The 52313-nt window shown below is 55.3% G+C and carries 71 protein-coding genes, 1 tRNA gene and 1 pseudogene (2 of these 73 cut by a window edge); 36 read left to right on the top strand and 37 right to left on the bottom strand.

The window, feature by feature from the left end; all coding sequences use genetic code 11:
• From ACLHDD_RS02220 to ACLHDD_RS02195, 6 genes are all read right to left on the bottom strand, one after another.
• A protein-coding gene (locus ACLHDD_RS02220; protein WP_427102752.1) for a DUF2213 domain-containing protein crosses the window boundary here: on the bottom strand, positions 1 to 147 show its start. It extends 1170 nt beyond the left edge of the window; 147 of the gene's 1317 nt are visible here — the first part of the coding sequence; its start codon is at positions 145 to 147; the stop codon falls past the left edge of the window.
• Between the two features lie 52 nt (positions 148 to 199).
• Positions 200 to 685, bottom strand: a complete 486-nt coding sequence (locus tag ACLHDD_RS02215) for a hypothetical protein (RefSeq protein ID WP_427102751.1) — start codon at positions 683 to 685, stop codon at positions 200 to 202.
• Positions 686 to 754: 69 nt separating this feature from the next.
• Entirely contained in the window at positions 755 to 1438 is a 684-nt protein-coding gene (locus ACLHDD_RS02210) for a phage minor head protein (RefSeq protein ID WP_427105157.1), read from the bottom strand.
• Positions 1439 to 1490: 52 nt separating this feature from the next.
• The gene (locus ACLHDD_RS02205) at positions 1491 to 3017 is read right to left on the bottom strand and encodes a DUF1073 domain-containing protein (protein WP_427102750.1); all 1527 of its coding nucleotides are present in this window, start codon (positions 3015 to 3017) and stop codon (positions 1491 to 1493) included.
• The gene (gene terL, locus ACLHDD_RS02200) at positions 3017 to 4693 is read right to left on the bottom strand and encodes a phage terminase large subunit (RefSeq protein WP_427102749.1); all 1677 of its coding nucleotides are present in this window, start codon (positions 4691 to 4693) and stop codon (positions 3017 to 3019) included. The genes ACLHDD_RS02205 and terL overlap by 1 nt, the downstream gene beginning before the upstream one ends.
• Before the next feature lies 1 nt (position 4694).
• Entirely contained in the window at positions 4695 to 5243 is a 549-nt protein-coding gene (locus tag ACLHDD_RS02195) for a terminase small subunit (protein WP_427102748.1), read from the bottom strand.
• 20 nt (positions 5244 to 5263) lie between these two features.
• Between ACLHDD_RS02195 and ACLHDD_RS02190 the strand changes: the two genes are divergently transcribed.
• Entirely contained in the window at positions 5264 to 5509 is a 246-nt protein-coding gene (locus tag ACLHDD_RS02190) for a hypothetical protein (protein WP_427102747.1), read from the top strand.
• Positions 5506 to 6411: an LPO_1073/Vpar_1526 family protein gene (locus tag ACLHDD_RS02185; RefSeq protein WP_427102746.1), complete on the top strand. Its 906-nt coding sequence runs from the start codon at positions 5506 to 5508 to the stop codon at positions 6409 to 6411. Before ACLHDD_RS02190 ends, ACLHDD_RS02185 begins: the two co-directional genes overlap by 4 nt.
• A gap of 36 nt (positions 6412 to 6447) precedes the next feature.
• Here the strand turns inward: ACLHDD_RS02185 and ACLHDD_RS02180 are convergent, their stop codons facing one another.
• From ACLHDD_RS02180 to ACLHDD_RS02165, 4 genes are all read right to left on the bottom strand, one after another.
• A complete protein-coding gene (locus ACLHDD_RS02180; RefSeq protein ID WP_427102745.1) occupies positions 6448 to 6897 on the bottom strand; it encodes a lysis protein in 450 nt (149 codons plus the stop codon).
• Positions 6887 to 7450 carry an HNH endonuclease gene (locus tag ACLHDD_RS02175; RefSeq protein ID WP_427102744.1) on the bottom strand — a complete coding sequence of 188 codons (564 nt, stop codon included), beginning with the start codon at positions 7448 to 7450 and terminating at the stop codon, positions 6887 to 6889. Before ACLHDD_RS02175 ends, ACLHDD_RS02180 begins: the two co-directional genes overlap by 11 nt.
• A gap of 145 nt (positions 7451 to 7595) precedes the next feature.
• A complete protein-coding gene (locus ACLHDD_RS02170; protein WP_427102743.1) occupies positions 7596 to 8093 on the bottom strand; it encodes a lysozyme in 498 nt (165 codons plus the stop codon).
• Positions 8094 to 8096: 3 nt separating this feature from the next.
• Entirely contained in the window at positions 8097 to 8339 is a 243-nt protein-coding gene (locus tag ACLHDD_RS02165; protein ID WP_033758113.1) for a phage holin, read from the bottom strand.
• A gap of 261 nt (positions 8340 to 8600) precedes the next feature.
• On the opposite strand from ACLHDD_RS02165, the gene ACLHDD_RS02160 reads away from it, so the two are divergent.
• The gene (locus ACLHDD_RS02160; protein ID WP_146379058.1) at positions 8601 to 8660 is read left to right on the top strand and encodes a type I toxin-antitoxin system Ibs family toxin; all 60 of its coding nucleotides are present in this window, start codon (positions 8601 to 8603) and stop codon (positions 8658 to 8660) included.
• Between the two features lie 484 nt (positions 8661 to 9144).
• On the opposite strand, the gene ACLHDD_RS02155 is transcribed toward ACLHDD_RS02160, so the two are convergent.
• The 16 genes from ACLHDD_RS02155 to ACLHDD_RS02080 all read right to left on the bottom strand — a co-directional run bounded on the left by ACLHDD_RS02155 (position 9145) and on the right by ACLHDD_RS02080 (position 16271).
• Positions 9145 to 9768 (bottom strand): hypothetical protein, encoded by a 624-nt coding sequence (locus ACLHDD_RS02155; RefSeq protein ID WP_427102742.1) that lies wholly within the window; start codon positions 9766 to 9768, stop codon positions 9145 to 9147.
• A complete protein-coding gene (locus ACLHDD_RS02150; RefSeq protein WP_154927763.1) occupies positions 9758 to 9883 on the bottom strand; it encodes a YlcG family protein in 126 nt (41 codons plus the stop codon). The genes ACLHDD_RS02155 and ACLHDD_RS02150 overlap by 11 nt, the downstream gene beginning before the upstream one ends.
• A complete protein-coding gene (locus ACLHDD_RS02145) occupies positions 9880 to 10104 on the bottom strand; it encodes a protein ninY (protein WP_427102741.1) in 225 nt (74 codons plus the stop codon). Before ACLHDD_RS02145 ends, ACLHDD_RS02150 begins: the two co-directional genes overlap by 4 nt.
• Positions 10101 to 10679, bottom strand: a complete 579-nt coding sequence (locus ACLHDD_RS02140; RefSeq protein WP_427102740.1) for a recombination protein NinG — start codon at positions 10677 to 10679, stop codon at positions 10101 to 10103. The genes ACLHDD_RS02145 and ACLHDD_RS02140 overlap by 4 nt, the downstream gene beginning before the upstream one ends.
• Positions 10672 to 10848 (bottom strand): protein NinF, encoded by a 177-nt coding sequence (locus ACLHDD_RS02135; protein WP_427102739.1) that lies wholly within the window; start codon positions 10846 to 10848, stop codon positions 10672 to 10674. The genes ACLHDD_RS02140 and ACLHDD_RS02135 overlap by 8 nt, the downstream gene beginning before the upstream one ends.
• Positions 10849 to 11137: 289 nt before the next feature.
• On the bottom strand, positions 11138 to 11443 hold the full coding sequence (locus ACLHDD_RS02130) for a hypothetical protein (protein WP_427102738.1): 306 nt from the start codon (positions 11441 to 11443) through the stop codon (positions 11138 to 11140).
• Positions 11440 to 11997 (bottom strand): phage N-6-adenine-methyltransferase, encoded by a 558-nt coding sequence (locus ACLHDD_RS02125; protein WP_427102737.1) that lies wholly within the window; start codon positions 11995 to 11997, stop codon positions 11440 to 11442. Before ACLHDD_RS02125 ends, ACLHDD_RS02130 begins: the two co-directional genes overlap by 4 nt.
• Entirely contained in the window at positions 11994 to 12455 is a 462-nt protein-coding gene (locus ACLHDD_RS02120) for a recombination protein NinB (protein WP_427102736.1), read from the bottom strand. Before ACLHDD_RS02120 ends, ACLHDD_RS02125 begins: the two co-directional genes overlap by 4 nt.
• Positions 12456 to 12457: 2 nt before the next feature.
• Complete coding sequence (locus tag ACLHDD_RS02115) at positions 12458 to 12640, bottom strand: hypothetical protein (protein ID WP_325954694.1); 183 nt, start codon at positions 12638 to 12640, stop codon at positions 12458 to 12460.
• A gap of 2 nt (positions 12641 to 12642) precedes the next feature.
• The gene (locus ACLHDD_RS02110; RefSeq protein ID WP_325954695.1) at positions 12643 to 12849 is read right to left on the bottom strand and encodes a hypothetical protein; all 207 of its coding nucleotides are present in this window, start codon (positions 12847 to 12849) and stop codon (positions 12643 to 12645) included.
• A 1-nt stretch (position 12850) separates the two neighbouring features.
• Positions 12851 to 13216 carry a hypothetical protein gene (locus tag ACLHDD_RS02105; protein ID WP_427102735.1) on the bottom strand — a complete coding sequence of 122 codons (366 nt, stop codon included), beginning with the start codon at positions 13214 to 13216 and terminating at the stop codon, positions 12851 to 12853.
• The gene (locus ACLHDD_RS02100; RefSeq protein WP_427102734.1) at positions 13216 to 14646 is read right to left on the bottom strand and encodes a DnaB-like helicase C-terminal domain-containing protein; all 1431 of its coding nucleotides are present in this window, start codon (positions 14644 to 14646) and stop codon (positions 13216 to 13218) included. The genes ACLHDD_RS02105 and ACLHDD_RS02100 overlap by 1 nt, the downstream gene beginning before the upstream one ends.
• Entirely contained in the window at positions 14643 to 15497 is an 855-nt protein-coding gene (locus ACLHDD_RS02095; RefSeq protein ID WP_427102733.1) for a DNA replication protein, read from the bottom strand. The genes ACLHDD_RS02100 and ACLHDD_RS02095 overlap by 4 nt, the downstream gene beginning before the upstream one ends.
• Entirely contained in the window at positions 15494 to 15637 is a 144-nt protein-coding gene (locus tag ACLHDD_RS02090; RefSeq protein ID WP_427102732.1) for a hypothetical protein, read from the bottom strand. Before ACLHDD_RS02090 ends, ACLHDD_RS02095 begins: the two co-directional genes overlap by 4 nt.
• A gap of 34 nt (positions 15638 to 15671) precedes the next feature.
• Complete coding sequence (locus tag ACLHDD_RS02085; RefSeq protein ID WP_267369218.1) at positions 15672 to 15941, bottom strand: CII family transcriptional regulator; 270 nt, start codon at positions 15939 to 15941, stop codon at positions 15672 to 15674.
• Positions 15942 to 16055: 114 nt separating this feature from the next.
• Positions 16056 to 16271, bottom strand: a complete 216-nt coding sequence (locus tag ACLHDD_RS02080) for a helix-turn-helix domain-containing protein (protein ID WP_201499392.1) — start codon at positions 16269 to 16271, stop codon at positions 16056 to 16058.
• A gap of 100 nt (positions 16272 to 16371) precedes the next feature.
• Here ACLHDD_RS02080 and ACLHDD_RS02075 point away from each other — a divergent pair, with 100 nt between their 5' ends.
• The 17 genes and pseudogenes from ACLHDD_RS02075 (at position 16372) to ACLHDD_RS01995 (ending at position 25614) form a co-directional block, all read left to right on the top strand.
• Entirely contained in the window at positions 16372 to 17013 is a 642-nt protein-coding gene (locus tag ACLHDD_RS02075; RefSeq protein ID WP_427102731.1) for a LexA family protein, read from the top strand.
• 141 nt (positions 17014 to 17154) lie between these two features.
• Positions 17155 to 17943, top strand: coding sequence for a hypothetical protein (locus tag ACLHDD_RS02070; protein WP_427102730.1), 789 nt, complete (start codon positions 17155 to 17157; stop codon positions 17941 to 17943).
• 339 nt (positions 17944 to 18282) lie between these two features.
• Positions 18283 to 18573 carry a regulator gene (locus tag ACLHDD_RS02065; protein WP_427102729.1) on the top strand — a complete coding sequence of 97 codons (291 nt, stop codon included), beginning with the start codon at positions 18283 to 18285 and terminating at the stop codon, positions 18571 to 18573.
• Positions 18574 to 18652: 79 nt separating this feature from the next.
• Positions 18653 to 18796 carry a hypothetical protein gene (locus tag ACLHDD_RS02060; protein ID WP_427102728.1) on the top strand — a complete coding sequence of 48 codons (144 nt, stop codon included), beginning with the start codon at positions 18653 to 18655 and terminating at the stop codon, positions 18794 to 18796.
• Between the two features lie 123 nt (positions 18797 to 18919).
• Positions 18920 to 19258, top strand: a complete 339-nt coding sequence (locus ACLHDD_RS02055; RefSeq protein ID WP_427105238.1) for a hypothetical protein — start codon at positions 18920 to 18922, stop codon at positions 19256 to 19258.
• The gene (locus tag ACLHDD_RS02050) at positions 19206 to 19484 is read left to right on the top strand and encodes a DUF551 domain-containing protein (protein WP_427105156.1); all 279 of its coding nucleotides are present in this window, start codon (positions 19206 to 19208) and stop codon (positions 19482 to 19484) included. The genes ACLHDD_RS02055 and ACLHDD_RS02050 overlap by 53 nt, the downstream gene beginning before the upstream one ends.
• A gap of 309 nt (positions 19485 to 19793) precedes the next feature.
• Positions 19794 to 19934: a hypothetical protein gene (locus tag ACLHDD_RS02045; RefSeq protein WP_427102727.1), complete on the top strand. Its 141-nt coding sequence runs from the start codon at positions 19794 to 19796 to the stop codon at positions 19932 to 19934.
• Positions 19931 to 20242, top strand: coding sequence for a hypothetical protein (locus tag ACLHDD_RS02040; RefSeq protein WP_427102726.1), 312 nt, complete (start codon positions 19931 to 19933; stop codon positions 20240 to 20242). Before ACLHDD_RS02045 ends, ACLHDD_RS02040 begins: the two co-directional genes overlap by 4 nt.
• Positions 20242 to 21060 (top strand): PD-(D/E)XK nuclease-like domain-containing protein, encoded by an 819-nt coding sequence (locus ACLHDD_RS02035; protein WP_427102725.1) that lies wholly within the window; start codon positions 20242 to 20244, stop codon positions 21058 to 21060. The genes ACLHDD_RS02040 and ACLHDD_RS02035 overlap by 1 nt, the downstream gene beginning before the upstream one ends.
• Entirely contained in the window at positions 21057 to 21956 is a 900-nt protein-coding gene (locus ACLHDD_RS02030; RefSeq protein ID WP_427102724.1) for a RecT family recombinase, read from the top strand. The genes ACLHDD_RS02035 and ACLHDD_RS02030 overlap by 4 nt, the downstream gene beginning before the upstream one ends.
• Before the next feature lie 2 nt (positions 21957 to 21958).
• Complete coding sequence (locus ACLHDD_RS02025; RefSeq protein WP_427102723.1) at positions 21959 to 22357, top strand: hypothetical protein; 399 nt, start codon at positions 21959 to 21961, stop codon at positions 22355 to 22357.
• A gap of 49 nt (positions 22358 to 22406) precedes the next feature.
• Positions 22407 to 22901, top strand: a complete 495-nt coding sequence (locus ACLHDD_RS02020; RefSeq protein WP_427102722.1) for a hypothetical protein — start codon at positions 22407 to 22409, stop codon at positions 22899 to 22901.
• A gap of 299 nt (positions 22902 to 23200) precedes the next feature.
• Positions 23201 to 23440 carry a DNA polymerase III subunit theta gene (locus ACLHDD_RS02015; RefSeq protein ID WP_427102721.1) on the top strand — a complete coding sequence of 80 codons (240 nt, stop codon included), beginning with the start codon at positions 23201 to 23203 and terminating at the stop codon, positions 23438 to 23440.
• A gap of 252 nt (positions 23441 to 23692) precedes the next feature.
• Positions 23693 to 23905, top strand: a complete 213-nt coding sequence (locus ACLHDD_RS02010; RefSeq protein ID WP_427102720.1) for a hypothetical protein — start codon at positions 23693 to 23695, stop codon at positions 23903 to 23905.
• On the top strand, positions 23902 to 24132 hold the full coding sequence (locus ACLHDD_RS02005) for a hypothetical protein (RefSeq protein WP_427102719.1): 231 nt from the start codon (positions 23902 to 23904) through the stop codon (positions 24130 to 24132). The genes ACLHDD_RS02010 and ACLHDD_RS02005 overlap by 4 nt, the downstream gene beginning before the upstream one ends.
• 91 nt (positions 24133 to 24223) lie before the next feature.
• Positions 24224 to 24316 (top strand): annotated as a pseudogene (locus ACLHDD_RS02000) (helix-turn-helix domain-containing protein); the annotation flags it as partial.
• A gap of 134 nt (positions 24317 to 24450) precedes the next feature.
• A complete protein-coding gene (locus ACLHDD_RS01995) occupies positions 24451 to 25614 on the top strand; it encodes a tyrosine-type recombinase/integrase (protein WP_427102718.1) in 1164 nt (387 codons plus the stop codon).
• 15 nt (positions 25615 to 25629) lie between these two features.
• Here ACLHDD_RS01995 and ACLHDD_RS01990 read toward each other — a convergent pair.
• Positions 25630 to 25706, bottom strand: a tRNA-Arg gene (locus ACLHDD_RS01990).
• Between the two features lie 94 nt (positions 25707 to 25800).
• Positions 25801 to 26304, bottom strand: a complete 504-nt coding sequence (locus ACLHDD_RS01985) for a DUF1198 family protein (protein ID WP_427102717.1) — start codon at positions 26302 to 26304, stop codon at positions 25801 to 25803.
• A gap of 172 nt (positions 26305 to 26476) precedes the next feature.
• Here ACLHDD_RS01985 and folD point away from each other — a divergent pair, with 172 nt between their 5' ends.
• Positions 26477 to 27343: a bifunctional methylenetetrahydrofolate dehydrogenase/methenyltetrahydrofolate cyclohydrolase FolD gene (folD, locus tag ACLHDD_RS01980; RefSeq protein WP_427102716.1), complete on the top strand. Its 867-nt coding sequence runs from the start codon at positions 26477 to 26479 to the stop codon at positions 27341 to 27343.
• A complete protein-coding gene (gene ybcJ, locus ACLHDD_RS01975) occupies positions 27344 to 27556 on the top strand; it encodes a ribosome-associated protein YbcJ (protein ID WP_427102715.1) in 213 nt (70 codons plus the stop codon).
• Positions 27557 to 27702: 146 nt separating this feature from the next.
• On the opposite strand, the gene cysS is transcribed toward ybcJ, so the two are convergent.
• A complete protein-coding gene (gene cysS, locus ACLHDD_RS01970) occupies positions 27703 to 29088 on the bottom strand; it encodes a cysteine--tRNA ligase (RefSeq protein WP_313654505.1) in 1386 nt (461 codons plus the stop codon).
• Positions 29089 to 29300: 212 nt separating this feature from the next.
• Between cysS and ppiB the strand changes: the two genes are divergently transcribed.
• The 4 genes from ppiB to purK all read left to right on the top strand — a co-directional run bounded on the left by ppiB (position 29301) and on the right by purK (position 32210).
• A complete protein-coding gene (ppiB, locus tag ACLHDD_RS01965) occupies positions 29301 to 29795 on the top strand; it encodes a peptidylprolyl isomerase B (protein ID WP_111138987.1) in 495 nt (164 codons plus the stop codon).
• Positions 29795 to 30511: a UDP-2,3-diacylglucosamine diphosphatase gene (lpxH, locus tag ACLHDD_RS01960; protein WP_427102714.1), complete on the top strand. Its 717-nt coding sequence runs from the start codon at positions 29795 to 29797 to the stop codon at positions 30509 to 30511. Before ppiB ends, lpxH begins: the two co-directional genes overlap by 1 nt.
• Positions 30512 to 30642: 131 nt before the next feature.
• Positions 30643 to 31149: a 5-(carboxyamino)imidazole ribonucleotide mutase gene (gene purE / locus ACLHDD_RS01955; protein WP_111138985.1), complete on the top strand. Its 507-nt coding sequence runs from the start codon at positions 30643 to 30645 to the stop codon at positions 31147 to 31149.
• A complete protein-coding gene (gene purK, locus ACLHDD_RS01950; protein ID WP_427102713.1) occupies positions 31146 to 32210 on the top strand; it encodes a 5-(carboxyamino)imidazole ribonucleotide synthase in 1065 nt (354 codons plus the stop codon). The genes purE and purK overlap by 4 nt, the downstream gene beginning before the upstream one ends.
• Before the next feature lie 165 nt (positions 32211 to 32375).
• On the opposite strand, the gene ybbP is transcribed toward purK, so the two are convergent.
• Complete coding sequence (ybbP, locus tag ACLHDD_RS01945; RefSeq protein ID WP_427102712.1) at positions 32376 to 34793, bottom strand: putative ABC transporter permease subunit YbbP; 2418 nt, start codon at positions 34791 to 34793, stop codon at positions 32376 to 32378.
• Positions 34790 to 35476, bottom strand: coding sequence for a putative ABC transporter ATP-binding protein YbbA (gene ybbA, locus ACLHDD_RS01940; protein ID WP_427102711.1), 687 nt, complete (start codon positions 35474 to 35476; stop codon positions 34790 to 34792). Before ybbA ends, ybbP begins: the two co-directional genes overlap by 4 nt.
• On the opposite strand from ybbA, the gene tesA reads away from it, so the two are divergent.
• From tesA to ACLHDD_RS01915, 5 genes are all read left to right on the top strand, one after another.
• Positions 35444 to 36070, top strand: a complete 627-nt coding sequence (gene tesA / locus ACLHDD_RS01935) for a multifunctional acyl-CoA thioesterase I/protease I/lysophospholipase L1 (RefSeq protein ID WP_427102710.1) — start codon at positions 35444 to 35446, stop codon at positions 36068 to 36070. The two genes, ybbA and tesA, sit on opposite strands and share 33 nt — an antisense overlap.
• Before the next feature lie 30 nt (positions 36071 to 36100).
• Positions 36101 to 36874 carry an SDR family oxidoreductase gene (locus ACLHDD_RS01930; protein WP_427102709.1) on the top strand — a complete coding sequence of 258 codons (774 nt, stop codon included), beginning with the start codon at positions 36101 to 36103 and terminating at the stop codon, positions 36872 to 36874.
• A gap of 79 nt (positions 36875 to 36953) precedes the next feature.
• A complete protein-coding gene (locus tag ACLHDD_RS01925) occupies positions 36954 to 37811 on the top strand; it encodes a co-chaperone YbbN (RefSeq protein WP_427102708.1) in 858 nt (285 codons plus the stop codon).
• A gap of 58 nt (positions 37812 to 37869) precedes the next feature.
• Positions 37870 to 38784 (top strand): SPFH domain-containing protein, encoded by a 915-nt coding sequence (locus tag ACLHDD_RS01920; protein WP_111138979.1) that lies wholly within the window; start codon positions 37870 to 37872, stop codon positions 38782 to 38784.
• The gene (locus ACLHDD_RS01915) at positions 38784 to 39227 is read left to right on the top strand and encodes an NfeD family protein (protein ID WP_427102707.1); all 444 of its coding nucleotides are present in this window, start codon (positions 38784 to 38786) and stop codon (positions 39225 to 39227) included. Before ACLHDD_RS01920 ends, ACLHDD_RS01915 begins: the two co-directional genes overlap by 1 nt.
• Here the strand turns inward: ACLHDD_RS01915 and cueR are convergent.
• Positions 39215 to 39619, bottom strand: coding sequence for a Cu(I)-responsive transcriptional regulator (gene cueR / locus ACLHDD_RS01910; protein ID WP_427102706.1), 405 nt, complete (start codon positions 39617 to 39619; stop codon positions 39215 to 39217). The two genes, ACLHDD_RS01915 and cueR, sit on opposite strands and share 13 nt — an antisense overlap.
• A 96-nt stretch (positions 39620 to 39715) precedes the next feature.
• Between cueR and copA the strand changes: the two genes are divergently transcribed.
• The 3 genes from copA to ybaK all read left to right on the top strand — a co-directional run bounded on the left by copA (position 39716) and on the right by ybaK (position 43754).
• Positions 39716 to 42226, top strand: coding sequence for a copper-exporting P-type ATPase CopA (copA, locus tag ACLHDD_RS01905; RefSeq protein ID WP_427102705.1), 2511 nt, complete (start codon positions 39716 to 39718; stop codon positions 42224 to 42226).
• A gap of 70 nt (positions 42227 to 42296) precedes the next feature.
• The gene (locus ACLHDD_RS01900) at positions 42297 to 43100 is read left to right on the top strand and encodes a TraB/GumN family protein (RefSeq protein WP_427102704.1); all 804 of its coding nucleotides are present in this window, start codon (positions 42297 to 42299) and stop codon (positions 43098 to 43100) included.
• 174 nt (positions 43101 to 43274) lie between these two features.
• Entirely contained in the window at positions 43275 to 43754 is a 480-nt protein-coding gene (gene ybaK, locus ACLHDD_RS01895) for a Cys-tRNA(Pro)/Cys-tRNA(Cys) deacylase YbaK (protein WP_427102703.1), read from the top strand.
• Here ybaK and ACLHDD_RS01890 read toward each other — a convergent pair.
• A complete protein-coding gene (locus ACLHDD_RS01890; protein WP_427102702.1) occupies positions 43751 to 44620 on the bottom strand; it encodes a LysR family transcriptional regulator in 870 nt (289 codons plus the stop codon). The genes ybaK and ACLHDD_RS01890 overlap by 4 nt on opposite strands.
• An 89-nt stretch (positions 44621 to 44709) precedes the next feature.
• On the opposite strand from ACLHDD_RS01890, the gene ACLHDD_RS01885 reads away from it, so the two are divergent.
• Entirely contained in the window at positions 44710 to 45141 is a 432-nt protein-coding gene (locus ACLHDD_RS01885; RefSeq protein WP_427102701.1) for a multidrug/biocide efflux PACE transporter, read from the top strand.
• Between the two features lie 34 nt (positions 45142 to 45175).
• Here the strand turns inward: ACLHDD_RS01885 and ushA are convergent, their stop codons facing one another.
• Positions 45176 to 46900 (bottom strand): bifunctional UDP-sugar hydrolase/5'-nucleotidase UshA, encoded by a 1725-nt coding sequence (gene ushA / locus ACLHDD_RS01880; RefSeq protein ID WP_427105155.1) that lies wholly within the window; start codon positions 46898 to 46900, stop codon positions 45176 to 45178.
• Positions 46901 to 47471: 571 nt separating this feature from the next.
• On the opposite strand from ushA, the gene ybaL reads away from it, so the two are divergent.
• Positions 47472 to 49166, top strand: coding sequence for a YbaL family putative K(+) efflux transporter (gene ybaL, locus ACLHDD_RS01875; protein ID WP_427102700.1), 1695 nt, complete (start codon positions 47472 to 47474; stop codon positions 49164 to 49166).
• Between the two features lie 88 nt (positions 49167 to 49254).
• Here ybaL and ACLHDD_RS01870 read toward each other — a convergent pair whose 3' ends face one another.
• The 3 genes from ACLHDD_RS01870 to adk all read right to left on the bottom strand — a co-directional run.
• Positions 49255 to 50556 (bottom strand): inosine/guanosine kinase, encoded by a 1302-nt coding sequence (locus ACLHDD_RS01870; RefSeq protein ID WP_427102699.1) that lies wholly within the window; start codon positions 50554 to 50556, stop codon positions 49255 to 49257.
• Positions 50557 to 50614: 58 nt separating this feature from the next.
• Positions 50615 to 51574, bottom strand: coding sequence for a ferrochelatase (gene hemH, locus ACLHDD_RS01865; protein ID WP_313654476.1), 960 nt, complete (start codon positions 51572 to 51574; stop codon positions 50615 to 50617).
• A gap of 113 nt (positions 51575 to 51687) precedes the next feature.
• Positions 51688 to 52313 carry the 3' portion of an adenylate kinase gene (adk, locus tag ACLHDD_RS01860; protein WP_313654475.1) on the bottom strand. Its footprint extends 19 nt past the window's final position, so the window shows 626 of its 645 coding nt (coding positions 20–645); its start codon lies off the right edge, out of view — the gene reads right to left on this strand; the stop codon is at positions 51688 to 51690.

The raw sequence follows: 52313 nt of genomic DNA, 5'->3' as shown, positions 1-52313 counted from the left end.
ACCCAGCGCCTCAGCATTTGGAATCTCTCGCCCGTAATAGGGACAGACATTCGCCTTGCTGATGTTGCTCTTTGTGATCTGAAGCCTGCCGTTACCATCGAATGAGCGCACGGATGCGCGGTCAAACGCTAACCGTTCGATAGTCATGTGTTTTCTCGGATTGCGGGCAATAAAAAAGGCCGCCTAAGCGACCTGTTTGTTAAAGAGACTCTATGCTTATTTTTCGGACAAGCTCAGAAAACAACTCATCATAGAAAGGCTCAAGGGAAAGTTTATCGTTTTCTTTTGTGCACAAGACTGGCTGATACATATCTTGCGTGGAAATGTTAATCGCATCTTCATCATAGAAAGGTTTTGATACGGTAATTTTTGTCCATGACGTCATTGCGACTTCCATCGACTCTGAGTCTGGCAACATCAGGAAAAGAATGAAACTTAATTTCTTTCCATCTTTTTCATGTGCCCATGGCGCGCACATTTCAAACTTGCCATCTTTAACTCTACCAACCTGTACTATGCCAGCTTTATGACCCTTCCCATCGTCGATCTCATTACTTTCAAGGCCAAGATAGTTATAGAATCCATTTCGAAATACTATCACAGCCTCCTGAAGGGAATCCCAGTACTCCCTTTCCATTCTTGACCTTGTGCTAACTTCTTCACGAAGTTGTTCAAACTTAGTCATCACATTCACCCCAGAGAGCCATCGAGTTAATGGCATATAAATATTACTGAAGTGTTTGTATGCTGCCAACTAAATGCCGGGTATAACCGGCGACCACGTGCAGCGGCAGTTAATCTCTTCGCCTGGAAGAGTCCACTTGCCATCCAGGTAAAGACCTTTCGACAGATCGAACTTTTCACCATCAGCCTTAACGTGTGACTGCCTCGGCTCTTTACCAGCGTGAGAGTGCCGCCAGATGCCCTCAGTAATACCGAGAGACTGCTGTCTGGCTGTCTGCATAACTGCGGTGGCTTTGTTGTTCTGGTCGCGCGCGATGAGTGCTGCGCGGCGGCGCGTGATGCCGTAACGCTTCTGTAGCTCATCAGTCAGCATCGAAAGGTCACGCCCCCGACCAACCGACTGCATGACCAGTATCTGCACCTGTGTGAGATACTGCTCCGGAATGCTGGTAATCAGGTTCACGTTTTCCGTGATGGTTGCCTGCAATGCGTTATTCATCGCGGGCGTCATTTTAAAAGGCACTGTGAATCCTGCAGTCTCCAGCGCGTTATAGAGCGACACGTCAGAATTCTTCTGCGCCTGACCTGCGAACCGGTCGGCGAGCTTAGCGGCCACATCGTCGAATCGCTTCTGCCACCGCTTAGCCAGCTTTTTCATCGCGTCACGCATAAATACCGCCGGGGACGCGTCCATTGCCATAGTGCCGGAGGCCCGGTAATTCGCCTTGAGCCAGTACACCACCGAGTCATTCATTTCGGTGATGAGATTATCCAGCTTGCGGCGGTACCAGGCTTCGACACCGACGTTAGGTCTTGTCGGGCGGATCGTCTTCGGACTCTGACTCTTCGTCTTCGTCGAAGTCGCTTTCTTCGATCTCGAGGTCATCGCTTAAGTCCAGTGAGTGATATGGGCTGTCGGGGTCATCAGCAATCTTCTCGCGCACCTCGTTGGCTGAGAGCGCCTGAACCTGAGTGACGTACACAGCATCTGTCTGCGCATCCACCAGGCGGATATCAGCACGCTCTTTCGCGCTCATCTCGTACAGCGGTTCAAACTCGAAGTAAATCTCCGGGTCGATGTCGCCAAACTCAGATAGCTGAATAACGTCCAGAACGCGCTTCAGGGGCTCTTTGAACATCGCCTGCTGTAACGAGTGGATGTAGTCGTAGAAAACGCGAATCTCGCCGTCTGATGAAGCATTAAGGCCGTTCGGCGTGATACCCAGTAATTTAACCAGTGGAATGCCGGAGACTGCCGCCATATGCTCCTGCGACTGCGCCTGCAATGTGTCGAGGCCAGAAAGGGGCGCATTGACGAACTCAACCGTTTCCGGCGTGGTCGGGTCATTGTCTTTCGCGAATGCGCCGCGGTTATCCCGGCAGCGGTTGAACAGCTCCAGTCGAGCCAGTACAGACTCCGCACCACCACCCTGAAGCACTGTGCTCATGTTCGTGCCGATTACCGGGATGCTGAACGAGTGAATCATGTCACTGACGCTGTCACGCGTGCGCAGCCAGTTGTTTACGTAAGGCTCTGCCATCTGAACCAGTGATAACCCACGGAAGTTGTACGAGGCCTTCAGCAGGTCGGGCACCTGGCGTGACACGAAATCAATCATGCGGCTGGCGTGGACCGTTTTACCCATCACAAACCATTCAGTCGGTTTGTAGAAGTCAGGGCTGAGCGGGTTCTGCGCGTTATAAACTCCGGGATAGGTCCAGACAGGCTCAATCACCTGAAAACCTTTCAGGCTGCCTTTGGGGATTTTTTTGTCGCTGATAAACAGCTTCTGCTTCAGCTCATTCTCATCCGTCCAGGCTGATACGTTTTTTGGTGACAGGACGTCGATATAAATCTGTCCGCCGCCAAAGTAGCCATCGTGCTCTGCTGCTTCCCGGAACTTCTCGCGCACATGGAACCGCTCAAGTGCATCGGTGATTGCCTTAACGCGATCTGACTTGTCGTCATCACCAACTGTACGGAGCTTTATCCACTTTCGCGTCATCTCCTCAGCGATAGTGCCGACCATCTTGCGGTATTCAGGCTTCTGCGCCATCGCCGCCAGATAGGGATAGCCGGGGAATGAATCCAGCGTGCCGTATCCCATGCTGTACGCTTCGTTCAGCGCGGTGTAATCGGTGGAGTCCATAGCAAGGATGGCTCTCTCCATCGATGCCGGGATAACACCTTTAGGTGGCTCGTAACGCTGGAATTCACGGGTAGCTTTCGGATGGACTGATGCAACGGCTTCGGGGGTAATCTTCATCTGAGCCTTTTCAGGCTCCTTCACCGGCTCAGGCGCGGCGATTTCTTTTTTCTTAAACCACCACATCAAATTCTCCTGAGTTGATTCGGGTCGATAGCCATCGATGCGCGACCTGAAATCAGGTTGTCGTCAATGGCATCCATCCATGTATCGAGAATGTCGTCATTGTCGTGACTGTCATCAGCAGAGAACGCCGCGCATTCGGTCATGGCTGTCAGTACCCATGAGGTCGTACCGGCTACCGTGCCGTCTTCGTAATAGACGTGCATGATCGCCGCACCATCGTGGTTGTGCGTAGCTGGCACATAGACCTTGCCGGTTTTAATCTGAGGGATAACGTTCAGGCACCGGACCAGTTTGTTCTGGCCTGCGCCGCGGGGGATCTCTTTAACCGGGATACTCAACTGGCCGGGTGTGGCGCTGCGCTTCTTCAGCGTCGTGATCAGACCCTGTCCAGCCTGCTTCTCTTCGATGGCGGCATAACGCATCGGCATTGTCCGTAATGAGCCGGCAGCACTCCATTTCACCCAAAGCTCTTCTGCTTTCTTAAGCAGGTCTTCCGGGTCCCAGCGCCCACGCACAACGTCGATAATGTAGAGATTGCCATCAACACCCATTCCAACCAGCGTGAATACAGTGTAATCAAGCCAATCCTCAACCTTGCCGCTGTTCGTGTCGACATACACAGCACGGTACTGAAGTTTTGGCAGCGTGGTGTACGTGTTGAACCAGTCGGTGTCGATAATGCCGCCGGTGAGCGCCATGGGGTTTTGCTGATACTGAGACAGGAAGGTATAGCGGTCTTTCTCCCAGAGCTGCAGGAGATCGTTCACATCTTCCATCTGAGGCCAGTATGACCAGTAACGGGTGCCGGCCACTTCGACGTAATCAGTATATTTAACCGTTTCCCAGCACATGGAACGCCACGGTTCGGCAAGCGACTGAATGTACTTTTCATCAACCATCGCTGGTATGGCTACGTGATGGAAGCTGACGCCCATCCCGCCTGATAGCATAAACCCTGACGCGTCATCAGTATGAAGTCGCTGCTGAATGCTCACAAACGGCGTCGGGTGCTCTTTGGACTTATCACCACGGCGTGAGCGGATGGTGTTGACCAGAAGCGTGTTAGCACTGTTGCGGCGCGACTCACTGAGCATGTCGACCGGCTTGTTGTAGTCATCGAGCATGACCATCCCAGAGAAGTCCGGGCCATAGTAGCCACCACGACCACCGGTAATCTGCCCATTACTGGAGCGGGATACCGTCTGGCCGGTTGATCGGCCTTTAGTGTCGATGATTTCCCACTCTTCAGCCTGATTAACGCCAAAGCCGCACGGCCACAGTTCCTGATACTCTTTGCTGGCGATGATGTCGCGGGTTCTGCGCGAGTTACGCTTGACCAGTGTGTCAGCAAAGGAGATGTTCAGGTTACGGAAGCGCTTAAGCCTGCCTTCCTGAACCAGTGCGTTAACGTAGGCCGGAAAGTGGATGGAGAAGAATTCTGTCTTGGTGCCGCCGGGCGGGATGTTGATTATCAGATTGCGTGGCTGGAGGCGCCCGGCGATCAGGTCATCGATCTTCGATGCCATCAGGCGGTGATGCCAGTTAACGAGCAGCCTGTCACCCTGCACCATCTCGAACCACAACCGGGTGAAGTTGAGAAACGATTTAGTCGATTTGGTCTTGATGGCAACACGTTCAGGAAATGACATATCTTCCCATTCGATGACTTTGCTCATATCAGTCCAGCCCGTCTAGTTTCTCCTCCAGCTGCGATTGTGCTGCTGCGTAATCGGCAGGCGTGTAGTTCACCACCTGAACCGTTCCTGATTGCTCTGTCTTCACGTTGTCTTTAAATGCCTGGACGGTGACATGTTTGCCAAGCAGTTCGAGGTTCTTCACCTTGTCAGGCCACTTAATCTTTTTCAGCAGCCCGGCAGCATCGCCAGCCATCTCAGTAACGTCCATACCTGATAGCGTTGTGCGCCAGACTTTAGGCCAGTCTTTGATAGGCTTCAGCTCACCATTAGCCAGCAGGATATCGAGCACGTCCATCTCATCAATCTCGACGAGCCGACGCAGAACATAATCAGCGTTAACTTCCACTCTTTCGTTACGCTCTGCTTTGAGTTCGATGATGCGTTGCGCGATACTAAGTTTCGCTAAGTTCTGCGCGCCCTGTTCGTTTGCGGTCTTTTCGCTATACCCCGCCCGAATGGCCGCTTGCGTGGCGTTCAAATCGATGAGGTACTCGCGACAGAACATTTCTTGTTTGTCGGTGAGTGCCATTGTTGCCTCTGGAGATTTTGGTGAGAAAATTAATCGTTTTTGTGTCTTTAATTTCGACGTTAGGCTTTGGCTATCAAGCACTTACCAGCCAAACATTAGCTACCTCGCTTGCAGCGTTAGCGAGTTTGGTTGTTTTTCTAACCGCCTTAGCCAATTTGAAAAGCAACAAAGCTAAGGAGAAAGATGTTAGTCAAACAATCGGCGATAACTCGAGTGGCATACAAGTGGGTGGGAACATGACCATTAATGAAAAGGACAAAAAATGAGCTTATTCGAGAAGTCCGGCCAAAGCGTGGGTGATAATTCCTCAGCTATACAAGTTACAGGTGATGCCCACTTTGGCAATACCACAACTGAGGTCATGGCAATTTGCCAGTTTATGGTTAAAAGTGAGATGGCTTCTCTTCGTGCAGATGCTTACGCTTTAGTCGAGTCACGGGCTCAAGAATTTGGCCAACAAATTGCAGAAAAACTATCTAATGATGTTGATGAAAAACTAAGAGAAAAACTCGCAGATCCTGATATTCAGTATACCCTCAACCAAGCAGTTATTCAGGTGGCAAGAAAAGGGTTTGATGCTAAATCAGAACTACTCAAAGAGCTTATAGTATCCAAATTTAAAAGCACTGAAGAAGAACAAAATCTGATTTTAGACCATGCCTTGGATATCACGCAGAGGCTAACAACAAGCGAGATAAAACTCCTATCACTAATTTATTATTTTCGTTTCTGCCATAAGACTATGGGCGGAGTTGACATTACAGACATTGTTAAGCGTGGAACTGATGGCCCGCCAGTTCCGGGACTACCAATTCAGACTTGTTTCGATATCATCGCTCAATCTTATAAAATTTATGAGCTTGATTACATAAAAATACTGTCAACACTGGATTCATTAAAACCGGTGAACAAGCAAATGCTTGCAATTAAAGGTTGCATAAATTCAGAGCAACATTATGAGAAGAATTACATAGAACTTATAAAAGAAAGAACAGGTATAGTTATAGCCAATGAAGAATTTTTTAAGGCGGAATTTGCAACATTATCTTCGATAATGGAAGCTTTCTCGATTAAAACAATCGAAGAATTGAATGACTATGTTTTGAGCCCCATCGGAGTAGTGATTGCCGAAAACTATCTCGAAGCCCACAATTTCTTCAACCGTTAATAGCGTTCGCTTAAGAATGACGTGCTGATACCTTTTCTATTTCAGGCACTGTTCAACAATATACTGCTGCAGCCCAGCTATTTGCTTTCCGGCAACTTCGATTCGCTCTCTGAGGATGAAATAATCCCGCTGAGCGGACTCAGTAAGTCGGGCGCTGGCTGCATCATCCATGCTGGCGGCGCCGGAGGTGGAGGCGGATTGCTTCGCGCAGGTGGCGTTGAGCTGCAGCCTGCGCTTGCCAGTAGAAACATCATCATGCAGCTGATCGATAGTGGCTTTAGCATCGGCTAATTCCTTCGTGTATTTCTCATCGAGTGCGGCCACGTCACGCTGGCGGGTCTGCATGTCATCAATGGTCTGTTGACGTTCGGTGGCCAGGCTATCGGCGACAGCGTATTTGTCGTGGTAAAAATAAGCCACCCGACAAACTGCTACCAATGCCACAAGCAACAGGCCAATAATCAGAGTTCGCCAGCTAAAGGTCATTGGAACTCTTTCCTATGTCGAGAGATACCCCGGCGGTTGCGCCAACCATGCAGCCTCTGGAAGGTGCGAACTCGCCATAGAACTCATTCTCTGCACATATGCGTGCGGAGATTGCCTCTTCAAGGCTGTCGAAGTTACCTATGCTTTTACGGACTCCGTTAGCTGTTATACGAACCCGCCACTTTCCTTTGCTTCGTTCTGTTTTGTGCCACGAAACACCACGAAAACCCGCCTTGTTACAAGACTCCCAAGATTTATTGAGAGTATTCAGTGCGTCTGTTGTCGGTCTTAAATTAGCGATCCTGTTATCTGTACGGTCGCCATTGATATGATCAATATCTCCATCCGGCCATTCGCCATACACATAAAGCCAAGCCAGCCGATGTTGCTTATATTCTTTTTTATTAATCAGAATCCCGCAATAACCATTCATGTCGACATAGCCTGCGCGATCGCCGGGGTTCATCCGCCCCCGCTTTACCTTATAAGTAAAACGTCCAGACTCAGCATCGTAACTGAGGATCTCTTTTAAGAATGCAATGCTTAATTTCATGGCAGTTCCTTTTGGGGATGAACCTCGTTGCCCAGAAGTGATGACCCACAGAAAGCCTGCCAGCCCTAGCCAGCACTTCTCCGAGGTTCATTTCCAAACAGGTTCTGTGTGATAAAAGCGCCGGGCATGGCGCATTTAGGTGGGATTATTTTTCGAAATCACCGAGACAGAGTGACTGTTCCATTTCCCTTCGATTAAGAAGCCCTTTCCATTTAACGCCTCCGGCATAGACCCAACGCCTCAGCTCGTTACAGGCACCTTCTTGGTCGCCAGCATTAAGCTTTTTTAGTAGCGTTGACTTCGAGAACGACCCAATTCCTACGTTATATGTAAATGAGTAAAGCGCTGCGCGCTGATACTCACCAAGAGGGACTTTAACCAGAGGATCAACCTGCGCCTTAACCTGGCGAACACGCTGCCACAACAACGAATCACACTCTCGGTCTGTGTAATGCTTACCCTGAACCACTCCAGCACCGGTAATGCCATCACAGACAGTCCAGACGCCAGCCACATCTTTGTAAGGCTCGTACACCCTGCCCTCTACCCCATCCTTACCGCCGAGGAATACCGTAGCGATAGCCATAGCTCCGCCACCCGCGACAGCAATAAGCTTACTGCGCAGGCTGTTTGACATAGCCATGGGTTATTCCTCGTTGATGTCTGGAGCGGTGGGCCAGCGCTGAAGGGCTTTGATTTGCGCCAGGGTAGCCTTGCGCTTGTAGTACCAGTTGATGCCGAGCGTGAACAGCGCGACCAGAATACCGGCCAGGACGCCTACAGCACTCCATTCATCGGGACTAAGCCGGGTCAGCAGACCATTGGCGATTGTCCCGGCAGATGCGCCATAAGCTGCGCCTGAAGCCAGTTTGCTCATATCAATACTCATAACACCTCCGTGATTACGGTCGGTGCTGCAGGTAGTCAGAAGAAAAGATCGCCCGCTGCCACACAGGAAAAGGTGAGAGTCGATGATGATTGGCAGGGGCGAAAAACGAAAAAGGCCCACCGAAGTGAGCCTTAAAATTTGTTCTGATAATCAGAGAATATAGGTTGACCTACGATATAGGTTAACCTATAATTTATTCCATCAGCAAGACGCTGAAACGGGAAGGCCCCTACCGAAGCAGAGGCCAACGAGGAAAGGGTTATGATGAAATTAATCATCATCCTGATTGTTCTCTTAGTAATTAGCTGCCCAGCCTACTAAGACAGTCAGGAAGAGAGGGGGAAACCCCTCTCACCCCTACCCGATAATTTAGGATTTTGTTATGGCTCAGTCAATATCTGAAATACAGAAACGCAGTGACGAAAAGCGCGGCGTGAAAGTGAAGGGAATTAAGCTTCACACTGACACTATCGCGCTTCTGGAGTCTCTGGCTGCACAGACAGGCGAGTCACAGTCAGCCGTTGTCACGAAGGCTTTGGCGATGTTCGCCGAAAGTATCAAATCTTAATCGTTACTTCGCAGCAGTTAGGAGCACTTATCCCAAGGAAGGGATAACTGAGGATTTATACCCTGCAGCGGATAATAAAAAGCCCCGCCGACTGGTGAGGTCGCGAGGCTTATTGGCATCCACATTTATGCAACTGACCGGTAAAGCCGCGATCTGTTCGCTTCACTTCCCGATCATGCCGCTAATGTGCCAGGTTACATGCCCTTTGTCTTTGTCATTTCGTGCTATTTAGTATAATTATGCGGCTACCTTAGGAATCTCCTTCTCCATTTCTCGCTTTATTGCGTAAAACATTTCTCCTTCAAGGATATCTATCGCCCATTCCATTCTGTTCCGGGCCTCCTTGGGTGAGATGGCGCAGTAATAAATCAGCGATGAGCCGATGTTTTGCACGCTCTTGCGTTTGCAGTAGCGTAATCTGGCTACGTTTCGAAGCGGGTTATCCTTACCGAACGTCTTTACCATGACAGATTCAACAAAGGCGGCATCATCTGATTCTTTGGCGAGAGCGATGATGTTTGCCGTTGATGACTGAGGGATAAGCAGGTCACGCGCCTTGCGGAATAGCTCTTCACCGCGCAGGCCTTCACAATGCAGCTGTGACACGATTTTCTCTATCTGCCTGCCCTTCTGCTCACTCCATTCACAGCGCATCATCAGACGGCCAATCACGTTCACCTCTGCACGGTCGTAATCTTCTCCACCCAGGTGATCGCCCCACACACCCAGCAGATGCCTTACCCACGCCTGCTGTGATTTGTTTATGGTCTTCCAGCCATTACCGAATAACCGGCGCATATCGGCCGCGCTACGTACACCTGAAAGCCTGACGATTTGCTGATAGTCACGCTCAATGCGCATGCTTAACCCCCATCATTTTCGCCGTATTGCGGATTATCCGGTAGTTGATCTCATACATGCCGCGCATCTTGAGGATGCGAAGCCTGAGCCACTTCTCTCTGAGGTATTGGGTCATGCTGCACGCTCCATAGACTGCCCGTAGGTCAGGTAAAGCCCCCAGAAGCTGACCAGCATCTTTGCCTTCACAACCATCTTCTCTTCGTTGCACCACCGGCTGAACCATCCAACCGCCAGAACGAGCTCCTGCTCAATTTGATGCGGGCCCTCCAAGTGAATCGGAAATATGAAATCGTCGAAAACAGCTGCGGTTGAAATGGGGAAATGTATTTCGTTCATGCTGCCTCTCTTTGCCTATTCAGTTCGCGCAGAGCCGCCCTGTAACGCGCACGTATGCCGTCCAGTTCATCTCTGGTGTATCGGTGAGGTTCGTTGTTTGATTCGAGCGCCAGAACGCGCTGAAGGCCGATTTTGGTGATGAGGTTGATGCGGTATGGACTGATGTTGCCTGACTGGTGCGTATTGCACGCACTACACTGGCTGTGAACATTGTCCTCGTTGAAACGTAACTGCGAAGCCGCTGCAGTCGTCCGAAAATGTCCTGCGTGATAGCTGACCGCTGTCGTGCTGCCACAGCTGATACAGATATTCCCGTCCCGCGCCCGGATGTAATCGTTGAATGCCCGCTGAGTCATGTTCATCCAGTGGCTTAACGGCTTAACATCGGCTTTGCGTTTGTTCCATGCAGCGCGCTGCTCTTTCTCCAGGCGCTTTTGCTTGCGCTCGGATATCTGGTTAGCGAGTTTAATGGCACATTTGGGAGAACAGACGGTCTGGAGGCTATTGCGGGGGATAAACTTTTCAGGACAGCATTTGCATTTCTTCGGCTTCGGCGGCTTTATGCCTTTAGCCATCACTTTCTCCTGTCATGGCGAAGTTCGGATCTGCCAGTAGCCACAGGTCTAGACAGTAACCACAGGCGTAGACTTCGGTATCCTGCAGCTGAGTGCCACAGCCAGCGCACACAGAAGCAGATGGCTCGCCAGCGCCAGTAGGCGGATTTGATCGGGTTATCTCGCTCATGGTTCTCCCATTCGATATCGCACTCGCAGGACTCACAGCTTGCCCCGTAGTGATACTTGTCTTCTGAGGTGAGGATGGTGTGGCAGCGGCAGCAGCGTTCTTTGTTTGTCATCTTCAGCTCCACATTGGGTTTTTATACTGCCGGCTCGGCTTTGGCTCTTCCCGGAACGTTGGCAGAAGCGCGCTCACCAGCCAGAGTCGTGGGTCTGCTGAGAGAGTCTTCTGAGTTTTGATATTGCGGGAGGCGTGGCGGGAAAGGAGTTCGGCGGCGGTGTCGGTGTCTACAGGGTCATGCACGAACCAGGTCATTCGCATGCTTCCCCCTGACGGTTGATAGCAGGCTATCCAGCATCGCCATGTTGTAGCTGCGGCCAAAGCCCATGTTTACCGTTCCCATGCGGTACTGGTAGTCATTGTCGGTATTGCCAAACCGCTGACGTTTTATCTTGTTGCTGTCGGTCATGTCATGAAGGGCTACAGCCACGTTTTTTCGCTTTGCTGAGGCCATCACGCAGGCGCTGTCGGTAATTTCTTTTGAGGTGTGCCATTCACCATCAGACAGCACATCCAGAATTGCAGTGGTTAATTTGCTCATGCTGCACTCTCCAGCTTGCTGTTAATGAGCTTGCGGCCATACGCCATTAGCGCGTCACGCTCTACGTAGTTGGTCACCGGCACCGCCGATCGGACAGGTCGCCAGATGAGAAGCATCGAACCTTTGTTGTTGCCGTTTACCGGCTGCTTTGTGTCTGCTCTGACAAATGACAGTCGTCCGCAGGTGATAATCCTGACTTCGCTCACACTCAGCAGCGCCTCGCGGAACCATCCAACAGACATATCAGCTGGAACGAGCATCACAGTGCCAACCGAGCCATATCTGTTCTGGTCGGCCGCCTTCTGTACCCATGGCGTGATGTCGCTGTATGGCGGATTGCACCAGCAGTAACCGCTCAGGCCGGGAACAGACCACGACTGCGTCAGCCCGCTGTTCTGCTCAGTGAAGTAGTTCGGATAAAGGTGGTTCTGGTCGCTTGCGGCCACATCCAGCACGAAGCCAAACTCATCGTTCAGTGCCGCAGCAACTTCTGGCGGGGTTTGCCAGAGGTTTCGAATGTCGATCGGAGTGTTGCTTCCTGTGTAATCGCTCATGTCTTGCTCCTGTTATTTTTTCCCCAGCGCTGCGCCCACTCGATTTCTAACCGGGCTTCGCCGCTGAATTTCACGTTCTGCTCTGTGCCGAACCAGTAAATCGCCTCAATCACCTCAACCATTTCGCTCACGCGCATCTTGCTGGTCCGCGAGCCGAACATGACGACGCCGCCGCCGATACCGGGTGCGGTGCGCTGCTGTTCGTTTTTGGATTTCGCTACGAGTGCGGTAATGAGGTCTTTCCAGTCGTCAGGTGTGTACTTCTGTCCGTACCACTCAACCTGCCGTGACAGGTCATGCAGCAGCGGCCACATGCGCCGGTTCTGGTCTGAGCTGCGCTTGCGTTCCTGAATGACTATTTCGACTGGCTTGTCGGGATTGGCGGGGAGTTGCTGGATGGCGGTGATGCAGTTCTGTCGGATATTGCTGTCACGCAACAGGTAACGTTGAGTCTCCACTGCTACCTCCCTTCGATTTTCTCCACGTAATCGTAGAGATTGTCAGCTGCTGCGCTTAACAACAGGTCGATGCTCTGCTGGCTGTGGCCGCCTTCGCGAATCATCTTCAGGGCTGTCACTATGGCAGAATGTGTATCTCTGAGGGGTTTGTGCTCAGAGCGTTTTAAGGGGATTACGTTGTTCATGGTTAGCACTCCATAGATGGATCGCTTTTAAGTTCGTGTTGTTTGCAGAAAGCCTGCCACTCTTTATCGAGTCGCTTGCTTGTGAATTTTACTCTGCACTGCTTAGCGTTTCTCATAGCGATAAAGGGCGCTTTCCCTTCAGGAAATTTGGAGCGGAATACCTCTGCAACAGGGACCAGCACAAGATACAAATAGTCGATGGTGTTCATATCACTGCTCTCCGTTCTGATTGGTGTCTATGCCAATTAATTTCGCAATTTCCATAATCTTCGTATCAGGTAAGGAGCCATGCACCACCACGGCCTCATATACTGCTTTTCGAAGCTTCCTAGCCTTTACCCTTGCTTCAAATGCTTCTTGGTTGCGATAAATGGCGTCTGGACTCCCGAAACTCTGGTCGATTATTGCAGACTCATTACGAAGCTCTTGATTGATATCTGCGCGGCCTAAATTCCCTGCTAACGTTACCCACTTTCTGCCAACTTTCTCGACCTGAACCAGCCGATTGCTACCGTATCGTGAGGATGTAACCAAAAAAACAGAGTCACCACTCTTTAAATCCTTAAGCCATGTCATCAAAATCCTCCCCGTTTCTGGCCTTTGGCTGGCTGCTGCCGTGCATCACGCTCGGTTCGTGCCGCCGCCTGGTCCATGTCGTAGATTGCGCCGTTCTGCTGCAGACAGAAAACCGTGCCGGTGTTGCCGTGGCGGTTCAGTCGCAGAAGCAGCTCTGTTTCACCGGCCGGCACGTTCTCATCGAAAGCACCTTCGCGGTGGATGCCTACCCAGTAATCACAGTCCTGCTCAATCTGACCGGTGTCGCGTGAGTCGCTCGGTAGCGGTCGCTTGTTAACGCGCTTCTCCAGCTCACGGTTCAGCTGAGTCAGCAGCACCACGACGCATCCAAGCTCCTTAGCGAGGTTCTTCAGGCCTTTGGTGATCATCCCGTAAGCCAGGTCGTTTCGGTCTGCTTTCTCGGCGGTCATCAGGGTCAGGTAATCGACAAGAATCATTCCGACGCAGCCCTTCTGACGCTTAACCTTGCGGGCCTCAGCAACGATGTGAGCCAGTGACATGCCAGGGGTATCATCGATGAACAGCAGCTCCTGCTCGCGAAGTCGGTTGGCTGTCTCGGTGGCACGGGTGAAATCAGCGTCGTAGTCGCCCTGGTATTCGTCGTCAGCGTCATCAGTGGCTGGCATGTAGAAAATGCTCGGATTGATGCCGGACTTCTGCCCTACCAGCTTTTCCAGAATCTGGTCAGCGGGCATCTCAAGGCTGAACATCAGCGCGGGCTTCTGTTCCCGTACGGCGCAGTTGATTGCCATCTGGCTGTACAGCGTCGTTTTGCCCATCTTCGGACGTGCACCGATGACGAACAGCGAGCCTTTGACGAGCCCTTTCGGTGCCAGCATGCGGTCGAGTGAGGCGATGCCTGTGCTCATGCCACGCTGTTCACCCTGCGGATCGAAGCGTTTTTCAAGGTCGGTCACCCAGTCATCCATCACGTCACCGAAAGAACGCAGCCCGCGGCGCTTGCCGGTTTTGGCGTAGTCGCTGATTTGCGTGGTGAGCATGGTGATTGACTCCAGCTTTTCTACGGCCGTCATGCTGTTGCGGCTGTAGAGCAGCTCGGTGGCTTCGTTCAGCTTGCTGATTGCGTAACGCTCCATCGCCTTGTCGCGCACCACGGACGCGTAAGCAACCAGGTTGGCAACCGATGGGGTGTTCTTTGTCATTTCAGCGAGGTAAGCAAAGCCGCCGTACTGCTTGCCGCCAGCGTCCAGTTCATCAGCCAGGGTAAGCGCGTCGATTGGCTTGTTGCGGGTCAGCAGGTCGCGGATGGTGCTGAAGATGATCGCGTGTGAAGCGTTGAAGAAACTCTCCGGCTTCAGCATCGCCATGACCTTCTGTGTGCGGTCATCGCCGCCGTCCAGCATCAGTCCACCGATTACTGCCTGCTCTGCGTCAGAGCTGTGGGGCGCCATCAAGATTGATTCACTCACAGGCTTCCCTCCCTGGTCTTTGTTAGTGTGTCGCTGCTCAGCAGATAATCGAACGACGCACGCCAGCCCCGGCTGTTATCGCCAAAATAAAACGGTTTCGCGGTGTTCATGAAGGCGTGAAAGTAATTGCTCGCAGCTTCAACGGTTGGCTCTTTCAGCTCGCCAAGCAGTCGCTTGATTGCGGTCCGACGTTTTGGGTTGAGCTTTTCAGCATTGGGTAGCCTGCTGCCTGCTGCTTCGTTGTATGCGTCAAGCACAGCCTGATAGGGAACTGAAGGCGATTTCTTGCGAGGCGATTCGTCATCGTCAGATGACATATCATTATCGTTAGATAATGATTTATTAGTTATATTGTTAGCTGTGGGAATCTTCTGGGAATCTTCTGGGACAATCACCTCTGGAAGCCGCGCCACGTCTGCCTTTGGTCTGGGAATCTTCTGGGAATCTTCTGGGACAATTTCTCCCTGATATTCAGCGTATTTTGAGATGGTAATTACGGTGAATTTACCCGGTGAAGCTGTCTCGATCATGCCCAATTTTTTGAACTTCTTCAGCAGGTACTGAATGCGGTTTGGTTCGATTCCGGTCTCCGTTGCCAGCGTGTTACGTCCTGTGATGAACTGACCACGCTGCAGCTGGATGACTCCGTATTCCGTCTTCACAGCCGCCTCTGTGTAGTTGGCTGACATAATCAGGTGAACCCACAGATGAACAGCCTGAGAATCCTTTCTGTAGAACTCTGTCTCCTGTATTTTTCTGTGCAGCAAGGTAAACCCCTTACCGACCTCTTTCGGCGTTTGCTGAGGCGCTCTGGCCTCTCTTGCTTTGGCTAAACTTGATACGTTACTCATTGCCCTTTCTCCTTCGTCTTGTGTTCGTCCAGCATCGCCTTTAACTTCTCGGCCACGATCGGGCTGCAGGAACGCAAGTACCGGAGTCGGGTGATGTTTTTGTGCAATTCCGCCTGGTACACAACGTGTTTCTTTGGCATAATTACTCCTGTGAATTGATCCAGTCATTTCGCATCAGGCCTCTAGCGTTCCAGCGCTCGGGGCCTTTTCTTTTCCCATCGCAGCTGCAACCGCTTGCCGGGCTACTTCTGCAATCAGGCTCGTTTCCCACACCTTCTCCAGCAGCACGAAAACCGTCGCCATATCGCGGAGGTTTAACCGGCTTACCTTCGATTCATGCCATCCGGCCTCATCAGCCAGAACGCGCTGGCCTTTGTGAGTCAGGCGGCTGCGTAATTCTGTTTCTACTTCGTTGATCAACTTGCTATTTCTTGCGTGTTCCATAATTGATAATTTCCATGTAGGTAAATGATTGCGTGACATTGCGGTGAGCAAGTCACTACGGTTTGAAGTTCCCCGCGTTGGCGGCGGGCTAGATTGTGTAAAGAGCGGTGGAAATCAGGCGGCGGTATTGACGCCGTTTCCGTATTGCAGCCAGACAGGATCACATTGCAGAGCTACAGCGATTTCGAAGATCTTCCGTGGGCGCTTGGTGATACCAGCTTCAATCTGTTGGATTGATTGCTGCTTCACACCTGCCTTAAGCGCCAATTCGGTCTGAGTCATCTTCAGCTCTGCTCGTTTCTGCTTGAGGCGCTGGGAGATAGTTTGCATATAGCCTCCTTGACAAACTTTCTTGTATTTTAAATACAAACTACTTTGTTTGTCAATTACAGCTTTTCTTGTGAACATCTCTTTTTTGATGAGGTGTTAAATGACAATTGCGGCAAGGGTGCTTTCAAAAAGGACCGAGCTGGGTTTGACTCAGACAGAGCTAGCGGAAAAGGCCGGCACAACGCAGCAGGCGATTGTCCAGCTTGAGAGCGGTAAAACTAAAAGACCAAGGTATCTGCCTGAGCTAGCTAAGGCGTTAAATTGCGACATCCAATGGCTTCTTGATGGAACAGGGGCAACCTTAGACAGCAACGTGTCTAACCCTAAGGACTATAAGCCGACTGCGCGCTACCCCGTTTTAAGCAAGGTTCAGGCTGGCGCATGGGATGAAGCTTGTGAACCCTATACGATTAAGGATGTCGATATGTGGCTTGAATCTGACGCACATACGCAAGGAGAGGCTTTCTGGTTGCAGGTGGAAGGCGATTCGATGACTGCGCCGATCGGGCTGAGCATTCCGGCAGGTACTTACGTGCTGTTCGACACCGGCCGTGAGGCGATCAACGGAAGCCTGGTCGTTGCGAAGCTTACTGACGACAACGAGGCCACCTTCAAAAAGCTCATCATTGACGGCAGCCAGAAGTACCTTAAGGGACTGAACCCGCAGTGGCCAATGGTGCCGGTGAACGGTAACTGTAAGGTGCTGGGCGTGGCGATCGAAACCAAGATGCGGTTGGTATGATCACTAGAGAGCCTTGGAACTAATGATGTCAACTTGTGTAAAAACTAAAGTTAAATTTGTTTTTACCGATTAGTAATATCGATTTGTGGTTTTTTTTGATTGCTGTAAAGTTCGTGAACCTTCAGAAAGGATTATTGTCGGATGACTACCACTGCTTACGATTGTGACAAAAACGTTGTTTCTTCCGACACAAGATGGTCGGCTGAGCTGTCGCTTATGGATGGTGACTACATACTGTTTGTAGATGATACAGGATTCAACAAGATTGCATGCCGACTGGGCGGTGCTATCTTTTGTGCAGGCGATGGCTTGATCATTGAACAACTTAAGCAGTGGTGGATGGCTGAACCTTTCGATCCGGAAGCACTGCCAAACCTGAAACAAGACGGTAAATATAAGGTTTCGGTTGTAGTGGCATCATCTGAAGGTGAAGTAATTTTCGACGCTGGCCATAAACAATTTTTAATGGATCCAGAAACTAAGCATATACATGCCCTTTTTACTGGATCTGGAAGCGGATTTGCAGGCAATACATTTCAACAATGCGGCTGCGTGAAGACGGCCGTTACTGTTGCTAAGGTTTTCGATCCATACTCTGGTGGTGATGTAAAGTATTGCAACATCAGTACTGGGGAATCAAACCTTCAGGATGAAACAATGAGCTACAATAGTATTATGGAATCCATGAAAGAGAGGGGGAAACTCATGAAATTCACAGGAATTTATGCAGCCAACTCTGATAACGTTCAGACAATTGATCTTAAAGCACACCCTCAGCACTCGCAGATTGTTGGAAAGATACAATCAGGTTCGGTGAGAGCTTATGCCCCAATGGGCGGATCCGAAATCGAGTGGAATGACGACCGTATCCAGCGACTAAAAGAAGCTGGAAGAAAAGTTGCTGAAATCGAAAAAAGAAAAAAAGCATAATACCTACCAGGCCCATAAGCCAAAATTTCATCAGCACCATTAAAAGGCCCGCTCAGTAGCGGGCTTTTTTGTACCTGCAGATCCCACTTCTGAAAAATAAATCACCTTTAAAAACAAAGCTATTTGTATTTATCGCCCTCAAATACAATATTTATTGTTTACAGCATACAAACTTTATTGTAATTTTATCCCATCAGCAGGACGCACTACTCACCAGGACGGTGATGCTCTTTAACAACATTGCAGCGCTGACAAAGCGCCAACTAACCAAACGAGATGGCTTTGGACTGTCTATCGGCTTACCAGCCGGCAGTACCAAAACCACCTTAGGAGGCAACCATGACAGTAATCACTTACGGCACATCGGTTAAAGAGAACGCCAAATCACGCCGCCATGCTCGTCGTCGTGCGGTGGCAATGGATCGTGAACGCATCGAATCAATCATCGACACAGCATTCGGCCTCGAACCAGAGGTTGTGGCGGTTGAGGTTAAACACCTCAGCCGCATCGAGAAGGCAGTCTCCTCCCCTTCTCTGCGTGACAGGCATGAGAGCACATCAGTGTGCCTGCCTGAGATTGCATTATTCAACGCGGGTTACCGCAAATCAGAAACCATCACAGCGAGATAACAAAATGGCATCTATGAGCTACTGCCTTTTCAGTAACACCTCTGGCGACTTTTCAAAGTGTCTGGAAAGGGTCGGAAACATGGGAAGCATTAATGAATTAAGCAAGGAAGAGCGAGATGCCGCCAGGCGAATGCGTGATGAAGCCGAGCAATATGTTCAATGGTTCGATCAGCTTGAAGTTGAAAGCCTGGACGATGAGGAACCTGAAGACGACAAAGAATAACAGCCGCCACTGAGCGGCTTTTTCACATCTGGAGGCACCATGTTAAGCGGCAGAGACTACGTGTTTGGCTGGTTTGTGTTTGGCGTGCTGATGGTGCTGGGGTTTATAGCAGGAGGTTTTTAGATGAGCGACACATATCAAGCAGTTTATGACGCAGTAAGAAGCAGAATTGGCGGGGCAGATATTGGCGCTGCCGTTGAGAGTGCAATGCGCTGTGAGAACTTTGGCCATTATTTCCAAGTGGCTTGTCAGGAAATGCAGAACTCAGCAGTTGAGCATGGTCGGCCTTGCGCGGTTTTCAAGCCAACGCTTACACAGGATGGAAATGCGTGGCTGGCAGTGCTCGGGGATTTACCAACCGGAGTTGTTGGGTGTGGCGATTCACCAGCTCAGGCAATGGCTGATTTCGATGCAGCCTGGTACAAGTCTGCCGCAGCTGAAACCACGGCATTGGGCCAGTAACCACTACAGGAGAGAGAGGATGGAATGGATTAAGTGCAGTGATCAAATGCCGGAAGTTGGCCGGTCGGTTATTGGGTGGAACGGTTTCGCAATCGTGCAAGTGAAATATTGCAGTAATACTTATGCCAAAACCGCAAAAGGTAGACTGCCCAGGTTTGAGAGTAGCCGTGGAATATGGGACGGATGCACTTACTGGATGCCACTTCCAGAACCACCCGGCGAGTAACACCGTAAAGCTGTCTGCTTAGACGGCTTTGAGGTGCTACGCACCAACGCTGAGATTTCAGCAGGATAGATAACCAGAACGTAACACACCTTATGGGGGCCGCAATGGCCCCTTCTTTTTACACCAACTCATTCAACGGAGTATCCCCATGCAGGCTTTCGCTATCGCTGGGGCGGCATCGGGCTGCCCCAAAAACACTATGTTCGATTTCAAACTTACCGGCGCTGACGTTATGTCGTGGAAGCCAAAGAGCCGCCTACAGCAGTTGTGGGAGCGCCTTCTGCAGGTTGTAGCGCAGGAGGGAAGACCATGAACGCACCGGCAGCAGCTGAGCAGTACCGCAAGCAGCAGGACGAGCTAGAGCGCCAGCGCGAGATGGCTGAGAAAGCCAAAGACTTCACCTTCATCAGCCTGATGCTGAAAAGCCTCGGCATAGGAGAGCGGAAATGAGACTGAACAGAACGGCCCGGAATGAGGTGCAGGATATTGCTGACAACCTGCCAGAGAGCGTACTGGAGCTTATCGCTGCTGAAGTCGATGCACGGATGAATCAGCACAAAACAAACCCGCTGATGCCTGCTCTGTGCGCCTTTCTGACGCGTCATTACGACTACCCGGCTATCGAGATGTTCGATGAAGACGACGAGCAGCACGAAGCCGCTGAGGAGTTTTTGCGTGATGCCATGGTGCGGGTTGCGCGGCGAGAAGTGGCGATCGAAATCTACCGCAACAAACACGGAAATCAGGAGGCAGCGTAATGCAGCCTGGCATCTACTACGACATCAGCAACGAGGATTATCACGGCGGCCCGGGCATCAGTAAATCACAGCTGGATGATATAGCGATTAACCCGGCCATATTCCAGTGGCGAAAGGAGGCGCCTGAAGACGATGAGAAAAAGGCCGCTCTCGATATGGGAACGGCGCTTCACTGCCTTCTGCTGGAGCCAGAGGAATTCGACAAACGGTTTATCGTCGCCCCCGCATTTAACCGGCGAACCAATGACGGCAAAACAGACGAGCAGAGATTTCTGAAAGACTGCGAAAGTACCGGAATGACGGTCATGGATGCTGAGCAGGGGCGAAAGTTGCAGCTGATGCGCGCCAGCGCCCTCGCCCACCCGGCGGCCCGCTGGCTGCTTGAGGCAGAAGGCCATCAGGAGGCGTCAGTCTACTGGAACGACGAGCAGACCGGCGAGCTTTGCCGTATACGGCCGGACAAGTTTCTTTCAGGCCAGCCCGTCATCGTCGACGTGAAGAAAGTAGCGGATATGTCCCGCTTCGCCCGCCACGTTGAAGAGTTCCGCTATCACGTTCAGGACGCCTATTACCGCGAAGGCTTCAGTAAGCACTTCGGCGAGTATCCGCTCTTCGTTTTCATCGCTGTCAGTGAGTCGATCGACTGCGGGCGCTATCCGGTGCGCACGTTTCAACTGCAGGAAGACGATGTTGCCGTGGGCTATGACCTGTTCCGTCGAAACCTTGATACCTATCACGAATGCATGCTGTCCGGTAACTGGGGCGGCATTGAAGAAATTACGCGCCCGGACTGGGCTAAGAGAAAGGATTACGCATGAGTAACGAAATCATCACCGCGTCGGTCAATGAGGCTGACACTAAAGCGGCAATCTTCAGCCCGAGCGGGCTACAGAAGCTGCAGGCTTTCGCAGAAGTTATGGCACAGGGTAAAGCGACAGTCCCTGCTCACCTGTCCGGCAAGCCTGCTGACTGCCTGGCGATCGCATTACAGGCCGCTCAGTGGGGTATGAACCCTTATGCGGTGGCACAGAAAACGCATCTGGTAAACGGCACGCTGGGATATGAGGCTCAGCTGGTTAACGCGGTAATCACCAGCTCCACCGCCGTGCAGGGTCGCTTCAAATATGAGTACGGTGGAGACTGGGAGAAGTTCAAGCCGGGCGCTGCCAACGCATCGAACGAGCGCGGGCTGTCTGTTCGTGTCGGAGCGGTGCTGAAGGGTGAAACGGAAATCACCTGGGGTGAGCCGCTTTACATGGAGTATGTCACCACTCGCAATTCGCCTCTCTGGAAGACGGCACCGAAACAGCAGCTGGCATATCTGGCCGTTAAGTACTGGGCGCGCCTGTACTGCCCTGACGTGATTCTCGGCGTCTACACGCCAGACGAATTTGAGCCAGCGCAGCGAGCAGAGCGCGACGTTACCCCGGCGCGCACCCGCGCAGAACTTAACAACCTGATCAACAGCAAGCCCGAAACGCAGCAGCCAGAACGCGAAATTAACCCGGCGACGAATACCAGTGCACCAGCGCGCACGCCGGACGAACTGCTTGCCGATTTCACAGAAGCCTCTTCTAACGCCGATTCCGTTTCAAGTCTCGATCGCTTCTATAAGTACGCGGCGCGCATGCTGGCAAGCGAGGCTGAAACGCTCGAAAAGGCCACCGATGTTTATCTCCTTCGCAAAGCGGAGATTGAAGAGGCGGGAGCGTAACCATGCGAAAAATCGCTCAGTACCGGCGCAACAATCACCCGAATAGCGGATTCAAAGAAAAAGTCACCTTCCAGCTATCCAAAAAACCACAAACAGGGCGCGAATTAAGCGCCTTTTTTCACATGACGCTCGGTGAGTTTAACAAGCTGATGCGTGGCTGCCTGCGCGGTAAGACGGCTGTGATTGAGGCAACGAATCCAGTGCCTGTAGATGCATGCACCGACTACACCTACACGTTGATCAGCACGAGCCGTATCACGCCAGCCCGACCGCAAACAATGCTCATCAGTCGCCGGTCACTAGCAGAACGTGGCGAGGATAAGCGCCAGCAAAACATCATCGCTGCCGAAAAGCGTGCACGCCTCATTAAGCGTGGCTGGTATCAGCGCTGCCTGGACTAACTATTTTCGCCGCGGCATTGAGCCTGACAGCGGCATAAGGGGCAAGAGAATGAATATCACAGAACATGAAATTCGCGGATTGCTGGCTGGAAAATGCCTGCCTGGTGATATGCGCGTGAATGAGGAGCTGCCAGCATATCTGGTACGCAAATTCGCCGAAATCAAAGCACAGCGTGACGCGCTGGCGGCTGATAATGCGGCGATGAAGTCGGCTATTAAATACGTCTGCAGCACTGATAATTTCCCTGATTATCATCCTGACGGTATGGGCTGCGGAATCGAAGATCGAGGCATATTCGACCGATATGAAGCAGCCCGATATGGGTGGGACGAAGCTATGGAAAGGATTTATAGCGAACTTATACAGCCCGCCTCTTATATCAAAACCCCAGCCACCTCCGCCTACCTCAACTCTGTGCGGGCTGAGGGAGTGGATATGGTGGCTGAATCTCTGATGGAAAACGGTGTCTGCACATCGTCACATACCGTCAGTTATTTTAAGCAATTCGCCGCTCAACTCCGCGCCGGTAAGGATGGTGAGTGATTTAGAGGTCAGTCGTCTTTACATTTGCACGATATTTTCATCTATCAAGGATGGTATAAATAGATTCTCAGCCGCACTGGAGAATCGCTATGACTTGTGAAGTTTGTGAACAGCAACCAAGGGGCCGAAAGGCTGGACCAATCGCATGCATGAGAGCTGACCCAAATAAGCCGCCAGTAAGCGCCAGATTCATGGGTCGAGGCACTGACGACACTTATTACATCTGTAATGAATGCAAGCATGAGTGGCTGCATGAAGGTGGTCGCGATGGATATGGCTGGCAACCCTAAGGAGTTTCCATGTCACACAACTTAGCAGCACGCAGCAGAGAAGAGCGAGACAGGATTAACGTGGATATAGCCGCGTCAGGAGTCGCATACAAGGAGCGTATGAATCAGCCTGTTATCCCGCACGAAGTGGAGGTGCAGCAGCCTGAAGCAATGAGGGAGTATTTCAGGGAGAGATTGCAGCACTACAGGAACGTTGCGCTGCAGTTTCCGCGCGGCACCGCCCCGGTTTATCAGAAGGAGGAAAAATGAATATCACAGTAACGTTTTCTGAAACTGGAGAGAAAGAAGAGCATGAATTCAGCTTCGAGCCTCGTGCTGGACAGAATGTAACCCTGGTACGGGATGGGATTAGCACTGACTACATCGTTGAGACAGTGTCAGGGACAATCCACAACAACCAATGCCATGCGACCTTGGCCAGGGTCAGGAAGGCCTAATTCACTCTAATTTAGAAGCCGCCCACTGAGGCGGTTTTTTTACGCCCAAATCCCGGAGGCTAATATGAACTTTCCAGACCCAGCAGATGAAGCCGCAGAACGCGAGCAGCAGATGATTGAGATTGCCCTAGCTAACCGGCCGCACCCGACAATGCAGTTTACCGGTGCCTGCTATTACTGCGAGGAGGCGGTGACGGCGGGATGCTTCTGCGATGAGGATTGCCGCAGCGACTACGAGCGCGTTGAGCGCGCCAAACAGCACCGCAAAGTGGCATGAGCCCGGCGCAGGAGAATGCGCTAAGGGCCGTAGCGCGTAAGTGCAGGAGCGAAATCATCAAAGCCATAGATGGCAGACCCAAATCAGATCACGACCGCATCATCACCACCCTTCTCAACAAACACGCCAAATCAATCACCGCCCTGCCGCCGAATACGTTTCCAGCTAAGCGCTGGCTGGCGTTCTATGTGCGCCAGGTGGATAAGGAGACAGCTCCTGCGAAGTGATAACGACCACCGACACCTCCCGGCGAGTTCACTCTGTGGCTCGCCTTTTTTATATCCCGCTAGCCCGATGCTGGCAGCATAAGGAGTAGATATGGAAACCTATGCCCTGTCTATGGATGAGGCATGCGCGTTCCTCGGAATTTCCCGCCCGACCTGTCAGCAGTGGATTCGCACCGGCAGGCTGATGGCAACGCGCAAAGACCCGTCCAAACCGAAGTCACCCTACCTCCTCACCCGTCAGGCCTGTATTGCCGCTCTTAACAATCCAATGCACACTGTCGCCGTGAGCGCGGCAGATGCACATGAGGAGAAAAAATCATGTCGATCTTCCGCAGAGGTTCCGTCTGGTACGGGAGTTACACGACGCCAGGCGGGAAGCGCATTAAGGAGTCTCTTGGCACAGAGGACCGAAAGCAAGCACAGGAGCTTCACGACCGGCGAAAGGCTGAGTTATGGCGAATAGAGCGGCTGGGTGATTTCCCCGACGTGACATTCGAAGAAGCATGCTTGCGCTGGCTGGAAGAAAAGGCGCACAAGAAATCACTCGATGCCGATAAGGGCCGGATCGGATTCTGGCTCATGCATTTTGAAGGAGTGTTGCTGAAGGATATCAGCGAGGCGAAGATTTACGCCGCGGTCAGCAGGATGACCAACCGCAAGGCAAAGGAGCGGTGGGAGCAGCGCGCTGTGTCGATGGCGAAGAGAGGGCTGGATATCGGGGAATACAAACCGGCTGCCGTATCCACCTCTACTAAGGCAAAGCACCTGGCATTAATGAAGGCGCTGATGCGGGCAGCGGAACGTGAGTGGAAGTGGATCGAGAAGTCGCCGGTTATCAAGGTGCCTCAGGAAAGAAATAAGCGGGTACGGTGGCTCGAACCCGCTGAGGCAAAGCGACTGATTGATGAATGTCCTGAGCCCCTCAAGTCTACCGTAGAGTTTGCACTGGCAACAGGATTGCGCCGTTCAAACATTGTCGACCTGAAGTGGCAGCAAATTGACCTGCAGAGAAAGGTTGCGTGGATATACCCGGAAGAGAGCAAGTCAGGCAGGGCTATTGGCGTAGCGCTGAATGAAATGGCGGAAGCTGTTTTGAGACGACAGATCGGCCGGCATCACAACTGGGTGTTTGTTCATACCGAATCGGTGAAAAGAAATGACGGGACGACAACAGCAAGCATCAGGAAGATGCGGGTCGATTCAAACACTGCGTGGCGCGCAGCACTGAAACGGGCTGGTATAGAAGATTTCCGGTTCCATGACCTTCGGCATACGTGGGCGAGCTGGTTAATTCAGGCTGGCGTTCCTTTATCTGCACTGCAGGAAATGGGAGGCTGGGAAAGCATCGAAATGGTACAGCGATATGCTCACCTTGCACCTAACCACTTAACGGAGCATGCACGGCAAATTGATGCGATTTTTGGCAGTCGTGTCCCAAATCTGTCCCATGTGGAAAATCTGGCAGCCGGAGGAAGGAGGTAAGTCATTGAATTCATTTGGCACGCCCTACAGGATTCGAACCTGTGACCTACGGCTTAGAAGGCCGGTGCTCTATCCAGCTGAGCTAAGGGCGCATGGAGATGGCACGGATTATACGTCGGGAAGCGGGTACGTCAACGTTTTTGCCGTTTCACCGCAGCGAAGTGCTGCGGGATTAACCAATTGGCATCAATGACGGCTGCGCCATTCACTGAGCGATACGACCTGGCGGGTGGCGGCTGATTCTCCTTCCAGCTCAACCCCTTGCGGTGTGAAACGCGCATTGTACTGTTCGCGGAGTGCGTGCAGCGCCTGGCTGTCCGGCTCCAGCTGGCGCAGAAAGCCCAGCGCGAGCAGCAGTTGCTGACGGCTGATAAGTGGTGAAAAACCGGCGCGACTCAGAATTGCATGCCAGCGCTGACTGTTTTCCTCGCTGCCGTCCACAATCAGCACCTGCCAGATCAGCAGAACCGCCGCACCATTATGCAGATGCGTTTCATTATCGTGGCTGAGATAGTCGGTAAACTCTTTCGCCGCCTCTTTGCCCATCATCGCAGTCATCGACTCTGCCTCAACCGGTGGCAGCTGCAGCCGTTTGCTGAGCCGCTGAACGGCGTGACGTGAGCCTGCGGTCAGCAGCTGAAATCCGGCGATAAACACCACCGCCAGTGTGGCCAGTATTATCCAGATCATGACATCATCCTCTGATAGTTTTGTCGTTATCATACGCATGCAGGCAGCCACGCGTCGCGATGAAAAGTCGGAAAGCGCAGACGCGGCTGAAACTGTGACTGACAGCAGCCCATGCTTCTGACAAAATAGCCCCCTTCCCCGATTCAACACAACACAGTGGATTTCCTCTCTGATGGCAGCAAAAATTATTGACGGTAAAACGATTGCGCAGCAGGTGCGCGTTGAGGTTGCGGAAAAAGTGAAGCAGCGTCTGGCGGCCGGAAAACGTGCGCCAGGTCTGGCTGTCGTTCTGGTGGGTGAAAACCCGGCTTCGCAAATTTACGTGGCCAGCAAACGCCGCGCCTGTGAAGAGGTGGGTTTCCATTCCCGCTCTTATGATCTGCCCGCCTCGACCCGCGAAGCTGAGCTGCTGGATCTGATTGATGCGCTCAATCAGGACGATGAGATCGATGGCATCCTGGTCCAGCTCCCGCTGCCTGCCGGTATCGATAACGTCAAAGTGCTGGAGCGCATCACGCCAGACAAAGATGTCGATGGATTCCATCCCTATAACGTCGGCCGTCTGTGTCAGCGTGCGCCGACCCTGCGTCCCTGCACGCCGCGCGGCATTGTCACGCTGCTGGAACGCTATAACATCGACACCTATGGCCTGAACGCCGTGGTGGTCGGGGCGTCTAATATCGTCGGTCGTCCGATGAGCATGGAGCTGCTGCTGGCAGGCTGCACCACCACCGTAACGCACCGCTTTACCAAAGATCTGCGCCATCACGTTGAGCATGCCGATCTGCTGGTGGTGGCGGTCGGGAAACCGGGCTTTATTCCGGGTGACTGGATCAAACCCGGCGCTATCGTCATCGACGTCGGCATTAACCGGCTGGAGAGCGGCAAAGTGGTGGGCGATGTCGATTACGACAGTGCATCCGAGCGCGCATCTTATATTACCCCGGTGCCGGGCGGCGTTGGCCCGATGACGGTGGCTACCCTGATCCAGAACACGCTGCAGGCGTGTGAAGAGTTTCACGATAAAGAGGTTGTTTAAATGACACGTTTTTCACTGGGAAAATTCCCGCATGTCGATCTGTGTGACCTGCTGAAGCTGGAAGGCTGGGTTCAGAGCGGTGCACAGGCTAAGATCGTGATTGCCGAGGGCGAAGTGAAGGTTGATGGTGCGGTCGAAACCCGCAAGCGCTGCAAAATCGTAGCCGGCCAGACCGTCGAGTTCTCGGGTTTCCGCACCACGGTCGTTGAGTGATACGCTGGCGTTCCTGCGGGGACGCCGCTGCAGCACCCGCATCAGCCCGGCGCCTTTGCGCGGTATCCGCCCGCCAGGGCGTTAAAAAAACGGAGGCGACCTGCACGCTGGTCGCAAAAAAAGGGCGATGGCTCGCCCTTTCCGTTTTATTTCCGACGCCAGCTTGAGCCCTGTGGCCCATCTTCGACAATCACGCCCAGCGCGTTGAGTTTGTCGCGGGCGATATCGGCATCCGCCCAGTTTTTGGCGGCACGCGCATCGGCACGGGCTTTCACCCAGTGCTCAATCTCGGCAACCTCTTCATCATTCACCTGCGCGCCACTCTGCAGGAATAGCTCAGGATCCTGCTGCAGGATGCCCAGTACGTTGGCCATCTCACGCAGCTTCGACGCCAGGGCATCGGCCGAGGCGCCTGCTTCGCTTTTCAGGCGGTTAACCTCACGCGCCATGTCGAACAGCACCGAGTAGGCTTCCGGGGTATTGAAGTCATCATCCATCGCCGCGCGGAATCGCGCTTCAAACGCTTCGCCACCGCTGGCCGGGACGCTGCTGTCCGTGTGACGTAACGCTGTATAGAGACGCTCCAGCGCCGCACGCGCCTGATTGAGGTTATCTTCTCCATAGTTGAGCTGGCTGCGATAGTGACCGGACATCAGGAAGTAACGCACCGTCTCCGCATCATAGTGTTGCAGCACGTCACGCACGGTGAAGAAGTTGCCAAGCGATTTAGACATCTTCTCGCGGTCGACCATCACCATGCCGGAGTGCATCCAGTAATTGACGTAAGGACCATCATGTGCGCAGCTCGACTGGGCGATTTCATTTTCATGATGCGGGAACATCAGGTCAGAGCCGCCGCCGTGAATATCGAAATGGCTCCCCAGCTGTTTGCAGTTCATCGCCGAGCACTCGATGTGCCAGCCAGGACGCCCGTTGCCCCACGGTGATGGCCAGGCGGGCTCATCCGCTTTGGACATTTTCCACAGCACAAAGTCCATCGGATTCCGCTTCACATCAGCCACTTCGACGCGCGCGCCCGCCTGCAGCTGTTCCAGATCCTGACGTGACAGTGCGCCATAATCGGTGTCGCTGAGGACATCAAACATGACGTCGCCATTTTCTGCGACGTAAGCGTGACCGCGTGCGATCAGCGTTTCCACCAGCGCAATAATCTCGGCGATGTGGCGGGTTGCGCGTGGCTCCTCGTCGGGTGGCAGAATCCCCAGCGCGGCAAAATCATTATGCATTTCGCCAATCATACGATTAGTCAGGGTTTCGATGCTTTCGCCATTTTCATTGGCACGTTTGATGATCTTGTCATCAATGTCCGTAATATTACGCACATAGTTAAGCTCATAACCGAGGTAGCGCAGATAGCGCGACACCACATCAAACGCCACGAACGTCCGCCCATGACCAATGTGACAGAGGTCATACACCGTGATGCCGCAAACATACATCCCGATTTTCCCGGCATGAATGGGTCTGAATTCCTCTTTCTGTCGACTCAGGGTGTTATAAATCTTAAGCATTGAACGGTTCCGTTTTCGCGTGTGGTTGATACTTTTAATTAGCCAGATATTGTGCCGTATTTTTATCGCTCGCGCGACGCAAAGCAAGCCAACTGCGCCGCGCTGCTGACGCGTCATCGGAAATTATGATATAAGAACCGTCGACTAAAAGGGGTACGCCAATTAACAGAGCGACCTCAGCTACTGATCACAACCTTTACAGGACAACAAAAATGGTAACTTTCCAGACGAACCATGGCGATATCGTAATCAAAACTTTCGATGATAAAGCGCCGGCCACCGTACAGAACTTCCTGGATTACTGCCGTGAAGGTTTTTACGACAACACCATTTTCCACCGTGTCATCAACGGCTTTATGATCCAGGGCGGTGGTTTCGAACCGGGCATGAAGCAGAAAGAAACCAAAGCTGAAATCAAAAACGAAGCGAACAACGGCCTGAAAAATACCAAAGGTACGCTGGCTATGGCGCGCACCTCTGCGCCGCACTCTGCGACCGCACAGTTCTTCATCAACGTGGCAGATAACGACTTCCTGAACTTCCGTGATGAAAGCGTTCAGGGCTGGGGTTACTGCGTGTTTGCTGAAGTGGTTGAAGGCATGGATGTGGTTGAGAAGATTAAAGCGGTTTCAACCGGCCGCAGCGGTATGCACCAGGATGTGCCAAAGGATGACGTTGTTATCCAGAAAGTGACCGTCAGCGAGTAATGTCGCGCACCCTGTTTATCGCAGATCTCCATCTGTGTCAGGAAGAACCGGCGATTACCGCCGGTTTTCTGCATTTTTTAGCGCGCGAAGCGCCTCACTGCGACGCGCTCTATATTCTTGGCGATCTGTTTGAAGCCTGGATAGGCGATGACGATCCCAATCCGCTACATCAGCAGGTTGCCGACGCCCTGCGCGCTCTGCCGGTGCCGGTTTACTTTATTCATGGCAACCGCGATTTCCTGCTGGGTCGCCGCTTTGCACGCGCCAGCAACATGACCCTGCTGCCGGAAGAGCAGGTATTAACGCTCTATGGCCAGCGCGTGCTGATCATGCACGGTGATACGCTCTGCACGGATGATGCGGGTTATCTGCGCTTTCGCGCCAGAGTGCATAATCCCTGGATCCAGCGGCTGTTTCTGGCGCTGCCACTGCGGATCCGTAAACGGATTGCCGCGCGGATGCGGGCCGACAGCAAGCAGGCTAACCAGCACAAATCTCAGAGCATCATGGATGTGAACCCGGATGCGGTCATCGCAACCCTGCAGCGCCAGCAGGTGCCGCTGCTGATTCACGGCCACACTCACCGCCCGGCAATTCATACGCTGGAGGTGCAGGGCGAAACGGCACAGCGCGCGGTACTGGGGGCCTGGCATGAGCGGGGTTCCATGATTCAGCTTGACGCCAGTGGCATTCAGCTCACTGAATTTGACTTCTGATCTGCCGTTAAACCGACGGCATTAAGCGCGACGCAACCGTTTTCCTTCCGTCTCTGTCATGCTATTCTCTGTGCCCTTCAAAACCTGTCCGCCCGGCCAGGTCTGTTTGTTCATCCACAGGAGTTGACCGCATGTCATCCAACGCCCCGGCTCGCATCGCCATTGTAATGGGTTCCAGAAGTGACTGGGCCACCATGCAGTTCGCCGCTGACATTCTTACCAGCCTGGACGTCCCTTTTCATGTCGAAGTGGTTTCTGCGCACCGTACCCCGGATAAACTGTTCAGCTTCGCCGAAACCGCAGCGGACAATGGCTTTCAGGTAATTATTGCGGGCGCGGGTGGCGCAGCCCATCTGCCGGGAATGCTGGCAGCCAAAACCCTGGTGCCGGTGCTGGGTGTACCGGTGCAGAGCGCGGCGCTGAGTGGCGTCGATAGCCTTTACTCGATCGTGCAGATGCCGCGCGGTATTCCGGTTGGCACGCTGGCGATTGGTAAAGCCGGGGCCGCCAATGCCGCCCTGCTGGCGGCGCAGATTCTGGCGCTGCATGACAGCGCGCTGGCGTCACGTCTCGACACCTGGCGTCAGAGCCAGACCGATGAGGTGCTTAACCACCCCGATCCGCGGGAGGAGGCATGAAGCCGGTTTGCGTACTGGGCAACGGTCAGTTAGGCCGTATGCTGCGCCAGGCGGGTGAACCCCTGGGAATTGCCGTTCATCCGGTGGGTCTGGACGCCGATCCTGCGGCTCTGCCGATTGCCGACAGCGTGATCACAGCGGAAATCGAACGCTGGCCGGAAACCGCGCTGACGCGTGAACTGGCCCGTCATCCGGCTTTTGTTAACCGCGATATTTTTCCGCGTCTGGCCGATCGCCTGACGCAGAAGCAGCTGCTGGACGAGCTTGGCCTGGCCACTGCGCCCTGGCAGCTGTTAGCAGACAAAAGTGAATGGCCAGCGGTGTTTGCTACGCTGGGCGAGCTGGCGATTGTGAAAAGCCGCACCGGCGGGTATGACGGACGCGGTCAGTGGCGTCTGCGCGCCGCGGATACGCATCAGTTGCCGGATGCCTGTTACGGCGAATGCATCGTTGAACAGGGCATCAACTTTTCCGGTGAAGTCTCACTGGTGGGCGCGCGCGGTCACGATGGCAACGTCGTGTTCTATCCGCTGACGCATAACCTGCATCAGGAGGGCATTCTGCGCACCAGCGTTGCCCTGCCTCAGGCAGATCCGGCACAACAGCAGCAGGCTGAAGCGATGCTGAGTGCGATTATGCAGGCGCTGAACTATGTTGGCGTGATGGCGATGGAGTGCTTTGTCACACCTGACGGTCTGCTGATCAATGAGCTGGCGCCGCGTGTCCATAATAGTGGCCACTGGACGCAGAATGGTGCCTCGATCAGCCAGTTTGAGCTGCATCTGCGCGCCATTCTCAGCCTGCCGCTGCCGCAGCCGGTGGTCTTTGCGCCGTCAGCGATGGTCAACCTGATTGGCACCGATGTGAATCTCAGCTGGCTGCAGCAGCCGCTGGTGCATCTGCACTGGTATGACAAAGAGGTGCGTCCGGGCCGTAAAGTGGGCCATCTCAATCTGAACGACAGCGACACAGCGCGGCTTAAGGCAGCGCTGCAGGCGCTGGTGCCGCAGCTGCCCGCAGAGTACACCAGCGGTATCGCGTGGGCCGTTGAGAAGCTGTAATCCCCTGCCCTTAAGCCTGATGATGGCGTAAGGGCAGCCAGAAAGCACAGCGCGATGGAACCGTCGCCTGTCAGTCACAGGAAGACGCGGGTAACGGGTGCGTTCCGGAGGACGACCGCATGCTGGCTACGTGCAGTCCGTGTGAGGCTAAAATCCCGCTATCCCTTACGCCGCGTCAAATTTCCTGAACAGTGCCTTTCCTTTCAGTAACCGGATTCCCAGCCAGCCGCCGCAGAGTGATAACAGCAGTGCGCCACACAACGGCAGCGCCAGCCAGAGCGTCCAGTCAGGCTGCCAGGGAAAATCAAAGATTCGGGTCTGCAATCCCCACAGCGCCGCCTCTGCCCCCATCGCTGCCGCAACGCCGGAAACCACACCAAGCAGGGCAAACTCACACCACAGCGTTGTACGCAGCAGGCGCTTACCGGCCCCCAGCGTGCGGCAGACGACCAGCTCCTGCCGGCGCTGACGCATCCCGACCTGAACCTGCGCCAGCAGCAGCAGCAGACCGCAGGCGGTGACCAGCACCACCATAATCTCCAGCGCCTGACTGACCTGCGTCAGTACCTGCCCGATCTGCCGCATAATACTGCCGATATCCAGCAGACTCAGCGTCGGAAAGGCGCGGTTCAGCTGAGCCAGCAGCGCCGGTTCGGCCGCCATGCGGAAGCTGGTGAGCCAGGTCTGCGGCTGGCTGTCCAGCGCCCCCGGCGGGAAAATAAAGAAGAAGTTGGGCTTCAGGCTCTCCCAGTCCACTTTGCGCAGGCTGGAAATACGGGCGCTGAAAGTCTGCGTATCGCCCTCAAACGTCAGCGTATCACCGAGCTTCACGCCCAGCCGCTCTGCCAGCTCCACCTCCATTGACACCTCGCCTGCAGCCGGTGGCCAGTGACCGGCCACCAGCGGATTATGATCCGGACGCTCGGCCAGTGCCGTCAGGTTAAGTTCACGATTGAGGGCATTGTCCCGCTCAGGATCGGCCGGTTTACCGTTAAGCTCACTGAGCCGCACCCGGGCAATCGGGTAAAAGGTTTCAGGCTTAATCTGGTGCGCCTGCAGGAAATCCCGCACCTGCGGCACCTGATCTGCACTGATGTTCAGCAGGAAGAAGTTCGGGCTGTCGGCCGGTAACTGCTGCTGCCAGCGATCCAGCAGATCGCCCCGCATCACCAGCAGCAGGGCCAGCAGCATAAACGAGAGCGAAAAGGCCGCGAGCTGACTCAGCGTCATGCCGGGCTGGCGCAGCAGCCGGTTGATTGCCAGCCGCAGGGCCAGTCTGCGCACCACCAGTCGTCGCAGTAACAGCAGCGTGCCCCAGCCAGTGATGGCCAGCAAGCCCGCCAGCACCACCACGCCTGCCAGTAGTGCCCAGAGCATCTTACTGCCGCCCACCAGCAGGGCTAACAGCGTGATAACAACCGCGGCCATCACCGGCATATAAAACTTCAGCGGCCAGAGGCGGGCAACCGCATCGCGCCGCAGTACCCGCAACGGCTGTGTTGCCAGCAGCAGGCGATAGGGGCGCAGTCCTACCAGCAGTGAAATCACAAACAGCGCGCTTATGGCCCAGATCCACGGCCAGAGGCTGGCCGCCGGTAAACTGGCAGGCAGCACTGGTTTCAGCATCGTCATCAGGACTGCCTCCACGCCCTGCCCGACCAGGCCACCGGCTATTGCCGCCAGCAGCAGCACCGCCAGCCACTGGCCAATGATCAGCCGCTGCAGCGCGCCGTGCGTCGCGCCCAGCGTTTTCAGCACCGCCACCAGATCGTAGCGGCTGCGGCAGTAGTGACTCATGGCGACCGCCACGGCTGCAATCGCCAGCATCAGGGTTAGCAAAGCCGACAGCAGCAGAAACTGCTGCGCACGCTGCATCGAACGCCCCAGCGCATCTTCTGAGTTCTCTGTGCTGATCCAGCGCTGATCTGCCCTGATCTGCGGCTCAATCCAGCGATCATAGCGCGCCAGTTGATCGGGATTGCCGGCGAATTTGTAGCGCCAGGTGAGTCGACTGCCCGGCTGAATCGCCCCCGTTTTCGCGGCATCAGCCTGGTTGATCAGCAGGCGTGGCGCCATTTCAAAGGGGTTGAAACCGCCATCCGGCTCCTGGATCACCTCGCCGCTGATGCGCAGCTGAGTGTCTCCGACCTCCAGCATATCGCCCACTTTCAGATTCAGCAGCGCCATCAGCCGGGGTGCGGCCAGGGCGGTCCCCGTCTGCGGCTTCAGACCCGGCGGCTGTGTCTGCAGCGTGCCAAACATCGGGTAAGCGTCATCCACCGCCTTGACGGAGGCGAGCTGCGGCGATTGACCGGCAAAGGTCATGGTCATAAAGGTCAGCTGACGACTCACCGTCAGGCCGGTTTCACGCGCTTTTGCCAGCCAGGCTTCCGGTGCCGCCGCGCTACTGCGCAGCGTGCGGTCGCCTGCCATAAAATCACGGCTCTGCTGATTCAGCCCCTTTTCCATGCGATCGCTGATCGATCCCAGCGCCAGCACGCAGGCGACCGCCAGTGTCAGGGCCAGCCAGACAATCAGCAGCGAGGGCGAACGCCACTCCCGCCAGAACCAGCGCCAGATCATTGCTCCTCCCACAGTTTGCCGTCACGCAGCCGCAGGCGACGGTCGCAGCGCGCCGCCAGCTGCTCGTCATGCGTCACCAGAATCAGGGTCGTGGCAAAGTCGCGGTTCAGGGAAAACAGCAGATCGGCGATGCGGTCACCGGTTTTGCGATCGAGGTTGCCGGTCGGTTCGTCGGCAAACAGCAGGCCCGGGCGGCCACTGAAAGCGCGGGCCAGCGCGACCCGCTGCTGCTCACCACCTGAAAGCTGCGCGGGCAGATGATGCAAACGTTCACCCAGTCCGAGCAGCGTCAGCAGCTCACGCGCCTGTTCCCGGCTCTGACGATCGCTGTCACCCCGCAGCAACGAAGGCAGCTGCACGTTCTCCTGTGCGTTCAGGGTCGGCACCAGCATAAAAGACTGAAACACAAAGCCGACCTGTTTTGCGCGCAGGGCCGCGCGCTGCTCCTCATTCATCCGGTGCAGCGGCTGCCCGAGCAGATGGACTTCCCCGCTGCTGCCGTCGTCCAGCCCGGCCAGAATCCCCAGCAGGGTTGACTTGCCGGAACCCGACTCGCCAATCAACGCAATGGTCTCGGCTCGTTTGACAACCAACTCAACTCCGGTAAGGATGGTTAACTGATGCTCTCCCTGACCGACGGACTTAGTAAGATGATGAACTTCAACAATGTTTTCCGCTGGCATTATCCCTTCCTGTTATTGATTCTTCTGCTGGTGTCGCGTCTGGCGGCTGCCGATACGCTGATGGTGCTGGGCGACAGCCTGAGCGCGGGCTATCGCATGTCTGCCACCGCGGCATGGCCCAGCCTGCTGGATAAACAGTGGCAGCAGAAACCGAAAGTGGTCAACGCCAGCATCAGCGGTGACACGGCCGCACAGGGCCTGGCCCGTCTGCCTGCGCTATTAAAACAGCATCAGCCCCAGTGGGTGTTAATCGAACTGGGCGGTAATGATGGTCTGCGCGGCTTTCCGCCTGATACCATTGCGCAGACGCTGAGCAAGGCCATCGATGATATCAAGGCCGCCAGCGCAAAGCCGCTGCTGATGCAGATTCGCCTGCCTGCGAACTATGGCCGCCGCTATACCGAGGCGTTCAGCAACATCTATCCCGAATTAGCGCAGCAGCATAACATTCCTCTGGTGCCCTTCTTCATGGAGCAGGTCTACCTGAAACCCGAATGGATGCAGCAGGATGGCATTCATCCCAATCCCGATGCCCAGCCGTTTATCGCCGGGTTGATGGCCAGAGAACTGGCTCCCTTAGTTAAGCAGCCGTAGCGCGCCTGGATGCGCAAAAAGGGTAAAGAAATGCAAAAAACCATTCTGATTACAGGTTGTTCCAGCGGAATTGGCCTGGTTGCCGCGCAGGATTTGCTGGCGCGGGGGTATCGGGTGATCGCCGCCTGCCGTAAAGCAGAAGATGTCCAGCGCATGAACACGCTGGGCTTTACAGGGTTACCGCTGGATCTCGACGATCCGCAGAGCGTGGATCAGGCGGCAGATACCGTGCTCGCACTCTGCGAAAACCGCCTCTCGGCACTGTTTAACAACGCCGGTTTTGGTCTCTATGGCCCGCTGCGGACACTTTCCCGCCAGCAGCTGGAACAGCAGTTTTCCAGCAACTTCTTTGGCGTGCATCAGCTGACCCTGCGGCTCTTACCGGCCCTGCAGGCCAGCGGCGATGGCCGCATTATTAATACCAGCTCCGTGCTGGGCCTGATTTCGACACCTGGCCGGGGTGCCTACGCCGCCAGTAAGTATGCGCTGGAGGCCTGGAGCGATGCGCTGCGGCTTGAGGTGCGCAGCAGCGGGATTCGGGTCAGCCTGATTGAACCCGGTCCGATTGAGACCCGCTTTACTGATAACGTGACCCAGGGCGAACAGCATAATCCGGTGCGCAATCCCGGCATCGCGGCGCGCTTTACCCTGCCACCGGAGGCTATTCTGCCTAAACTGCGTCACGCACTCGAGAGTCCTCATCCACGTTTACGCTATCCGGTGACAGTGGTTGCACATGTCATGAGCCTGCTGAAACGGTTACTGCCTGGCTGGATGCTGGATCGCATTTTGCGCAGCCACTGATTCACCGGGCGCAATTACGCTTGAAGCCGGGCCAGTTGGCCCCATATCCTTAGAACACTTTTTGCAAAGAGACTTATTCATGTCACCACAAGCTTCGATCGTCGACATCAACGAATCTAACCTGCAACAGACCCTTGAGCAGTCGATGCAGCTGCCGGTGCTGTTCTACTTCTGGTCTGAGCGCAGCCAGCACTGTCTGGAGCTGACGCCGGTGCTGGAGCGCCTGGCGCAGGAATACGCGGGACAGTTTATTCTTGCAAAACTGGATTGTGACAGAGAGCAACGGGTAGCGGCGCAGTTTGGCCTGCGATCCATCCCGACCGTCTATCTGTTCCAGGATGGTCAGCCGGTTGACGGTTTCCAGGGGCCGCAGCCGGAAGAGGCGATCCGCGCCCTGCTGGAAAAAGTCCTGCCGCGTGAAGAGGAGCTGAAGGCACAGCAGGCGATGCTGCTGATGCAGGAAGGTAAATCGCTGGAGGCGCTGCCGCTGCTGAAAGAGGCGTGGCAGCTGAGCAATCAGGCCAGCGAGATCGGTTTCCTGCTTGCCGAGGTGCTGATTACGCTGAGCCGCAGCGATGAAGCGGAAGCGGTGCTGAAAGCAGTACCGCTTCAGGATCAGGACACCCGCTATCAGAGCCTGATGGCGCAGATCGATCTGCTGAAGCAGGCCGCCGACACGCCAGAGATTCAGCAGCTGCAATCTGAGCTGGAGGCCGATCCGACTAACGCCGGGCTGGCTGCTAAACTCTCCTTACAGCTGCATCAGGTTGGCCGGAATGAAGAGGCCCTGGAGCTGCTGTTCAGTTTCCTGAAATCCGATCTTAATGCCGCTGATGGCCAGGCGCGTAAAATGCTGCAGGAGATTCTGGCGGCGCTGGGAACCGGCGATGCACTTGCCGCCCGTTATCGCCGTCAGCTCTACTCCCTGCTCTACTAACCGGCATCACCTCGGGCCGAAGCGACTCGGCCCGTCAATCTGACAATGTGGAGGTTATATGATTACAGTCATTCCCGCCCTGATTATTCTGGCGCTGGTGGCGGTCTGGGCGACCGTTAAAATTGTGCCACAGGGCTTTCAGTGGACGGTTGAGCGTTTTGGCCGTTACACCCGCACCCTGACGCCAGGACTGAGCCTGGTAATCCCGTTCATGGATCGTGTCGGTCGTAAGATCAATATGATGGAACAGGTGCTGGATATCCCCTCTCAGGAGATCATCTCTAAAGATAACGCCAATGTGACCATTGATGCGGTCTGCTTTATTCAGGTCGTTGACCCGGCGCGCGCCGCCTATGAGGTCAGCAATCTTGAACAGGCGATTCTGAATCTCACTATGACCAATATGCGCACCGTGCTGGGCAGCATGGAGCTGGACGAAATGCTCTCTCAGCGTGACAGCATCAACACGCGCCTGCTGCATATCGTCGATGAGGCGACCAACCCGTGGGGTGTCAAAATCACTCGCATCGAAATCCGCGACGTGCGTCCGCCGCAGGAGCTGGTGGGGGCGATGAATGCACAGATGAAAGCAGAGCGAACCAAGCGCGCCGATATTCTGACGGCCGAAGGGGTGCGCCAGGCGGCGATCCTGCGGGCAGAAGGCGATAAGCAGTCGCAGATCCTCAAGGCCGAAGGTGAACGAACCTCAGCGTTCCTGCAGGCAGAAGCACGCGAACGTCAGGCGGAGGCGGAAGCGAATGCCACGAAGATGGTTTCGGAAGCGATCGCGGCCGGTGATATTCAGGCCATCAACTACTTCGTGGCGCAGAAATACACCGATGCGCTGCAGAAGATTGGTGAGGCCAACAACAGCAAAGTGGTGATGATGCCGCTGGAGGCAAGCAGTCTGCTCGGTTCGATTGCGGGCATTGGTGAACTGCTGAAAGAATCGCGCACTGAGTCGACACGCTGATGCTGGCCGGGATTGTTGCGCATCCACACTGGTTCTGGCTGACGCTGGGCGGGTTACTGCTGGCAGCGGAGATGCTGGGCACCAGCGGTTACCTTCTGTGGAGCGGGCTGGCCGCGCTCATTGTCGGCATTATTGAGTGGATTGTGCCGCTAAGCTGGACAACTCAGGGCTTGCTGTTTGCCGTGCTGACGCTGGTCTGCGTTTTCCTGTGGTATCGCTGGATGCGCCAGCGTGAAACGCATCCGCCCACGGCCCTGAACGCGCGCGGCAGGCAGATGATCGGTCTGCAGCTGACGCTGGAGAGTGCGCTGCATAACCGCATCGGTCATGTGCGCATCGGAGACAGCAGCTGGCGGGTGGAGGCGGATCAGGATTTGCCGGCGGGCACACCGGTCGTAGTGGTGGGCATAGAGGGAATTACCCTGCGTATTCAGCCACGCTGATGGCCGCAGCCAGCCAGATTATTGATGATGGGGCACTCGGCCCCCTCATCGCCCGGACAGGCCTCTGCCAGCGTCAGCAGTCGCGCCCGCATTGCATGCAGCTCTTCAATATGCGCCGCGATTTCGTCTGCTTTTTGCAGCGTCCGGGCTTTCACATCCGCACTGTGGCGCGACGGATTATTAAACAGCGCCACCAGCTCGCGGCACTCATCCAGCGTAAAGCCGACCTGCCGCGCCTGCCGCAGCAGATTCAGCTCATCAAGATGATGCGCATTGTAGCGACGATAGCCATTTTCACTGCGTAACGGCGGAGTGACGATCCCCTTCTCTTCGTAAAAACGGATCGCCTTACTGGTCAGTCCGGTCTTCTTCGCCACATCGCTGATGTTCATTCCGCTCTCCTTGACCTTCCCCTTGATGGAAGGTTTATGCTTAAGCATGAATCGAAACTGGCCTGCGGGTCAAATCTGTTAACCAGGGAGTTGATGATGTCACATACCCTTTCACTGTCACTTGATGGCCTCTCCTGTGGGCACTGTGTCAAACGTGTCAAAGAGGCACTGGAACAGCGCGACGATGTTGATCACGCCGATGTCACTCAGCAGGAGGCGCTTGTCTCCGGTCGGGCGGACGCCGCTGCGCTGATCGCAACCATTGAGCAGGCAGGTTATCACGCCACGCTGAAACCGGCGGCCTCCCCAAAGCCTGAACCGTTGACAGCATCGGAGCCGCCGCCGGAGGCGCTGACAACGGAGTCCACTTCTTATCCGGCAAAACAGACCCACTCCACCCGCATGCTGCTGATTGAGGGCATGAGCTGCGCCAGCTGCGTCAGTCGGGTAGAAAAAGCGCTGCAGCTGGTCCCGGGGGTCAGCCAGGCGCGGGTCAATCTTGGCGAACGCAGTGCGCTGGTGCTGGGGAACGCTGACCCGCAGCAGCTGGTGGCCGCCGTCGATGCCGCAGGCTACGGTGCAGAGGTCGTGGACAACGAACAGGAGCGCCGTGAAAAGCAGCAGCACAGCGCCCGCAACGCGATGCGCCGGTTTAGCTGGCAGGCTGGAGTCGCATTAGCGTTCGGCGTGCCGCTGATGATCTGGGGTATGATGGGCAGTCACATGATGCTCACCGACAGCAATCAGGGCCTCTGGCGCGGGCTGGGCGTGCTGACCCTGCTGATCATGGTCCTCACCGGCAGCCACTTCTATCGCAGCGCCTGGCGCAGTCTGCGCAATGGCAGCGCCACCATGGATACGCTGGTGGCACTCGGTACAGGCGCCGCCTGGATTTACTCATTCAGCGTGGTGCTGTGGCCCGACTTTTTCCCGCCTCAGGCTCGCCATCTCTACTTCGAAGCCAGCGTGATGATTCTGGGTCTGATCAATCTGGGGCACGCCCTTGAGCAGCGCGCCCGTCAGCGATCGTCCGAGGCGCTGGAACGGCTGCTGGATCTGACACCCGCCGAGGCACGTCTGACTGAACCTGAAGGTGACCGGATGATCCCGGTCAGTGCGGTAGAATCCGGCATGACGCTGCGCCTGGTCACCGGCGACCGGGTGCCGGTCGATGGCGAAATCAGCACTGGTGAAGCCTGGTTTGATGAGGCGATGCTGACCGGCGAAGCGGTGCCCCAGACCAAAAGCGCAGGAGCGCAGGTTTTTGCTGGCACCCTGGTGCAGGATGGATCGGTGACCTTCGTCGCCCGGGCGACCGGCAACGACACGACCCTCTCGCGCATCATCCGGCTGGTACGTCAGGCGCAAAGCAGCAAACCGGATGTGGGGCGACTGGCCGACCGCATCTCCGCCGTTTTTGTCCCCGTTGTGGTGCTGATCGCCCTGCTAAGCGGCGCGATCTGGTATCTTTTCGGGCCGCAGCCGCAGATTGCCTACACGCTGGTGATTGCCACAACTGTACTGATTATCGCCTGCCCCTGCGCACTGGGCCTGGCGACCCCCATGTCGATTATTGCCGGTGTGGGCCGCGCGGCCGAGCTGGGCGTGCTGGTACGCGATGCCGATGCCCTGCAGCGTGCCAGCGAGATCGACACCCTGGTCTTTGATAAAACCGGCACGCTGACGGCGGGCACACCGCAGGTCAGTGAAGTGCTGACCTGGGGCGGAGTCAGCCGCGAAGCCGTGCTGAACACGGCGGCGGCGCTGGAAAGGACCTCGGGTCATCCGCTGGCGAAAGCCATCGTGGACGCAGCAAAACTGCCCCGCTCTCCCGAATTAGCGCAATTTCGTACAATACGCGGCAAAGGGGTCAGCGGTACGCTGGATGGCAGAACGCTGCTGCTGGGCAACGCCGCACTGCTGCAGGAGAACGGCGTGGACTGCCAGGCGGCAGAAGCAGAGATAGCGCGTCTGACGCAACAGGGTGCCACACCAGTCTTACTGGCCGAACAGGGTCAGCTCACCGGCCTGATTGCGTTGCGCGATACGCTGCGGCCGGAGAGCGGTGCGGCGCTGAAACGCCTGCATCAGCAGGGCTATCGCCTGATTATGCTGACCGGCGACCATGAGAAGACCGCGCGCGCTATTGCTGACGAAGCCGGCCTCGATGAGGTCATTGCGGGGGTGCTGCCGGAAGGCAAAGCCGCAGCCATCGCTGAGTTACAGCAGCAGGGGCGTCGCGTCGCGATGGTAGGCGACGGCATTAACGATGCACCTGCGCTGGCGCAGGCCGACGTGGGCATTGCAATGGGCGGCGGCAGTGATGTGGCCGTTGAAACCGCAGGCATTACGCTGATGCGCGCCGATCTCAACGGCGTGGCGGATGCGCTAGCGCTCTCTTCAGCCACGCTGCGTAATATCCGGCAGAACCTGTTTGGCGCATTTATTTATAACAGCATCGGTATTCCGGTGGCGGCTGGTGTGCTTTATCCGCTGACGGGCACCCTGCTCAGCCCGATTGTGGCGGGTGCCGCTATGGCGCTCTCCTCTATCACCGTGGTCAGCAATGCCAACCGGCTGCTGCGGTACCGGCCACCGCGCCCGTAACTCCACTTCAGCGCTGTTTTTCACGCGCTGAAGTCGCTAGCATGGGGTTTTGAATCGCTAAGGAACGGGAATGTCAGGCAACGTTTGGCGCTCACTGCGCAGCTTTTTCAGCCCGCTTTTTCCCGCCAGTTACCGCTGGCCTGCGAGGGATGTCCGGCTTGGCGACCGTTATCTGCACCTGGTTGGCAGCATCCACATGGGCACGCGCGATATGCAGCCACTGCCCGCCCGCCTGCTGCGTCAGTTACAGCAGGCGGATGCGCTGATTGTGGAAGCCGATATTACCCAGGGCGGCTCACCCTTTGACCATCGTGGCGATCGTCCGGCCCTCTCTACCCGCCTGGACAGCCAGGCGATGCAGATCCTGACTACGCAGTGTCAGGAGATGAGCCTGAACCTGAGCCTGATTGATCATCTGCCCGCCTGGCAGATTGCGTTGATGCTACAGGCTCAGCAGGCCCAGAGGCTGGGATTGCGCCCGGATTACGGCATTGATTATCAGCTTTTGCAGGCGGCTAAGGGGCTGAACAAACCGGTGATTGAACTGGAAGGGGCCGATGCGCAGATCGCCCTGCTGACCGCACTGCCGGATGATGGCATGGCGCTGTTGCAGGATACGCTGCAGCACTGGCACACCAATGCACGACTGCTGCAGATGATGGTGAGCTGGTGGCTGGATACACCACCACGCCAGCCTGACATCAGCCTGCCTGCTACCTTCAGCCAGGCGCTGAACGAGACGCTGATCGGGCAGCGTAATGCGCAGTGGTGCCATCGGCTGCAGGCCCTGGCGGCGGGAAACTATGTGGTGGCGGTCGGTGCCCTGCACCTCTATGGCGAAGATAATCTGCCGGAGATGCTGAAGCGGCCCTGAAAAAAAGCGAGCCGATGACTTTATCGGCCCGTCAAAGAGGAATTTGTTTATGATTCTGGTTATCGCTCAGCAATCGGGTTGCTGGCGCGCGGCCAATTTTCACTCAAAGCACAAACTTTCGCCACCTTTTTCCCTGTTTATGCGTAATAAGATTTTTCTGAGTAAGGAACCTGTATGACGCCCGCCGTAAAATTGCTGGAAAAACAGAATGTCAGCTTCACGCTTCACCCTTATGAGCATGACAGCAATGAAACCCATTTTGGTGATGAAGCGGTCCGGAAACTCAGTCTGGACGCGCGTCAGGTGTTTAAAACGCTGCTGGTGGCGCTGAATGGTGAGGCGAAACAGCTGGCCGTTGCGGTGACGCCTGTCCCGACGCAGCTGGATCTGAAAAAAGTGGCAAAAGCATTGGGTGCGAAAAAAGCGGAGATGGCCGACCCGCAGCTGGCGCAGCGAGTGACAGGCTATCTGGTGGGCGGAATCAGTCCGCTCGGTCAGAAAAAACGGCTGCCCACCGTCATCGACTACTCTGCCCGCGACTTCAACGCCATGTTTATCTCTGGTGGTAAACGCGGACTGGATATCGAACTGGCACCTGACGATCTGGCCCGCCTGCTGGATGCGCCGTTTGCTGATATCGCCCGCCACGACTAAACCCGGGGCTGAGCGCAAAGCTGATCGATCATCCAGCGCCCCGCCGGGCCGGGTGGCGTCCGTCGTGACCAGACGACCTCCACCGCAATATGCTGCGGCCAGCCCGGCATTGGCAGCTCCTTCAGAACACCATGCCCGAACTGTTTCACCAGCCAGCGCGGCAGAATCGTCCAGCCAAACCCCTGCTCCGCCATCTCCAGCAGCAGAAGATAAGTCGGCGCTGACCAGATACGTCCCGTCGGCGCGGGTTCAGCAGCCTCAACCCAGGTGTTTAACCGCAGATGCCGGACGCCTTCCAGCTCGCTTTCGCTGAGGGTGCGATGCCGGGCCAGCGGGTGATCGCGATGTAAAAAGACCGCCATCTGCGCCTCAACCTGCAGGCGTGCCACCGCAATATCCACCGGCAGAACAGGCTGCGCCCGCACCACGCCCAGATGGACTCGTCCGGCCTGCAGCAAATCCAGCACATCACCATCCTCAGCAATCATGACCTCCAGCTCAATCTCCGGATAACGACGATCAAACTGCCTGAGCAGCTGTTCGTGATGATCGGTTTGCCAGAAATCAGACATGGCAAAACTGAGGCGCGGCTCGACGCCCTGCGACAGCCGTATGGCCAGCGCATCCAGCCGCTCACTCGCCGACAGGATCTGCTGGATCTGCGGGACGACGCGGCGCCCCTGCTCGGTGAGCACCGGCTGACGCCCCGCGCGATCGAACAGCGCAAAGCCGAGATCATCTTCCAGACTGGCGACCGCCGCGCTGATGGTGGACTGGCTTTTACCCAGGGCGCGTGCTGCAGCGGAGAACGATCCGCTTGCCACTGTCTGCATAAAAGCCTCAAGGGATTCCGGGGAGTAACGCATTCAATCCATCGCTTTTTCCGATAGGTAGTCATTTTATCTTACCATTCCGGCGTGTAAGAATGCGCCGCATTATGAAAGGAGAATGAATCATGCGTACCCGCTCACTGAAAGAACGTATTCTGCACGCTGTCTGTTTTGAAACCCTGGCGATTCTGACCGTATCGCCGCTGGCGGCCTGGATTATGAATAAGCCCCTGTTTCAGATGGGCACGCTTGCGATCATACTGTCGACCGTGGCGATGCTCTGGAACATGATCTATAACAGCGGATTTGATCGTCTCTATGCGCCAGGTCAGAAACGCGGAACGGGCGTGCGCATACTGCATGCGCTGGGGTTTGAAGGCGGGTTTATCCTGATTGGCCTGCCGATCGCGGCCGCGATGCTGCATATTTCCCTGTGGCAGGCATTGCTGGTGGAAATCGTCTTTTTCCTCTTCTTTTTACCCTACACGATGCTCTACAACTGGGTCTGGGACAAACTGCGCGAGCGCTGGATCAGACGTCACCCCTGCCGGGCGTGATAAAAACGGGAGGCCTCTGCGCCTCCCGGTACGTTCAATGCGAGGCAGCCGTGTTATTTCCCCACGGCCAGATCCACGCCAGAATCATTTTTGGATAGTTACGTTTACGCGCTTTTTCCGCTGCTTCATCTCTGGCCCGGATCTGTTCCCCGGTCAGGTGAACGATCTGCCCCTTCGGCTGATAGTCGCTGGCTTTCACTGGCGAATGCGTCCTGATCCAGTCACGCAGGACCTGCGCATCGACGGCGCCGGTGTTGAGATAACCGGCATGATTATCCAGTCGCGGATAGCCATCGCCGCCCGCCGCGTTGAAGCTGTTCGTCGCCATGCGATAGTGCTGTGCGTCCTCGATCGGCTTACCGTTAATCGTGACGTTACTGACCCCTTTTCCATCGGCGGTCAGTCCGATGCCAGCAAACTGCGCGTAACCGCCTGAGTCAGGCTGAATGTTCGCGACCACTGCCAGATAGCGTTTAATTTCCGCACCGGTCAGGCTGACCGACACCACCTGATTACCAAATGGCTGAACCTGCAGCAGATCGCGCCAGTTCAGCTTGCCCGATGTCAGCGAGGTGCGAATACCGCCGCCGCTCATCACCCCGAAATCGGCTTGCGTGTGCGCCATCTGCGCACGCAGAATCAGCTGACCCAGACTGGTCTGCTGAAAGCGAACCTGCTCTTTTTCACCGCTGAAGCTGCCATCGGCGCTGCCGACACTTTCGGTTAACTTCGCTTCTGCCCGTTTCTGGAACGGCATCAGCAACTTCATCATGGCCGTATTCTTCGGGATCTCCTCCTGCCAGTTAAGCCAGGTTTCGCTGCCGTCCGCATTCTTTACCTGATGCTTAAGGTTGACCGGCACCAGCTGATACGCTTCCAGCGCCACTTCACCATTGCGGAACGTGAAGTCCCCCCGTCCGACATATTTTCCCCACTTGTCGGCCTGCATAATCCAGATCCCGTTCTGCTTATCGGGCTGACATGGCTGGCCGGGCTGGTAATTTTTTACGCTGACGTTCTCTTTTTCCATGCAGACTGCGTCATGTGAATGCCCGCCGACGATCAGGTCGAGGGTTCCCGCAGGCAGGCTACGCGCCAGGGTGACGTCATCAATGCCGTTGCTGCCGTGCTGGCCATCGTCATAGTGGCCAAGATGCGTCAGCGCGACAATCACGTCCGGCTTCTCTGTTGCTCGCAGCGTCTTCACCGCTTTGACCGCTTCCGCGACAGGATCGCGGAACTCGGTATCTTTCAGGCCTGCGGGATTGGCCAGCTTTGCCGTATCCGGCGTAATCAGCCCGATGACCGCAATTTTCAGTCCGAGACGGTTGAAAACGGCCCAGGGCTTAAACAGACGTTCACCGCTGCTTTTCTGATAAACGTTGGCGGCCAGCAGCGGGAATCGCGCCCACTTCTCCTGCTTGCGCAGAATCGCAATGGGTTTGTCGAACTCATGATTGCCCAGCGTCATGGCATCGTAGCCAATCAGGTTCATCGCGCGGAAATCGGGTTCTGCATCCAGCTCGTCAGATTCCGGTACGCCCGTGTTCACATCACCGGCAGAGAGGATCAGCGCGCCTCCGCCCCTGGCCTGCACATCGTAGCGCATCGTATCCATCAGGGTTTTCTGCGCCGCCAGGCCATATTCGCCCTGCTCGTTGAACCAGAAATGACCGTGCTCATCATTGGTGTGCAGCAGGCTGAAGCGATAGGTGCGATCGGCCCCGGCGGCCTGTGACAACAGCGGCATCAGAGCCATCAGTAATCCCGCGCCCGCCCCTGTCCATTTTGATAACAACACTGTGATTCTCCTTAATGACTGTCTGGCCCGACTTTCTGCCATTTTGCCCCACTGTGTCGCACATTCCCTCGCCGAACTCAAGGCCAACTCACTTTCATTGTCCGGAAGTGACGGCACGTTTTTTCTCTGATGCGCTTTTTCGGCGCGTAATGACCCGCGTCAGACCCTCTGTCAGCGCCCTTTCTTCCATGGCCCCGATCAGTGACAGGTCGGCACTTTCTGTGGTAATCAAGGGTTTAGTCCGGCAAAACAGCAGCTGGCGGGCTTTATCCTCACCGTGCAGCTATTTTTTGCCTGAACAGGTCATCTGCACGGTGTTTAGCAGGAATAATTTTTGTTTATCTGGCCCGGTTTAAACCGTCAAATCGGCCATCATTATCGATAATGCGCTAAAACACCCTTTCGGTTGCATATATCATTTTTTTCACGATTTTTTTTAGCTATTCCCGCAAATTACACAGCGGCAGAATCAATTTTGCATTAAACTCCTTTGTTACAAGCGGATACATTTGCACACAAGGAGACAGGCATGCATCACACCACACCGTTGATCACCACCATTGTCGGAGCGCTGGTTCTGGCATTTCTCCTTGGGATGCTGGCGAATCGCCTGCGTATTTCGCCTCTGGTCGGCTATCTGATAGCGGGCGTGCTGGCGGGCCCCTTTACTCCCGGCTTTGTTGCCGATACCAATCTGGCCCCGGAACTGGCAGAACTGGGCGTTATCCTGCTGATGTTCGGCGTCGGTCTGCACTTCTCAATGAAAGACCTGATGTCGGTAAAGTCGATTGCCATTCCTGGTGCCATCGCACAGATTGCGGTTGCGACGTTACTGGGAATGGGTCTCTCATGGACGCTGGGCTGGTCGTGGATGACCGGGCTGGTATTTGGTCTCTGTCTCTCCACCGCCAGTACCGTGGTGTTACTGCGCGCGTTAGAGGAGCGGCAGCTGATTGACAGCCAGCGCGGGCAGATTGCGATTGGCTGGCTGATTGTTGAAGATCTGGTGATGGTCCTGACGCTGGTGCTGCTGCCAGCGATTGCCGGCATGATGGAACAGGGCAATGCCAGCGCCGGACTGCTGGCCTGGGATCTGCTGTGGACTATCGGAAAAGTCGCGGCCTTTATGGTGCTGATGATGGTCGTGGGGCGCCGCGCCGTGCCCTGGATCCTCGCCCGCAGCGCCGCCACCGGTTCGCGTGAGCTGTTTACGCTGGCGGTGTTAGCCCTGGCGCTGGGCATCGCCTTTGGCGCAGTTGAGTTCTTCGATGTGTCTTTTGCGCTGGGCGCGTTCTTCGCTGGCATGGTACTTAATGAGTCAGAGCTGAGCCAGCGCGCCGCGCGCGATACCCTGCCGCTGCGCGACGCCTTTGCGGTACTCTTCTTCGTGTCGGTCGGCATGCTGTTCGACCCGGCAATTCTGGTGACGCAGCCGCTGGCCGTGCTGGGCGCGCTGGTGATTATTGTGGTGGGTAAATCGGTCGCCGCCTGGCTGCTGGTGTCGCTGCTTGGCCATTCACGCCGCACCGCCCTGACCATCTCGGTCAGCCTGGCACAGATTGGTGAGTTCGCCTTTATCCTGGCTGGTCTGGGCATTTCGCTGGGCCTGCTGAGTAATGAGGGCCGTAACCTGGTGCTGGCCGCCGCCATCCTGTCGATTATGCTGAACCCGATCCTGTTCACTCTGCTGGAGCGTTTCCTGACGAAAACCGAGAGTATGGAAGAGCAGACGCTGGAAGAGGCGATTGAAGAGGAGAAGCAGATCCCGGTCGACTTCTGCAATCACGCGGTGATCGTGGGGTATGGCCGGGTGGGCAGCCTGATTGGTCAGAAACTGCTGGAAGCGAATGTCCCGCTGGTGGTGGTTGAAAACTCCCGTACCCGGGTTGAAGCCCTGCGCGAACGGGGTATCCGGGCGGTACTGGGAAATGCCGCCCGCGCGGAAACCATGGAGCTGGCACGGCTCGACTGCGCACGCTGGCTGCTGCTGACGATCCCGAATGGCTACGAAGCGGGTGAAGTCGTCACTGCCGCGCGGGAAAAACATCCTGATATCGAGATTATCGCCCGGGCTCACTATGACGACGAAGTGGAGTACATCATGGAACGAGGGGCCACCCGCGTGGTGATGGGTGAGCGTGAGATAGCCAGTAGTATGCTACAGATTCTGCAGGATGAGATGACGCAGGGTGAAGATTTACAGCCGTGCGATGTGGTGCGCTGATTTCTGTTCAGAACGCTGGCACGCGCTAACGCCCTCACCGAGGCCCTTCTGTTGAGAAGGGCCTTTTTTATGCCCGGCAGGGCCGGCACTACCGATCCCAGTAAGACTCTTCCAGGCTGTCTTCCCGCTCCGGCAGGCCCCGGGTTAAACGCGGCGAGTGCTGATTCAGTACCTGATAGCTGACACGGTTTGCATACTTACAGACCTGCGCAAGCGATGAATAGGTCAGGTAAGGACGTGCATGTTTGCTGGAGTTCGGCACGTTGAGGCTGTGGTAGTTGTTGGCGGTAATATCGTGCAGCACGGCTGCCAGCGCACCATCTCCGGCACCGTTGGTATTCATGATCTTTTCGGGTCCGCCCATGTAAGGCGCGATGTGCGAGAAGACGCGCAGCGGCTGCTGGCAATCCTGCTGGCGCATTACCCGGCTGAACTCATACTGGTTGAACTCAGCAATCGCGCCTGGCAATAACGGATGGTTCGTTTTGCGTTTAAATTCGTCTTCGGTGTAGCCCGCCATATAAAGGCCGATGGGACCAGCGGTGCATAACACCAGATCCACCCAATCCAGCGCCATGTTGGACGCGAGCAGCGGATCCGACTCGCCGGTCAGCGCCAGCGCTTCTTCTTCGTTCATCGCCACGATACTGACGTGCTCACGCAGGAAGTCGCGCCAGAACTCAGGGTTGTCACTGATGACATGTTTAGTGCCCAGCGTCAGGACGACCGGCACGTTGTGACGTTTGGCATATTCGATCGCCTTCAGCGTCGCCTGCGGCATCGGTTCACCTTCGGCACAACGCACCAGATAGGAGGTCAGTACCAGCGCAGAAGCACCGGCAATCACGGCTTCCGGCACGTTATCCGGATGCAGCTGGTTCATCTGGCCGGGACTGATTGCAAAGGTTCGCTCGCCATGTTCGCCAATCAGCGTAAAGCAGCGGCCAATGGCACCATCAACGCCCTGCAGATAGTTAAGATCGACCCGGCTGGAGGTGTTGCAGAGATAGCGATAGGCGTAACCGCCGATCTGGATGTTATTGCACATGACGCCCAGCAGCACCGAACGGTCATCGGCCAGTACCGAAAAGTTATGCAGCGTGTTACCGATGGTACCACCGGCAAACTGATGCGTGATCAGCGCGTCGCGCATCAGCTCACTGTACAACGCTTCCGCGACTTCATTATCGATAACCAGCGAGTGCCCGGCACTCAGGCCATAGCGGGCGAGAAAAGCGTCATCGACTTTGGCTTCAATATCGACCAGCGTCTGATCGATACCGACCACCCAGCTGCCTGCATCAACATCGTGCTGAATAGGCTGTAACAGGGGGTCGCGTGCGCTGACAGGAAAGTAATGCTTGGATTTGCGTTTGCCGGGAAATTTCATCAGGAGGTGCCGTCTGGAAAAACAGGCGGAGAATGATACCACACTCTCCGCTCTGGCTTTAACGGCGAGCGTTAACCAGTTGCTCCATCATATCGATATGCGCCTCATCTGCGTTCAGCGCAGGGATGTACTCAAATTTCTCTCCGCCGGCATGCATAAAGATTTCGCAGTTCTCACCGCTAATCTCTTCCAGCGTCTCCAGGCAGTCTGAAGAGAAGCCCGGACTCATCACCTGCACATGCTTTATCCCTTTGCCCGGCAGACTCTCCATGGTTTTGTCGGTATAAGGCATCAGCCAGGGTTCACGGCCAAAGCGCGACTGGAATGTCATCATGTACTGATCGTCGCGCAGCCCCAGGGCTTTGACCAGGGCCGCCGTGGTGTCGGCGCAGCGCTGCGGGTAGTCATCCCCTTCGTTGGCAAACCGCTGTGGAATACCATGGAACGACAGGACCAGCAGGTCAGGCTGACCATGTTTTTCAAAGGAGCGCTCTACCGTCGCTTTCAGTGCAGCGATATAGGCCGGATGTTCAGCGTAGTCCCGAATGAACTGCACGTCGGGCAGCGAACGGTAGCCTCTGAAGACGGTTGTCAGACCATCCCACACTGCCGCCACGGTGGAGCAGGAGAATTGCGGATAGAGTGGCAGCACGATCAGGCGGGTAACGCCCTGCGCCATCAGCTTATCAACCGCGCTTTTCAGACTGGGATTGCCATAGCTCATGCCCAGTTCGACAGGCATATCAACGCGCGCCGCCAGAGCGTCACGCTGACGCTGGCTGTAGACCAGCAGCGGTGAACCGCCTTCCATCCAGACCGAGGCGTAGAGCTTTGACACGCGCGGCGAGCGAAACGGCAGAATGACAGTATTAAGCACCGGCCACCAGAGCCAGCGCGGCGCATCGACCACGCGCGGATCGCTTAAAAATTGTTTGAGATAGCGTTTAACTGCAGGTGTGGTTGGGGCGTCTGGCGTACCTAAATTAACCAGTAACACGCCGGGCTTATCTTGCCTCATTTGAGTTCCTTGATGACTTCGGGGATGCGTGAAAACAGGGAAATTGTAGCGGAATTAATGGGAGGTAAAAGCAATTACTGCAAAAGGGGCCGGTAATCCCGGCCCCATCGCGCTTAGCCGAGGATCTTAGCCAGCTCGGCACTCACTTCGGTCACCTTACGGGTGCCGTCGATTTTGTGATAGGCGGTGTTGCCCGCTTCCGCTTCTTTGCTGTAGTAAGCAATCAGCGGCGCGGTCATCTGATGGTACTCTACCAGACGCTTGCGCACGGTTTCTTCCTGATCGTCTTTACGGGTGGTCAGCTCTTCGCCGGTCACGTCATCTTTGCCTTCCACTTTCGGTGGATTGAAGGTGACGTGATAGACGCGGCCAGATGGCGTGTGAACGCGACGGCCCACGATACGCTCAACGATCAGTTCATCCGGTACAGCGAACTCCAGCACGTGATCAACAGTGATCCCGGCTTCTTTCATTGCATCCGCCTGAGGAATGGTGCGTGGGAAACCGTCCAGCAGGAAACCCTTTTTGCAGTCTTCCTGGGTGATACGCTCTTTGACCAGCGCAATCACCAGCTCATCGGTCACCAGTTTGCCAGCATCCATAATGGCTTTCGCCTGGTTGCCCAGCTCGCTGCCTGCTTTTACCGCTGCACGCAACATGTCGCCGGTGGAGATTTGCGGAATGCCGTACTTCTCCATGATGAATTGGGCCTGAGTCCCCTTACCTGCGCCCGGAGCTC

It is taken from the genome of Pantoea sp. NSTU24 (assembly GCF_050157905.1).
GTDB lineage: Bacteria > Pseudomonadota > Gammaproteobacteria > Enterobacterales > Enterobacteriaceae > Pantoea.
This window is presented reverse-complemented; position numbering and strand designations above follow the sequence as displayed.

Coding starts and splice junctions, on each gene's coding strand:
- cysS (WP_313654505.1), bottom strand. CDS start 29,088: ATGCTTAAGATTTATAACACCCTGAGTCGACAGAAAGAGGAATTCAGA.
- ACLHDD_RS02065 (WP_427102729.1), top strand. CDS start 18,283: ATGACAGTAATCACTTACGGCACATCGGTTAAAGAGAACGCCAAATCA.
- ACLHDD_RS02075 (WP_427102731.1), top strand. CDS start 16,372: ATGACAATTGCGGCAAGGGTGCTTTCAAAAAGGACCGAGCTGGGTTTG.
- purK (WP_427102713.1), top strand. CDS start 31,146: ATGAAGCCGGTTTGCGTACTGGGCAACGGTCAGTTAGGCCGTATGCTG.
- ACLHDD_RS02110 (WP_325954695.1), bottom strand. CDS start 12,849: ATGAACACCATCGACTATTTGTATCTTGTGCTGGTCCCTGTTGCAGAG.
- ACLHDD_RS01885 (WP_427102701.1), top strand. CDS start 44,710: ATGCGTACCCGCTCACTGAAAGAACGTATTCTGCACGCTGTCTGTTTT.
- ushA (WP_427105155.1), bottom strand. CDS start 46,900: ATGGCTCTGATGCCGCTGTTGTCACAGGCCGCCGGGGCCGATCGCACC.
- ACLHDD_RS01930 (WP_427102709.1), top strand. CDS start 36,101: ATGCAAAAAACCATTCTGATTACAGGTTGTTCCAGCGGAATTGGCCTG.
- ACLHDD_RS02060 (WP_427102728.1), top strand. CDS start 18,653: ATGGGAAGCATTAATGAATTAAGCAAGGAAGAGCGAGATGCCGCCAGG.
- ACLHDD_RS02095 (WP_427102733.1), bottom strand. CDS start 15,497: ATGAGTAACGTATCAAGTTTAGCCAAAGCAAGAGAGGCCAGAGCGCCT.
- copA (WP_427102705.1), top strand. CDS start 39,716: ATGTCACATACCCTTTCACTGTCACTTGATGGCCTCTCCTGTGGGCAC.
- ACLHDD_RS02165 (WP_033758113.1), bottom strand. CDS start 8,339: ATGAGTATTGATATGAGCAAACTGGCTTCAGGCGCAGCTTATGGCGCA.
- ACLHDD_RS02070 (WP_427102730.1), top strand. CDS start 17,155: ATGACTACCACTGCTTACGATTGTGACAAAAACGTTGTTTCTTCCGAC.
- ybaK (WP_427102703.1), top strand. CDS start 43,275: ATGACGCCCGCCGTAAAATTGCTGGAAAAACAGAATGTCAGCTTCACG.
- ACLHDD_RS02090 (WP_427102732.1), bottom strand. CDS start 15,637: ATGCCAAAGAAACACGTTGTGTACCAGGCGGAATTGCACAAAAACATC.
- ACLHDD_RS02180 (WP_427102745.1), bottom strand. CDS start 6,897: ATGACCTTTAGCTGGCGAACTCTGATTATTGGCCTGTTGCTTGTGGCA.
- ACLHDD_RS02145 (WP_427102741.1), bottom strand. CDS start 10,104: ATGAACGAAATACATTTCCCCATTTCAACCGCAGCTGTTTTCGACGAT.
- ACLHDD_RS01915 (WP_427102707.1), top strand. CDS start 38,784: ATGCTGGCCGGGATTGTTGCGCATCCACACTGGTTCTGGCTGACGCTG.
- lpxH (WP_427102714.1), top strand. CDS start 29,795: ATGTCGCGCACCCTGTTTATCGCAGATCTCCATCTGTGTCAGGAAGAA.
- ACLHDD_RS02215 (WP_427102751.1), bottom strand. CDS start 685: ATGACTAAGTTTGAACAACTTCGTGAAGAAGTTAGCACAAGGTCAAGA.
- ACLHDD_RS02020 (WP_427102722.1), top strand. CDS start 22,407: ATGAATATCACAGAACATGAAATTCGCGGATTGCTGGCTGGAAAATGC.
- cueR (WP_427102706.1), bottom strand. CDS start 39,619: ATGAACATCAGCGATGTGGCGAAGAAGACCGGACTGACCAGTAAGGCG.
- ACLHDD_RS02055 (WP_427105238.1), top strand. CDS start 18,920: ATGAGCGACACATATCAAGCAGTTTATGACGCAGTAAGAAGCAGAATT.
- ACLHDD_RS02170 (WP_427102743.1), bottom strand. CDS start 8,093: ATGGCTATGTCAAACAGCCTGCGCAGTAAGCTTATTGCTGTCGCGGGT.
- ACLHDD_RS01900 (WP_427102704.1), top strand. CDS start 42,297: ATGTCAGGCAACGTTTGGCGCTCACTGCGCAGCTTTTTCAGCCCGCTT.
- ACLHDD_RS02195 (WP_427102748.1), bottom strand. CDS start 5,243: ATGGCACTCACCGACAAACAAGAAATGTTCTGTCGCGAGTACCTCATC.
- ACLHDD_RS01985 (WP_427102717.1), bottom strand. CDS start 26,304: ATGATCTGGATAATACTGGCCACACTGGCGGTGGTGTTTATCGCCGGA.
- ACLHDD_RS02080 (WP_201499392.1), bottom strand. CDS start 16,271: ATGCAAACTATCTCCCAGCGCCTCAAGCAGAAACGAGCAGAGCTGAAG.
- tesA (WP_427102710.1), top strand. CDS start 35,444: ATGATGAACTTCAACAATGTTTTCCGCTGGCATTATCCCTTCCTGTTA.
- ACLHDD_RS02185 (WP_427102746.1), top strand. CDS start 5,506: ATGAGCTTATTCGAGAAGTCCGGCCAAAGCGTGGGTGATAATTCCTCA.
- ACLHDD_RS02210 (WP_427105157.1), bottom strand. CDS start 1,438: ATGAATGACTCGGTGGTGTACTGGCTCAAGGCGAATTACCGGGCCTCC.
- ppiB (WP_111138987.1), top strand. CDS start 29,301: ATGGTAACTTTCCAGACGAACCATGGCGATATCGTAATCAAAACTTTC.
- ACLHDD_RS02205 (WP_427102750.1), bottom strand. CDS start 3,017: ATGTGGTGGTTTAAGAAAAAAGAAATCGCCGCGCCTGAGCCGGTGAAG.
- ACLHDD_RS02115 (WP_325954694.1), bottom strand. CDS start 12,640: ATGAACAACGTAATCCCCTTAAAACGCTCTGAGCACAAACCCCTCAGA.
- ACLHDD_RS02140 (WP_427102740.1), bottom strand. CDS start 10,679: ATGGCTAAAGGCATAAAGCCGCCGAAGCCGAAGAAATGCAAATGCTGT.
- terL (WP_427102749.1), bottom strand. CDS start 4,693: ATGAGCAAAGTCATCGAATGGGAAGATATGTCATTTCCTGAACGTGTT.
- ACLHDD_RS02130 (WP_427102738.1), bottom strand. CDS start 11,443: ATGAGCAAATTAACCACTGCAATTCTGGATGTGCTGTCTGATGGTGAA.
- ACLHDD_RS02035 (WP_427102725.1), top strand. CDS start 20,242: ATGCAGCCTGGCATCTACTACGACATCAGCAACGAGGATTATCACGGC.
- hemH (WP_313654476.1), bottom strand. CDS start 51,574: ATGAGGCAAGATAAGCCCGGCGTGTTACTGGTTAATTTAGGTACGCCA.
- ACLHDD_RS01890 (WP_427102702.1), bottom strand. CDS start 44,620: ATGCGTTACTCCCCGGAATCCCTTGAGGCTTTTATGCAGACAGTGGCA.
- ACLHDD_RS02045 (WP_427102727.1), top strand. CDS start 19,794: ATGAACGCACCGGCAGCAGCTGAGCAGTACCGCAAGCAGCAGGACGAG.
- ACLHDD_RS02040 (WP_427102726.1), top strand. CDS start 19,931: ATGAGACTGAACAGAACGGCCCGGAATGAGGTGCAGGATATTGCTGAC.
- folD (WP_427102716.1), top strand. CDS start 26,477: ATGGCAGCAAAAATTATTGACGGTAAAACGATTGCGCAGCAGGTGCGC.
- ACLHDD_RS02125 (WP_427102737.1), bottom strand. CDS start 11,997: ATGAGCGATTACACAGGAAGCAACACTCCGATCGACATTCGAAACCTC.
- ACLHDD_RS02135 (WP_427102739.1), bottom strand. CDS start 10,848: ATGAGCGAGATAACCCGATCAAATCCGCCTACTGGCGCTGGCGAGCCA.
- ybcJ (WP_427102715.1), top strand. CDS start 27,344: ATGACACGTTTTTCACTGGGAAAATTCCCGCATGTCGATCTGTGTGAC.
- ybbA (WP_427102711.1), bottom strand. CDS start 35,476: ATGCCAGCGGAAAACATTGTTGAAGTTCATCATCTTACTAAGTCCGTC.
- ACLHDD_RS02005 (WP_427102719.1), top strand. CDS start 23,902: ATGAGCCCGGCGCAGGAGAATGCGCTAAGGGCCGTAGCGCGTAAGTGC.
- ACLHDD_RS02030 (WP_427102724.1), top strand. CDS start 21,057: ATGAGTAACGAAATCATCACCGCGTCGGTCAATGAGGCTGACACTAAA.
- purE (WP_111138985.1), top strand. CDS start 30,643: ATGTCATCCAACGCCCCGGCTCGCATCGCCATTGTAATGGGTTCCAGA.
- ACLHDD_RS02105 (WP_427102735.1), bottom strand. CDS start 13,216: ATGACATGGCTTAAGGATTTAAAGAGTGGTGACTCTGTTTTTTTGGTT.
- ACLHDD_RS02050 (WP_427105156.1), top strand. CDS start 19,206: ATGCAGCCTGGTACAAGTCTGCCGCAGCTGAAACCACGGCATTGGGCC.
- ACLHDD_RS01995 (WP_427102718.1), top strand. CDS start 24,451: ATGTCGATCTTCCGCAGAGGTTCCGTCTGGTACGGGAGTTACACGACG.
- ybbP (WP_427102712.1), bottom strand. CDS start 34,793: ATGATCTGGCGCTGGTTCTGGCGGGAGTGGCGTTCGCCCTCGCTGCTG.
- ACLHDD_RS02175 (WP_427102744.1), bottom strand. CDS start 7,450: ATGAAATTAAGCATTGCATTCTTAAAAGAGATCCTCAGTTACGATGCT.
- ACLHDD_RS01920 (WP_111138979.1), top strand. CDS start 37,870: ATGATTACAGTCATTCCCGCCCTGATTATTCTGGCGCTGGTGGCGGTC.
- ACLHDD_RS02025 (WP_427102723.1), top strand. CDS start 21,959: ATGCGAAAAATCGCTCAGTACCGGCGCAACAATCACCCGAATAGCGGA.
- ACLHDD_RS02010 (WP_427102720.1), top strand. CDS start 23,693: ATGAACTTTCCAGACCCAGCAGATGAAGCCGCAGAACGCGAGCAGCAG.
- ACLHDD_RS01925 (WP_427102708.1), top strand. CDS start 36,954: ATGTCACCACAAGCTTCGATCGTCGACATCAACGAATCTAACCTGCAA.
- ACLHDD_RS02155 (WP_427102742.1), bottom strand. CDS start 9,768: ATGCGCATTGAGCGTGACTATCAGCAAATCGTCAGGCTTTCAGGTGTA.
- ACLHDD_RS01870 (WP_427102699.1), bottom strand. CDS start 50,556: ATGAAATTTCCCGGCAAACGCAAATCCAAGCATTACTTTCCTGTCAGC.
- ybaL (WP_427102700.1), top strand. CDS start 47,472: ATGCATCACACCACACCGTTGATCACCACCATTGTCGGAGCGCTGGTT.
- ACLHDD_RS02085 (WP_267369218.1), bottom strand. CDS start 15,941: ATGGAACACGCAAGAAATAGCAAGTTGATCAACGAAGTAGAAACAGAA.
- ACLHDD_RS02150 (WP_154927763.1), bottom strand. CDS start 9,883: ATGACCCAATACCTCAGAGAGAAGTGGCTCAGGCTTCGCATCCTCAAG.
- ACLHDD_RS02015 (WP_427102721.1), top strand. CDS start 23,201: ATGTCACACAACTTAGCAGCACGCAGCAGAGAAGAGCGAGACAGGATT.